This is a genomic window from Stenotrophomonas sp. AG209 (assembly GCF_003550055.1).
Taxonomy (GTDB): domain Bacteria; phylum Pseudomonadota; class Gammaproteobacteria; order Xanthomonadales; family Xanthomonadaceae; genus Stenotrophomonas.
Genome location: NZ_QXDB01000002.1, coordinates 571057 through 628727, shown reverse-complemented (window position 1 = coordinate 628727; position 57671 = coordinate 571057). Strand labels below are relative to the sequence as shown.

49 protein-coding genes and 5 tRNA genes (1 of these 54 running past the window's edge) are annotated in these 57671 nt (G+C 66.8%); 32 read left to right on the top strand and 22 right to left on the bottom strand.

Annotated elements, in window-relative coordinates; translation table 11 throughout:
- A protein-coding gene (locus DFO63_RS14570) for a mechanosensitive ion channel family protein (RefSeq protein WP_233490836.1) crosses the window boundary here: on the top strand, positions 1-826 show its 3' portion. 362 nt of this gene lie to the left of the window's left edge; the window shows 826 of its 1188 coding nt (coding positions 363-1188); its start codon lies off the left edge, out of view; the stop codon is at positions 824-826.
- Positions 827-882: 56 nt separating this feature from the next.
- Here DFO63_RS14570 and DFO63_RS14565 read toward each other — a convergent pair whose 3' ends face one another.
- The 3 genes from DFO63_RS14565 to typA are packed head-to-tail and all read right to left on the bottom strand — an operon-like array spanning position 883 to position 4873.
- Positions 883-2505 carry an amidase gene (locus DFO63_RS14565; RefSeq protein ID WP_101764980.1) on the bottom strand — a complete coding sequence of 541 codons (1623 nt, stop codon included), beginning with the start codon at positions 2503-2505 and terminating at the stop codon, positions 883-885.
- A gap of 41 nt (positions 2506-2546) precedes the next feature.
- Positions 2547-3014, bottom strand: a complete 468-nt coding sequence (locus DFO63_RS14560; protein ID WP_005415426.1) for a DUF2127 domain-containing protein — start codon at positions 3012-3014, stop codon at positions 2547-2549.
- 11 nt (positions 3015-3025) lie between these two features.
- Positions 3026-4873, bottom strand: coding sequence for a translational GTPase TypA (gene typA, locus DFO63_RS14555; RefSeq protein ID WP_042358544.1), 1848 nt, complete (start codon positions 4871-4873; stop codon positions 3026-3028).
- Positions 4874-5145: 272 nt separating this feature from the next.
- Here typA and DFO63_RS14550 point away from each other — a divergent pair, with 272 nt between their 5' ends.
- From DFO63_RS14550 to DFO63_RS14525, 6 genes are all read left to right on the top strand, one after another.
- Positions 5146-5637, top strand: coding sequence for a peptidylprolyl isomerase (locus tag DFO63_RS14550; protein ID WP_004153629.1), 492 nt, complete (start codon positions 5146-5148; stop codon positions 5635-5637).
- A 117-nt stretch (positions 5638-5754) separates the two neighbouring features.
- A complete protein-coding gene (locus tag DFO63_RS14545) occupies positions 5755-6741 on the top strand; it encodes a malate dehydrogenase (protein ID WP_004153634.1) in 987 nt (328 codons plus the stop codon).
- Between the two features lie 123 nt (positions 6742-6864).
- Positions 6865-7479 carry an RluA family pseudouridine synthase gene (locus DFO63_RS14540; RefSeq protein ID WP_049446750.1) on the top strand — a complete coding sequence of 205 codons (615 nt, stop codon included), beginning with the start codon at positions 6865-6867 and terminating at the stop codon, positions 7477-7479.
- 651 nt (positions 7480-8130) lie between these two features.
- The gene (prpE, locus tag DFO63_RS14535; RefSeq protein WP_049446747.1) at positions 8131-10011 is read left to right on the top strand and encodes a propionate--CoA ligase; all 1881 of its coding nucleotides are present in this window, start codon (positions 8131-8133) and stop codon (positions 10009-10011) included.
- Between the two features lie 215 nt (positions 10012-10226).
- Complete coding sequence (locus DFO63_RS14530; protein ID WP_049446744.1) at positions 10227-10730, top strand: hypothetical protein; 504 nt, start codon at positions 10227-10229, stop codon at positions 10728-10730.
- Positions 10731-10776: 46 nt separating this feature from the next.
- A complete protein-coding gene (locus DFO63_RS14525) occupies positions 10777-11832 on the top strand; it encodes a suppressor of fused domain protein (RefSeq protein ID WP_101764982.1) in 1056 nt (351 codons plus the stop codon).
- Between the two features lie 76 nt (positions 11833-11908).
- Here DFO63_RS14525 and DFO63_RS14520 read toward each other — a convergent pair whose 3' ends face one another.
- The 5 genes from DFO63_RS14520 to DFO63_RS14500 all read right to left on the bottom strand — a co-directional run bounded on the left by DFO63_RS14520 (position 11909) and on the right by DFO63_RS14500 (position 17274).
- The gene (locus DFO63_RS14520; protein WP_101764983.1) at positions 11909-12520 is read right to left on the bottom strand and encodes a glutathione S-transferase N-terminal domain-containing protein; all 612 of its coding nucleotides are present in this window, start codon (positions 12518-12520) and stop codon (positions 11909-11911) included.
- Between the two features lie 84 nt (positions 12521-12604).
- The gene (locus tag DFO63_RS14515) at positions 12605-13063 is read right to left on the bottom strand and encodes a cell wall hydrolase (protein ID WP_004154513.1); all 459 of its coding nucleotides are present in this window, start codon (positions 13061-13063) and stop codon (positions 12605-12607) included.
- Between the two features lie 297 nt (positions 13064-13360).
- Positions 13361-15391 (bottom strand): NADPH-dependent 2,4-dienoyl-CoA reductase, encoded by a 2031-nt coding sequence (locus DFO63_RS14510; RefSeq protein WP_101764984.1) that lies wholly within the window; start codon positions 15389-15391, stop codon positions 13361-13363.
- A gap of 106 nt (positions 15392-15497) precedes the next feature.
- Positions 15498-16127, bottom strand: a complete 630-nt coding sequence (locus DFO63_RS14505; RefSeq protein WP_101764985.1) for a hypothetical protein — start codon at positions 16125-16127, stop codon at positions 15498-15500.
- Between the two features lie 127 nt (positions 16128-16254).
- Positions 16255-17274, bottom strand: a complete 1020-nt coding sequence (locus DFO63_RS14500; RefSeq protein ID WP_101764986.1) for a zinc-binding alcohol dehydrogenase family protein — start codon at positions 17272-17274, stop codon at positions 16255-16257.
- Between the two features lie 357 nt (positions 17275-17631).
- On the opposite strand from DFO63_RS14500, the gene DFO63_RS14495 reads away from it, so the two are divergent.
- The 4 genes from DFO63_RS14495 (at position 17632) to DFO63_RS14480 (ending at position 20695) form a co-directional block, all read left to right on the top strand.
- Entirely contained in the window at positions 17632-18723 is a 1092-nt protein-coding gene (locus DFO63_RS14495; RefSeq protein ID WP_014036117.1) for an OmpA family protein, read from the top strand.
- 218 nt (positions 18724-18941) lie between these two features.
- Positions 18942-19448 carry a hypothetical protein gene (locus DFO63_RS14490; protein WP_049446733.1) on the top strand — a complete coding sequence of 169 codons (507 nt, stop codon included), beginning with the start codon at positions 18942-18944 and terminating at the stop codon, positions 19446-19448.
- Positions 19449-19468: 20 nt separating this feature from the next.
- Positions 19469-20275: a pseudouridine synthase gene (locus tag DFO63_RS14485; protein ID WP_310648430.1), complete on the top strand. Its 807-nt coding sequence runs from the start codon at positions 19469-19471 to the stop codon at positions 20273-20275.
- Between the two features lie 84 nt (positions 20276-20359).
- Positions 20360-20695, top strand: a complete 336-nt coding sequence (locus DFO63_RS14480) for a hypothetical protein (RefSeq protein WP_049446728.1) — start codon at positions 20360-20362, stop codon at positions 20693-20695.
- An 83-nt stretch (positions 20696-20778) separates the two neighbouring features.
- On the opposite strand, the gene kbl is transcribed toward DFO63_RS14480, so the two are convergent.
- Complete coding sequence (gene kbl / locus DFO63_RS14475) at positions 20779-21987, bottom strand: glycine C-acetyltransferase (RefSeq protein WP_005415440.1); 1209 nt, start codon at positions 21985-21987, stop codon at positions 20779-20781.
- Between the two features lie 201 nt (positions 21988-22188).
- On the opposite strand from kbl, the gene DFO63_RS14470 reads away from it, so the two are divergent.
- Entirely contained in the window at positions 22189-22884 is a 696-nt protein-coding gene (locus tag DFO63_RS14470; RefSeq protein WP_014036121.1) for a TorF family putative porin, read from the top strand.
- A gap of 140 nt (positions 22885-23024) precedes the next feature.
- On the opposite strand, the gene tdh is transcribed toward DFO63_RS14470, so the two are convergent.
- Positions 23025-24047, bottom strand: coding sequence for an L-threonine 3-dehydrogenase (gene tdh / locus DFO63_RS14465; RefSeq protein ID WP_032955954.1), 1023 nt, complete (start codon positions 24045-24047; stop codon positions 23025-23027).
- Between the two features lie 432 nt (positions 24048-24479).
- Between tdh and DFO63_RS14460 the strand changes: the two genes are divergently transcribed.
- From DFO63_RS14460 to DFO63_RS14430, 7 genes are all read left to right on the top strand, one after another.
- The gene (locus DFO63_RS14460) at positions 24480-26642 is read left to right on the top strand and encodes a S46 family peptidase (RefSeq protein WP_101764989.1); all 2163 of its coding nucleotides are present in this window, start codon (positions 24480-24482) and stop codon (positions 26640-26642) included.
- Between the two features lie 200 nt (positions 26643-26842).
- Entirely contained in the window at positions 26843-27487 is a 645-nt protein-coding gene (locus tag DFO63_RS14455; RefSeq protein WP_010483945.1) for a histidine phosphatase family protein, read from the top strand.
- Positions 27488-27528: 41 nt separating this feature from the next.
- Entirely contained in the window at positions 27529-28800 is a 1272-nt protein-coding gene (gene folC, locus DFO63_RS14450; protein ID WP_101764990.1) for a bifunctional tetrahydrofolate synthase/dihydrofolate synthase, read from the top strand.
- Between the two features lie 80 nt (positions 28801-28880).
- Positions 28881-29915, top strand: a complete 1035-nt coding sequence (locus DFO63_RS14445) for an SPOR domain-containing protein (protein WP_049446719.1) — start codon at positions 28881-28883, stop codon at positions 29913-29915.
- 46 nt (positions 29916-29961) lie between these two features.
- A complete protein-coding gene (locus tag DFO63_RS14440) occupies positions 29962-30741 on the top strand; it encodes a CvpA family protein (RefSeq protein WP_049446716.1) in 780 nt (259 codons plus the stop codon).
- 30 nt (positions 30742-30771) lie between these two features.
- A complete protein-coding gene (gene purF, locus DFO63_RS14435; RefSeq protein WP_005408246.1) occupies positions 30772-32238 on the top strand; it encodes an amidophosphoribosyltransferase in 1467 nt (488 codons plus the stop codon).
- 9 nt (positions 32239-32247) lie between these two features.
- Positions 32248-33072, top strand: a complete 825-nt coding sequence (locus DFO63_RS14430; RefSeq protein WP_119007239.1) for a ferritin-like domain-containing protein — start codon at positions 32248-32250, stop codon at positions 33070-33072.
- Positions 33073-33140: 68 nt separating this feature from the next.
- On the opposite strand, the gene DFO63_RS14425 is transcribed toward DFO63_RS14430, so the two are convergent.
- A complete protein-coding gene (locus tag DFO63_RS14425) occupies positions 33141-34598 on the bottom strand; it encodes a DUF2235 domain-containing protein (protein ID WP_049446712.1) in 1458 nt (485 codons plus the stop codon).
- A 225-nt stretch (positions 34599-34823) separates the two neighbouring features.
- On the opposite strand from DFO63_RS14425, the gene DFO63_RS14420 reads away from it, so the two are divergent.
- The gene (locus DFO63_RS14420; protein WP_049446710.1) at positions 34824-36077 is read left to right on the top strand and encodes a zinc-dependent metalloprotease; all 1254 of its coding nucleotides are present in this window, start codon (positions 34824-34826) and stop codon (positions 36075-36077) included.
- Between the two features lie 87 nt (positions 36078-36164).
- Here the strand turns inward: DFO63_RS14420 and lpxH are convergent, their stop codons facing one another.
- The 9 genes from lpxH to DFO63_RS14370 form a co-directional block, all read right to left on the bottom strand.
- Positions 36165-36911 carry a UDP-2,3-diacylglucosamine diphosphatase gene (lpxH, locus tag DFO63_RS14415; RefSeq protein ID WP_049446708.1) on the bottom strand — a complete coding sequence of 249 codons (747 nt, stop codon included), beginning with the start codon at positions 36909-36911 and terminating at the stop codon, positions 36165-36167.
- Between the two features lie 93 nt (positions 36912-37004).
- Positions 37005-37544: a phosphatase PAP2 family protein gene (locus DFO63_RS14410; protein ID WP_014036131.1), complete on the bottom strand. Its 540-nt coding sequence runs from the start codon at positions 37542-37544 to the stop codon at positions 37005-37007.
- Positions 37525-38670 (bottom strand): glycosyltransferase family 1 protein, encoded by a 1146-nt coding sequence (locus DFO63_RS14405; RefSeq protein ID WP_119007238.1) that lies wholly within the window; start codon positions 38668-38670, stop codon positions 37525-37527. Before DFO63_RS14405 ends, DFO63_RS14410 begins: the two co-directional genes overlap by 20 nt.
- A 172-nt stretch (positions 38671-38842) precedes the next feature.
- Positions 38843-41785, bottom strand: coding sequence for a TonB-dependent receptor (locus DFO63_RS14400; protein ID WP_075675255.1), 2943 nt, complete (start codon positions 41783-41785; stop codon positions 38843-38845).
- A 317-nt stretch (positions 41786-42102) separates the two neighbouring features.
- Positions 42103-43629 carry an exopolyphosphatase gene (ppx, locus tag DFO63_RS14395; RefSeq protein ID WP_049446703.1) on the bottom strand — a complete coding sequence of 509 codons (1527 nt, stop codon included), beginning with the start codon at positions 43627-43629 and terminating at the stop codon, positions 42103-42105.
- A 334-nt stretch (positions 43630-43963) separates the two neighbouring features.
- Positions 43964-46051: a polyphosphate kinase 1 gene (gene ppk1 / locus DFO63_RS14385; protein WP_049446701.1), complete on the bottom strand. Its 2088-nt coding sequence runs from the start codon at positions 46049-46051 to the stop codon at positions 43964-43966.
- Positions 46052-46055: 4 nt separating this feature from the next.
- Entirely contained in the window at positions 46056-47387 is a 1332-nt protein-coding gene (gene phoR, locus DFO63_RS14380; RefSeq protein WP_005415460.1) for a phosphate regulon sensor histidine kinase PhoR, read from the bottom strand.
- Between the two features lie 106 nt (positions 47388-47493).
- Entirely contained in the window at positions 47494-48183 is a 690-nt protein-coding gene (gene phoB / locus DFO63_RS14375; protein WP_119007237.1) for a phosphate regulon transcriptional regulator PhoB, read from the bottom strand.
- Positions 48184-48299: 116 nt separating this feature from the next.
- Positions 48300-50000: a M48 family metalloprotease gene (locus tag DFO63_RS14370; protein WP_170871731.1), complete on the bottom strand. Its 1701-nt coding sequence runs from the start codon at positions 49998-50000 to the stop codon at positions 48300-48302.
- Positions 50001-50088: 88 nt separating this feature from the next.
- Here DFO63_RS14370 and grxC point away from each other — a divergent pair, with 88 nt between their 5' ends.
- The 6 genes from grxC to DFO63_RS14340 all read left to right on the top strand — a co-directional run bounded on the left by grxC (position 50089) and on the right by DFO63_RS14340 (position 54919).
- On the top strand, positions 50089-50379 hold the full coding sequence (gene grxC, locus DFO63_RS14365) for a glutaredoxin 3 (protein WP_004154541.1): 291 nt from the start codon (positions 50089-50091) through the stop codon (positions 50377-50379).
- On the top strand, positions 50376-50768 hold the full coding sequence (locus DFO63_RS14360) for a carboxymuconolactone decarboxylase family protein (protein ID WP_032129080.1): 393 nt from the start codon (positions 50376-50378) through the stop codon (positions 50766-50768). Before grxC ends, DFO63_RS14360 begins: the two co-directional genes overlap by 4 nt.
- Positions 50769-51185: 417 nt before the next feature.
- A complete protein-coding gene (locus DFO63_RS14355) occupies positions 51186-52190 on the top strand; it encodes an isocitrate dehydrogenase (RefSeq protein ID WP_014036138.1) in 1005 nt (334 codons plus the stop codon).
- Between the two features lie 245 nt (positions 52191-52435).
- The gene (locus DFO63_RS14350) at positions 52436-53179 is read left to right on the top strand and encodes a cysteine hydrolase (RefSeq protein ID WP_049446693.1); all 744 of its coding nucleotides are present in this window, start codon (positions 52436-52438) and stop codon (positions 53177-53179) included.
- 53 nt (positions 53180-53232) lie between these two features.
- Positions 53233-54141, top strand: a complete 909-nt coding sequence (locus DFO63_RS14345) for a LysR family transcriptional regulator (RefSeq protein ID WP_049446690.1) — start codon at positions 53233-53235, stop codon at positions 54139-54141.
- 25 nt (positions 54142-54166) lie between these two features.
- Positions 54167-54919 (top strand): sulfite exporter TauE/SafE family protein, encoded by a 753-nt coding sequence (locus DFO63_RS14340; RefSeq protein ID WP_049446688.1) that lies wholly within the window; start codon positions 54167-54169, stop codon positions 54917-54919.
- An 11-nt stretch (positions 54920-54930) separates the two neighbouring features.
- Here DFO63_RS14340 and DFO63_RS14335 read toward each other — a convergent pair whose 3' ends face one another.
- Entirely contained in the window at positions 54931-55551 is a 621-nt protein-coding gene (locus tag DFO63_RS14335) for a flavin reductase family protein (protein ID WP_049446686.1), read from the bottom strand.
- Positions 55552-55676: 125 nt separating this feature from the next.
- Positions 55677-56435: a Bax inhibitor-1/YccA family protein gene (locus DFO63_RS14330; protein WP_087921670.1), complete on the bottom strand. Its 759-nt coding sequence runs from the start codon at positions 56433-56435 to the stop codon at positions 55677-55679.
- 180 nt (positions 56436-56615) lie between these two features.
- Between DFO63_RS14330 and DFO63_RS14325 the strand changes: the two genes are divergently transcribed.
- From DFO63_RS14325 to DFO63_RS22220, 6 genes are all read left to right on the top strand, one after another.
- Positions 56616-56692 (top strand) — tRNA-Pro (locus DFO63_RS14325).
- A 39-nt stretch (positions 56693-56731) separates the two neighbouring features.
- A tRNA-Arg gene (locus DFO63_RS14320) sits at positions 56732-56808 on the top strand.
- Positions 56809-56981: 173 nt separating this feature from the next.
- A tRNA-His gene (locus DFO63_RS14315) sits at positions 56982-57058 on the top strand.
- Positions 57059-57137: 79 nt separating this feature from the next.
- Positions 57138-57213, top strand: a tRNA-Lys gene (locus tag DFO63_RS14310).
- Between the two features lie 196 nt (positions 57214-57409).
- A tRNA-Lys gene (locus tag DFO63_RS14305) sits at positions 57410-57485 on the top strand.
- Positions 57472-57671: hypothetical protein (locus tag DFO63_RS22220; protein WP_220452927.1), on the top strand; the 200-nt coding region annotated here is incomplete at its 3' end. The genes DFO63_RS14305 and DFO63_RS22220, both read left to right, overlap by 14 nt.

Genomic DNA, 57671 nt, shown 5'->3' with positions numbered 1-57671 from the left:
GCGCAGTCATCCCATCGATGTCTCCGACAATCTGGAGGCACGCCGCATCCAGACCCAGACCCGGGTGCTCAGCCGCGTTCTGATGGGCGCCATCATCGTGCTGGGCGCGTCGCTGGTACTGCTGACGTTCCCGATGGTGCAGAAGATCGGCACCGCGCTGCTGGCCTCGGCGGGCCTGATCGGCCTGGTGGCGGGTATCGCCGCCAAGCCGGTGTTCGGCAACCTGATCGCTGGCCTGCAGATCGCGGTGACGCAGCCGATCCGGCTGGATGACGTGGTGATCGTCGAGGGCGAGTGGGGGCGCATCGAGGAGATCGGCAGCAGCTACGTGGTGGTGCGTATCTGGGATGAGCGGCGCATGGTGGTGCCGCTGACCTGGTTCATCGAAAACCCGTTCCAGAACTGGACGCGGCGCAGCGCCGATCTTCTCGGCACGGCATTTCTTTGGCTGGACTATCGTGCCCCGATCGCGGCGATCCGCGCTGAGCTGGAGCGCATCTGCCGTGGCGAAGCGCTGTGGGACGGCCGGGTCTGCGTGACCCAGGTGACCGAGACCAGCGAGCGTGCGATCCAGGTGCGCCTGCTGGTCAGTGCGCGCAGCTCTGGCGATGCCTTCGATCTGCGCTGCCTGGTGCGCGAACGCATGCTCGATTTCCTCGCGCGCGAGCATCCGCAGTCGCTGCCGCAGGTCCGTGCGCGGCTGCAGCATGCAGACGAACTGGACATGCCGCGCGGTCCACGTGCACGCACTGCAGATGTGCGTTCGCCAGGGGCGGAAGATGGTGAGGCGGCAATCCTGCCGGTGGAGCCGGAACCCGAACGGTAGCGCCGGCCGCTGGCCGGGAACCCCGGATCGGCCGGCCGGCGGCCGGCACTATCGGTTCACGGCTCGCCCGCGTCGATCAGGATGTCGGTGTCGAAGTGCGGTGGGCGCCGCGCGCGGGTGCGCTGTTCATAGGCGTAGGCCATTTCGATCAGCTTCGGTTCGCTCCACGCGGTGCCCATGAACAGCAGGCCGACCGGCAGGCCATCGATCTGGCCCATCGGCACGCTGAGGCTGGGATAGCCGGCCACGGCGGCGGCGCCGTAGCTCTCGCCGGGGAAGTCGTCGCCTTCGCTGCGGATCGGCCACGCCACACCGGTGGTCGGCGCCACCAGGGCATCGAGCTGGTGGGCGGCGAGGGCAGCATCGATGCCTTCCGGGCCGGCCAGCCGCCGTGCATCGCTGCGTGCGCGGATATAGGCGGGGTCGGCCAGGCCAGCGGTAGCGTCGGCCTCCACCAGTAGCTCCTGGCCGAACAGGCCCAGTTCCTGCTTGCTGTGCGCCTGGTTGAAGGCGATCAGCTCGGCCAGGCTGCGCAGTGGCGCGCGATGGGTGCTGAAGTAACGCTCCAGCCCGGCCTTGAATTCGTACAGCAGCACCGTGCGTTCGGCCTCGGCCCACGCGCCCTGGTTGGGCAGCTCCACTGGCACCACGATGGCACCGGCCCGACGCAGCTCAGTGGCCGCCTGTTCGATCAGCGGCGGCATGCCGCGGTACTTCAGCAGCGGTGTCTGCAGCAGGCCGATGCGCTTGCCACGCAGGCCCTGCGGGTCCAGGCGCGCGGTGTAGTCGTACACCGCGCGGCCGGGCATGGTGGCCGTGGCCGGGTCGGCATCGTCGCGGCCGGCGATCGCAGTCAGTACGGCTGCAGCATCGGCGACGCTGCGTGTCATCGGCCCCGCGGTGTCCTGGCTGAAGGAAATCGGGATGATGCCCTCGCGGCTGACCAGGCCGACGGTCGGCTTGAGACCGACGATGCCATTGATTGCTGCAGGGCAGACGATGCTGCCGTCGGTTTCGGTGCCGATCGCTACGCTGGCCAGGTTGGCGGCGACCGCCACCGCGCTGCCGCTGCTGGAGCCGCAGGGCGAGTGGCTGAGGCGATAGGGATTGCGGGTCTGGCCACCGCGCGCGCTCCAGCCGGACACCGAATCGTTGCCGCGGAAATTGGCCCACTCGCTGAGATTGGTCTTGCCCAGCACCACCGCACCGGCGTCGCGCAGCCGGCGCACCAGGTAGGCGTCGTCCGGGCGGAACCCCTGCAGGGCCAGCGAGCCGGCGCTGGTGGCCATCGGCGCGGCGTTGATGTTGTCCTTCAGCAATACCGGAATGCCGTGCAGCGGGCCGCGCAGGCGTCCATCACGGCGCTCGCGGTCGCGCGCAGCGGCTTCCTTCAGTGCATCCGGGTTGAGCTCGATCACCGCGCGCAGGCGCGGCCCGGTGCGGTCCAGGGTGGCGATGCGCTGCAGGTAGGCCTGGGTCAGGGTGGTGCTGTCCAGCTCGCCGGCGGTCATCCGCGCCTGCAGGTCGGCGACATCGGTTTCGGCGTACGGGAACGGCACGTTGCGGCTCGCGGGTTCGGCCGCATGCGCGCTGGACGTGGCCGGGCTGCAGCCAGCCGAAAGCAGCGCAGGCAGCGCGGCAAGCAGGCAGGTCAGCAGAGGCGGCAAGGACGGGCGCATGGGGCGGCTTGGTCGGCTCCAATCCCCAGTGTAGCCGGTGCTCAGCGGTGGCGCTTGCGCAGGTCGCGGGCGAGGACGTAGACCACGATCAGGTTGATCGCCAGGATCGTCCACGACGGCCAGCCGGGGTGGCGGATGATCGCGAAGATGTCGAAGGGCAGGTACAGCGAGGCAGTCAGGCAGCCCAGCCAGGAGGCCCAGGCCTTGGCCCGCCACAGGCCCCAGGCTTCGACCAGGTGCAGCAGGCCGTAGCCGATCATCCCCGCCGCGGCCAGGTGCACCGCGTCGGGGCTGATCATGTGCAGCAGCGAGGGCAGGGTGCCATGGTCCGGATCCAGGCTGAAACGCCGGATCAGGACCATGATGCCGTGCCGCAGCGGCTGCGGTCCGAGCACTTCCAGCCCGGTGGCGGCCAACAGCGCCAGCATCGCCTTGCTCGCTTCGAGCAGGGCGATGACGTGGAGACCCGGATGCCGGTGCGGATCCGGGTTGTAGCCGCTCTGGTTCACGAGGTGCTGGCTCAGCCGCCGCGCGAAGCCTTCTTGCGGTCGCTTTCGGTCAGGAACTTCTTGCGCAGACGGATCTCCTTCGGGGTGATCTCGACCAGCTCGTCGTCTTCGATGAAGTCCAGGGCCTGTTCCAGCGAGTACTTGATCGCCGGGGTCAGCTGGATCGCATCGTCCTTGCCCGAAGCGCGCATGTTGGTCAGCGGCTTGGTCTTGATCGCGTTGACGGTCAGGTCGTTGTCCTTGGAGTGGATGCCGACCAGCTGACCTTCATACACGTTGTCGCCTTCAGCAGCGAAGAGCTTGCCGCGCTCCTGCAGCGGGCCCAGCGAGTAAGCCGGGGTGGTGCCCGGGGCGTTCGCGATCATCACGCCGTTGATGCGCTTGGCGATGGCGCCCTGTTCCTTCGGGCCGTAATGGTCGAACACGTGGAACAGCAGGCCCGAACCCTGGGTCAGGGTCTTGAACTCGTTCTGGAAACCGATCAGGCCACGGGCCGGGATCTGGTACTCCAGGCGCACACGGCCCTTGCCGTCCGGTTCCATGTTCTTCAGCTGGCCCTTGCGGGTGCCCAACTTTTCCATCACGCCGCCCTGGTGGACTTCTTCGATGTCCACCACCAGCTGCTCGATCGGCTCCATCATCTGGCCGTCGATTTCCTTGATGATCACTTCCGGGCGCGACACGGCCAGCTCGTAGCCCTCGCGACGCATGTTCTCGATCAGCACCGACAGGTGCAGTTCGCCACGGCCGGAGACCAGGAACTTGTCGGCGTCTTCCAGCTGTTCGACCTTCAGGGCCACGTTGTGGACCTGTTCGCGGTCCAGGCGGTCCTTGATCTGGCGGCTGGTCAGGAACTTGCCACCGGACAGGTCCTTGTTGCCGGCGAACGGCGAGTTGTTGACCTGGAAGGTCATCGAGATGGTCGGCTCGTCGACGGTCAGTGCCGGCAGGGCTTCCGGATTTTCCGGGTGGCACAGGGTGTCGGAGATGGTCAGCTCCGGAATGCCGGAGATGGCCACGATGTCACCGGCCTCGGCCGTGTCCTGCTCGATGCGCTCCAGGCCCAGGAAGCCCAGCACCTGGGCGACCTTGCCGTTGCGCTTCTTGCCTTCACGGTCGATGACGGCGACCTGCATGTTCTTCTTCAGGGTGCCGCGCTGGATGCGGCCGATGCCGATCACGCCCACGAAGTTGTTGTAGTCCAGCTGGCTGATGCGCATCTGGAACGGGCCTTCCGGGTCCACTTCCGGACGCGGGGCGTGCTGCATGATCGCTTCGTACAGCGGGGTCATGTCGCCGTCGCGCACGGTGTCTTCCAGGCCGGCGTAGCCGTTCAGGGCCGAGGCGTAGACGATCGGGAAGTCCAGCTGCTCATTGGTGGCGCCGAGCTTGTCGAACAGGTCGAAGACCTGGTCGATCACCCACTCCGGGCGCGAACCCGGGCGGTCGACCTTGTTGACCACGACGATCGGCTTGAAGCCCATCGCGAAGGCCTTCTGGGTCACGAAGCGGGTCTGCGGCATCGGGCCGTCCATCGCATCGACCAGGATCAGCACGGTGTCGACCATCGACAGCACGCGCTCGACCTCACCGCCGAAGTCGGCGTGGCCGGGGGTGTCGACGATGTTGATCCGGTTCTTGATACCGGTCTTCTTGTCTTCCCAGGTGATGGCGGTGTTCTTGGCCAGGATGGTGATGCCGCGTTCCTTTTCCTGGTCGTTGCTGTCCATCACGCGCTCGGCGAGGACGGTGCGCTCGGACAGGGTGCCGGACTGCTTCAGCAGCTGGTCGACCAGGGTGGTCTTGCCATGGTCGACGTGGGCGACGATGGCGATGTTGCGAAGATTTTCGATGGACATACGAAAGGGGGCCAGTCGGCGCCGGATTTGGAAAAAGAAGTCCAACATTATACGTCGAACTTGACGATTCGCGAAAAGGTCGATTTCACGCCGGTCACGGGGCCCATTCAGCTGGCTGTCCGCCGCGCAGGCCGAGGTCGCCAGCGCCGGTCGGCGGGGCTCCCTTCCGGCGGCTGAAGCCGGGCTCTGCGCCGATGGTCGAAGCCGCCGCTGCCACGAGGCAGGTGTAAACTAGGTGGCTAGACGCATTCCCCTTTGCATCAAGGATCTTCATGTCCCTCATCGCCACTTTCGACACCACCCAGGGCCCGATCAAGGTCGAGCTGTTCGCCGACAAGGCGCCGCTGACCGTGGCCAACTTCGTGAACCTGGTCAAGCACGGCTTCTATGACGGCCTGATCTTCCACCGCGTGATCGCCGACTTCATGATCCAGGGCGGCTGCCCGCAGGGTCGTGGCACCGGCGGCCCGGGCTACAAGTTCGAAGACGAGAAGAATGGCGTGAAGCACGAGGTCGGCTCGCTGTCGATGGCCAACGCCGGCCCGAACACCAACGGCAGCCAGTTCTTCATCACCCACATCAAGACCGATTGGCTGGACGGCCGCCACACCGTCTTCGGCAAGGTCCTGGAAGGCCAGGCCATCGTCGATTCGGTCAAGCAGGGTGACGTGATCCATTCGATCACCCTGGAAGGCGACGTCGACGCCGTGCTGGCCGCCCAGGCCGAGCGCGTCGCGGAGTGGAACAAGCACCTCGCCGCCTGACCCCCTTCGAAACGGCCACCCACGGGTGGCCGTTTCCCTGTTCCCCGCCGCCCGCCCGGCCTGCGTGGCCATGCCCGCGGCGTCCCATCAAACGCTTGCAAGCAAGAGGAAACCCCCATGAAAGCACCCGTTCGTGTTGCCGTGACCGGCGCCGCCGGCCAGATCGGTTATGCCCTGCTGTTCCGCATCGCCTCCGGCGAAATGCTGGGCAAGGACCAGCCGGTCATCCTGCAGCTGCTGGAACTGCCGGTCGACAAGGCCCAGGCCGCCCTGAAGGGCGTGATGATGGAGCTGGAAGACTGCGCCTTCCCGCTGCTGGCCGGCATGGTCGGCACCGATGATGCCGAAGTCGCGTTCAAGGACGCCGACATCGCCCTGCTGGTTGGCGCACGTCCGCGTGGCCCGGGCATGGAGCGCAAGGACCTGCTGCTGGAAAACGCCAAGATCTTCACCGCCCAGGGCGCGGCGCTGAACAAGGTCGCCAGCCGTGACGTGAAGGTGCTGGTGGTCGGCAACCCCGCCAACACCAACGCCTACATCGCCATGAAGTCGGCCCCGGACCTGAAGCCGGAAAACTTCACCGCCATGTTGCGCCTGGACCACAACCGCGCGCTGAGCCAGCTGTCGACCAAGCTCGGCAAGCCGGTCGGTGGCATGGAGAAGCTGGTCGTGTGGGGCAACCACAGCCCGACCATGTACCCGGACTACCGTTTCGCCACCGCCGATGGTGCGTCGATCGCCGATGCGATCAACGACCAGGAGTGGAACGCCAACACCTTCATCCCGACCGTCGGCAAGCGCGGCGCGGCGATCATCGAAGCCCGCGGCTCGTCCTCGGCTGCTTCGGCCGCCAACGCCGCGATCGACCACGTGCGTGACTGGGTGCTGGGCAGCAACGGCAAGTGGGTCACCATGGGCGTGCCGTCCGACGGTTCCTACGGCATTCCGGAAGGCGTGATCTTCGGTTTCGCGGTGACCACCGAGAACGGCAAGTACACCCTGGTCAAGGATCTGCCGATCGACGACTTCAGCCAGAAGTACATCGACAAGACCCTGGCCGAGCTGGAAGAAGAGCGCGCTGGCGTCGCCCACCTGCTGGGCTGATGCAGGCGGTACCGGCCCTGGCCGGTACGTCTTCCATCGAGGTAGGTACCGGCCGTTAGCCGGTACGCAGAAGACGGGGAAGCTTCGGCTTCCCCGTTTCTGTTTGGACGGATACGGAGCCGCATGATCCACCTGCATTACATCGACGACGCGCTGCTGGTGGCCGAGAAGCCGGCCGGCCTGCTGTCCGTGCCTGGCCGCAGCGCCGAGAACCAGGACTGCGTGGTCGCGCGCCTGCAGGCGCTGTACCCGGATGCGCTGACCGTGCATCGCCTGGACCAGGTGACCTCCGGCCTGCTGCTGCATGCGCGCGGCAAGGACATGCAGGTGGCGCTGTCGATGCAGTTCGAGCAGCGCCAGGTTGGCAAGCGTTATGAAGCGATCGTGGAGGGGCTGCTTGAAGGCGATGCCGGCGAAGTGGACCTGCCACTGATCGTGGACTGGCCGAACCGGCCGAAGCAGATGATCGATCATGAACGCGGCAAGCCGGCACTGACGCGCTGGCGCGTAATGGCGCGTGATGTTGAAGGGCAGCGTACCCGCGTGGCGCTGGAGCCGGTCACCGGCCGCAGCCATCAGCTGCGCCTGCACATGGCCAGTCTCGGCCATCCCATCGTTGGCGATGTGCTGTATGACGCCGCGCCTGCGCCGCGCGTGCATCTGCATGCGCGCAGCCTGCGGTTCACCCATCCGGTGACAGGCGAAGCACTCGCGTTCGAGTCCGCGACGCCGTTCTAGGGATTCGGCAGGGCTTGCAGCCCTGCACCCGCAGAATCAACGTCAACGTCAAAAGCGGGCTATCCGTGGGTTGGCGGGACGGTGTCGGAGTGCGGGGACGCCGCAAGTACGTCCGTGTAGGCTTGGCAGCCGCATCCATGCGGCTGACACCCCGCACTCCGACACCGCCCCACCTTCGACAGGTTCCTGCGGCTGTTGATAACTGCGGCCGTCGTTCTGCGCCGCTGTTGGTAGGTGTCGACCTTGGTCGACACGATTTTTCTGTCAGATATCGAATGAATCATCCACGCATGGCGTGGATCTACCGTGTCGACCAAGGTCGACACCCACCAGGGCAATACGCCGTTCCGACAGATCGCGGAATCTGTCGAAGGCGGGGTGGGTCCGGTTGCGGGAGTGTCCGCGGCATGGATGCCGCGGCCAAGCCCCCAAGGACGGGTTTACGGCGTCTCCCGCAACCGGGCCCATCCCGCCCTCCCACGGATAGTCTGCTGTTGCTTTGGCTTTGGCTTTGGCTTTGGCTTCGGCCTCTGCAGGTGCAGGGCTGCAAGCCCTGCAGAACAAAACCCCACCCCCTACCAAGGTAGGACGGCCCGCGCGGCAGCGCCGGACTATCCTCGAACCCATGACTTTGTCTGGGAGGGCTGCGTCATGAACTACGAGGAAACCTACCGTCGCTCGATCGACGAGCCGGAGGCCTTCTGGGGCGAGGAAGCCAAGCGCATCCATTGGCACAAACCGCCGCAGCAGGTGCTCGACTACAGCAACCCGCCGTTCCGGCGCTGGTTCGTCGGTGGTGAAACCAATCTCTGCTACAACGCCGTCGATCGCCACCTGGCCGAGCGCGCCGACCAGCTCGCGCTGGTTGCCATTTCCACCGAGACCAACAGCACCCGCGAGATCACCTATCGCCAGCTGTATCGCGAAGTGAACGACTTCGCCGCGGTGCTCAAGCATCTCGGCGTTGGCCACGGCGACCGCGTGGTGATCTACATGCCGAACATGGCCGAAGCCGTGTTCGCGATGCTGGCCTGCGCGCGCATCGGTGCGGTGCACTCGGTGGTGTTCGGTGGCTTCGCCGCGCACAACCTGGCGCTGCGCATCGACGACGCCAAGCCCAAGCTGCTGATCGCGGCAGATGCCGGCATGCGCGGTGGCAAGTTGATTCCGTACAAGCCGATGGTCGACGCGGCCTGCGCCGAAGCGGCTTCGCCACCACCGCATGTGTTGATCGTGTCGCGCGGACTGGATGCAGCCGAGCCTCGCGTGTCGGGCCGCGATGTGGAATACGCCGAGCTGCGTGCGCAGATCGGTGAAGTCGATGTGCCGGTGCAGTGGCTGGAAGCCAGCGAGCCGAGCTACCTGTTGTATACCTCCGGCACCACCGGCAAGCCGAAGGGCGTGCAGCGCGATGTCGGTGGTTATGCCGTGGCGATGGCACAGTCGATGGAGACCGTGTTCGACTGCAGGCCGGGACAGGTGATGTTCTCCACGTCCGATGTCGGCTGGGCGGTAGGCCATTCCTACAATGTGTACGGCCCGCTGATCGGCGGCTGCACCTCGCTGCTGTACGAGGGGCTGCCGACCAACCCGGACCCGGGCATCTGGTGGGCGCTGTGCGAGCAGTACAACGTGCGCACGATGTTCTCGTCGCCCACGGCCATCCGCGTGTTGAAGAAGCACGACGCCGATTTCATCCATCGCCACGACCTGCGCGCGCTGAAATATCTGTTCCTGGCCGGCGAGCCGCTGGACGAACCCACCGCGCACTGGATCAGCGAAGCGCTCGGCAAGCCGATCATCGACAACTACTGGCAGACCGAAACCGGTTGGCCGGCACTGACCCTGCTGCCGGGCCTGGAGATGAAGCCGGTGCGCTTCGGTTCGCCGGGCTTCCCCAACCTCGGCTACCGGATGAAGGTGATCGATGAGAACACCGGCGAGGAAGTCGCCCCGGGGCAGAAGGGCGTGCTGGTGGTGTCGCCGCCGTTGCCGCCGGGCTGCATGAGCACGGTGTGGAACGACGACAGCCGTTTCCTGCAGAGTTACTTCAGCCACTTCAAGGAACTGCTGTACAGCTCGCTGGACTGGGCGATCCGCGATGATGATGGCTACACCTTCATCCTCGGCCGCACCGATGATGTGATCAACGTGGCCGGGCACCGCCTGGGCACGCGCGAGATCGAGGAGGCCATTTCCAGTCACCCGCGCGTGGCCGAGGCCGCCGTGATCGGGGTCAAGGATGAGCTGAAGGGGCAGGTGCCGCTGGTGTTCGTCACCCTCAAGCAGGGTCTGGATGGCGAGGATCCGGCGCCGGTGGTGGCCGAGATGATGGCCACGGTGACCACCTCGCTCGGCGCGGTGGCGCGCCCGGCGCACGTGCACGTGGTCAATGCACTGCCCAAGACCCGTTCGGGCAAGCTGCTGCGGCGATCGTTGCAGGCGCTGGCGGAGCAGCGCGACCCGGGTGACCTGTCGACGCTGGACGACCCCAGCGCGCTGGAGGAGATCCGCCGGGCGCTGGGCCGCTGACCCGTTAATGCCGGCCGCTGGCCGGCACCCCCATCAATCCCCAGATTGCCGGCCAGCGGCCGGCACTCCCCTGCGCACTTGCGCTAAGCTCGGCCTGTCATCGACCTGCAACACGCGGCGCGCGCCGGGGAACGCGCGTGCCGCACGGGGATGGCACCCAGGGGGGCGTGCCCGCGAGGGTGCGCCGGCATTGCGCATCAAGGGAGGGGGAGGCAATGGCATTGCTGCACGCCAAGACGGCTGCTGGCCGTCAGGAAATCGAAGACCGTAGCCGGCGCCTGCCGGCGGCACTGCGTTCAATCCTGCTGATGGTCGACGGCCATCGCGACGACGCCGAACTGCGCGGCCTGTTCGAAGGCCTGCGCGCACCACCGGACGCACTGGAGCAATTGTCAGCACAGGGCCTGATCGAAGTGATCGGCGGAAGCGCAGAGGTGGCACCGGCGCGTGGCATCAGCACCGGCCGCGAACAGGATCCGGCGCTGTACCAGCAGTTGTACGACGCGATGAGCGAGGCGGTGCGCCGTCACCTGGGCCTGAAGGGCTACTTCATGCAGTTGAAGATCGAACGCTGCACCGATGCGCTGGCGCTGGAGCGCCTGTGCCCGGAACTGCTGGCGGCGGTGGGCAAGGCGCGCAGCCCTGCATTGGCGCAGCGCTGGTGGCAGGAAACCCAGGCGGCCGTGGTGAACGCTGGCAGTGAGGTCGTGCAGGCCTGAGCCACCGCGTAAAGTGATCGGTTCACTTCCCCACAAGGAGTCCCGCGTGCAGGACCACCACGACGACACCGACACCCCAGGCTGGGACGCGATCAATGCGGCGCTGGCGCCGCTGTATGCCGGCCAGGAGCCGCGCCACTTCGGCACCGCGCTTCCCTATACGCTTGGGGGCCAGGATCCGCTGGATGGCATCAGCGTGTACTGGGCGGATACGCCGGTCCCGCACTGGCATTACATCACCTACGGCTTCTCCGAGCTGTACGCCAAGGAGAGCCGTGATGCGGATGCCAGCGGTTATGGTTTCGAGCTGACCTTCCGCCTCGCTGCCGACGCCGGTGAGAACGCCGGCAGCACGCCACCCGTGTGGCCGATGAACCTGCTGCAGAACCTGGCGCGCTATGTGTTCGGCAGCGGCAATGTGTTCGAGGATGGCCACCACCTCAACGCCAACGGCCCGATCGCGCTGGAGACCGGCACGCGGCTGTGCCATCTGGCCTTCATTGCCGACCCGCAGTTGCCGGCGCGGGACACGGCCAACGGCCATCTGCAGTTCCTGCAGCTGGTCGGCTTGACCGATGAGGAGATGGAGGCGGTCAAGCGCTGGTCGACGCGTGGTGTGCTGCAGGCGCTGCTGCCGGCGATGGCGCTGTGGATCAGCGATCTGCATCGCGGCACTCTGCTGGACGATCCGGCACTGGCCGCACAGGTGCAGGCCGGCAGCGAGCGCGAGGGCTCCAGCACCGGCATGCTGTTCATCGAGACCCTGGACTGGCGCCAGGAGGCGGGCGTCACCACGCTGGTGCTCGGCGCCGGCCAGGTCGCCAGCGTGTGCGAACTGTTGCCGCTGCGCCTGCGCCACGGCAAATCGCTGGAACTGGTCAGCCGCGAGCGGCAGTGGGAGTTCATTCCGGCCGCGCGCGGTGAAACCGGCGAGGTATCGGCCGACAGCGCGCGCTGGGCATTGGACGAGATGGGCCTGCAGGCCCTGGCAGGCGTGCGTGCCGAGCGCGGGATCTATCCGGTGGCCGGGGCGCTGCGCATCGAAGTGGTGCCGACCTACCTGCGCGATGCCAAGGGTGAAGTGATCCGCCAGATCGGTTGATCACCCCGTTGGAGCCGAGGGGGTCAGAGCCGCCTGCTGCGCAGACGGATCCGACCCCGCTTGGTAGCCGGTGGCGTCAGGCCAGGCCTTCAGCCTTCAGTGCTGCCTGCACGCCGGCATCGGCATCCATGCGCGCCTTGTACGCGGCCAGGTTGTCCAGGCCGGACAGGTCGACCTTGGTGCCGGCGGCCCAGCGCAGGGTGATGTAGAAGTACGGGTCGGCGAAGCTGCGGAAGCCGGCCAGCCAGGGCTTGTCGGCCAGCTGCTTGTCGGCGGTCTCGAACAGGCCACGCAGGCGCTTGTGTGCGGCGGCGCGGATCGCGTCGTACTGGCCTTCGTCGGCAATGAACTTGCCTGGCGAGAACAGCGGCGAGAAGGCCGGATGCACGTCCGAATTGACGAAGGCCAGCCAGCGGGTGGCTTCGGCGCGCTGGCGCGGGCTGCCGTCGCCGCCGAGGCCGGCCTGCGGGAAGCTGTCGGCGATGTAGCCCATGATCGCGGCGTTCTGCAGCAGCACGAAGTCGCCGTCGACCAGTGCGGGAACGGCGCCGGCCGGATTGATCTTGAGGAATTCCGGACCCTTCAGGGTGTCCTTGTTCAGCAGTTCAACCTCGAACGGCTGGCCGGTCCACTGCAGGGCGATGTGGTCGGCGGTGGAACAGGCACCGGGCTTGCTGTACAGCTTCATGGGAACTCCAGGTGATGCGGGCGGGAAGCCCCCACTATCCCAGAGCCTGGCGGCGGGCGGCAACGCTGCCGCCAGCACGGATCGTTACGACTGCCGCGGCTTGAGGTTCTGCACCTTATAGAAGGTGTGATCGCCGATGGTGGCCACCTGGTAGGCATTGCGCCAGTTCGGGCTGGCGATGGACAGCGCAGCAAAGTGGCTGGCACCGGGCACGATTTCGCGGCGCTCGCCGGCCGGTAGCGCCCAGTTGCGCTCGGCGTCGAAGGCGACGTTCATCGCTTCGCTCCAGGCGGCGTCGTTGCCCAGCTGGGTGCCGGGGGAGACGATGGTCGGCGCGAACTGCTTGCGTGCGGTGACCACCTGGCACATCGAGTCGCCCCACAGGCCACTGTCGAGACGGCGCAGGGCGACCTCGGCGACGGCTTGCTGGCCGCGCAGGGTCTGGTCGCGGGCTTCCAGGTAAACGGTGGTGCTCAGACACAGTGAATCAGCGGCCGGCTGCGGCAACAACTGCGACAGCCAGAGAATCCAGGCCAGTTTCATATAACTCCTTGCTCCGTATGGGCCGCACCCTCCGGTTCCGGCCGCGGGGCGACAGGAGGCGGGGGACGACTTGGCGTCATGGGGAGGCGGCCATCGGGGCCGCCCCGTGGGCAGCCCCAAAAGAAACGATCAGTACCGACCGTGGGGGCTGCGCCGGCTCACCGGAAACTGGCTGGTGAGCGGAAAGATGGCGCAAGGTAGGGGGGCATAGCCGAACGCATCGTGAACCGCTCGGCTTGACATTCAGGTTCAACGGGGGTGACGGAAATCACATTCCGTCCCCCATTCAGGCGCTCATCAGAGCGCGGCAGCGACCCGGCTGCCCTGGTCGATGGCGCGTTTTGCATCGAGTTCTGCGGCCACATCGGCACCGCCGATCAGCTGCGCGTTGATGCCGGCCGCCTGCAATTCGGCCTGCAGCAGGCGGTTCGGTTCCTGCCCGGCGCAGATCACCACATGGTCGACCGGCAGCAGCTGTTCGCTACCGTCCACGCGGATGCGCAGGCCTTCGTCATCCACGCCGAGGTACTCGACGCCGCCGAGCATGCGCACGCCCTTGGCCTTCAGCGTGGCGCGATGGATCCAGCCAGTGGTCTTGCCCAGGCGCGTGCCAGGCTTGCCCGGGCTGCGCTGCAGCAGCCACAGCCGGCGCGGCGAGGCCTCAACCTCGGGCCTGGCCAGTGAGCCGCGGGCCTCGAAGGTGCTGTCCACGCCCCATTCGGCCATCCAGCGCTGCGGGTCGAGGGAGGGTGACTCACCGGTGTGGCTGAGGAACTCGCCGACATCGAAGCCGATGCCACCGGCGCCGATGATCGCCGCATTGCTACCCACTTCGACCCGGCCCAGCAGCACGTCCAGGTAGCTGACCACCTTGGCGTGGTCGGCACCGGGGAAGTCGACCTTGCGCGGAGTGATGCCGGTGGCCAGCACCACCTCGTCGAAGCCGGCCAGGGTGGCGGCGTCGGCGCGGGTGCCGAGGCGCAGCTGCACGCCGGTTTCGGCCAGCGTGTGGCGGAAGTAGCGCAGGGTCTCGTGGAACTCTTCCTTGCCCGGGATGCGCTTGGCCACGTTGAACTGGCCGCCGATCTCCTCGTTGGCATCGAACAGGGTGACCTGGTGGCCACGCTGGGCAGCGACGGTGGCACAGGCCAGGCCGGCGGGGCCGGCACCGACCACGGCAATCTTCTTCGGCGTGGCGGTGGGGCGATAGACCAGCTCGGTCTCGTGCGCGGCGCGCGGGTTGACCAGGCAGCTGGCCAGCTTGTTCTCGAACACGTGGTCCAGGCAGGCCTGGTTGCAGGCGATGCAGGTGTTGATCGCCTCGGCGCGGCCGGCACGGGCCTTGTTCGGCCATTGCGGGTCGGCCAGCAGCGGGCGCGCCAGCGACACCATGTCGGCGCCGCCATCGGCGAGGATGCGCTCGGCGACGTCGGGCATGTTGATGCGGTTGGTCGCCACCAGCGGCACCTTCACATGCGGCTTGAGCTTGGCGGTGACCCCGGCGAATGCAGCACGCGGCACCGAGGTGGCGATGGTCGGGATGCGCGCTTCATGCCAGCCGATACCGGAATTGATGATCGTCGCACCGGCCGCCTCGATGGCCTGCGCCTGCTGCACGATCTCTTCCCAGTTGCTGCCGTCGTCGACCAGATCCACCAGCGACAGGCGATAGATGATGATGAAATCCGGGCCGCAGGCCTCGCGGATGCGGCGCACGATCTCGACCGCGAAGCGCATGCGCTGGCTGGCGTCACCGCCCCAACGGTCGGTGCGCTTGTTGGTGCGCGGGGCGATGAACTCGTTGATGAGGTAGCCCTCCGAGCCCATCACTTCGACGCCGTCATAGCCGGCCTCTCGGGCCAGCTTCGCGCTGCGCGCGTAGTCGGCGATATGGCGCTCGACGCCGCTGGCCGACAACGCGCGCGGGGTGAACGGGTTGATCGGTGCCTTCAGCTTCGACGGTGCCACCGACAACGGATGGTAGGCGTAACGGCCGGCGTGCAGCAGCTGCAGGCAGATCTTCGCGCCGTGCTGGTGCGCGGCGGCGGTGAGCTGGCGGTGCGGCCGCACTTCCCAGGGCCAGGACAGCTTGCCGCCGAATGGCTTCAGCCAGCCGACCACGTTCGGCGCGAAGCCGCCGGTGACGATCAGGCCGACGCCGCCCTCGGCGCGCTCGGCGAAGTAGGCCGCCAGCCGTGGGAAATCGCGGGCGCGATCTTCCAGGCCGGTGTGCATCGAGCCCATCAATACGCGGTTGCGCAGCTGGGTGAAGCCCAGGTCCAGCGGGGCGAACAGATGGGGATAGGCGCTTTCGTTGGCTGGCGACATGGTCGATACGCTTGCGTACGGAAGCGCGAAGCGTGCCGCGAAACGGCGGCCGGGGCAAGGGCCGCCTGGTGGGCAGTGTCGGCGGCTGGCCGGTAGCCCGGTCAGCTCAGGGCGACTGCGGCTGCCGGCCAGCGGCCGGCACTACCGGGGTGCGACCGATGCCGAACCAGCCCAGCGTGATCCCGCACAGCGGACCGATCAGCAGGGCGAAGGCGAGGGTGCCGAGGCCTACATTGCCGCCCAGCCACCAGCCCAGCAGCAATACGCTGCCTTCGATCAGGCTGCGCACCTTCCAGATCGGCCAGCCGGTGCGGGCATGCAGGCCGGTCATCAGGCCATCGCGTGGTCCCGGGCCGAGGCGGGCGCCGATGTACAGGCCGGTGGCCAGCGCGACCAGCAGCATGCCGGCACAGAACATTGCCAGCTGCCAGCCCACGCCGAGGGCCGGCGGCAGCAGCCACAGCCCGAACTGTGCGGAGGGACCGATCAGCATCACGTTGAGCACGGTGCCGACGCCCGGCTTCTGGCGCAGTGGCCACCAGAGCAACAGCACCAGCGCACCGATGACATTGGTCGCCAGGCCGAAGGACAGCGGCGTCTGTGCGGCGATGCCCTGTGACAACACGTCCCAGGGCGCCACACCGATGGCGGCACGGATCATCAGCGAGGCACCGAAGCCATACAGGAACAGGCCGGTGATCAGTTGCAGCAGGCGCAGGGGCAGGGCGGTAGGCATGGCGGGCACAGGGGAGGGGATCTGTTTCCACCGTATCCCCGTTTTCGCTTCATCCATAGATACAGATGCCGGTCAATCCGTCGGTACAGGCAGCGCCGATCCTGCACGTGGGGCGCTACATGAAGCGTCAGTCGTCCCAGCCCACCAGCGCCAGCTTGCCCACCGTGCGCCCGCTGGCCAGACGTTCATGCGCGATATCCAGGTTGGCCGCATTGATCGTGCCCAGCGTTTCACTGAGCGTGCCACGCAGCTGGCCGGCATCGATCATGCTGGCGGCGCGGCTGAGGATGCGGTGCTGCTCGATGCGGTCGGCAGTGGCGAAGCGCGAGCGCGCGAACATGAATTCCCAGTGGATGCCGATGCATTTGGCCTTGTACGGATCGCCGATGCGCAGTGCGCCACGCGGCTCCACGATCAGGCCGACATGGCCCTGCGGTGCCAGCAGCTGGCCCAGTTCGTCCCAGTAGTGATCGGTGTCGGCCAGATTGAGCGCCACCTGCACCGCATCGATGCCCAGTGCCTGCAACTGGGGCTGCAGCGGCTGCCGATGGTCGATCACATGCGTGGCCCCCATCTGCCGGCACCAGTCGATCGAGGCCTCGCGCGAGGCGGTGGCGATCACCTCGAAGCCGGCATGGCGGGCCAGCTGGATCGCCATCGAGCCCACGCCGCCCGCGCCGCCGATCACCAGCAGGTGCTGGCCGCCATGGCGGCGATCATCCAGGTGCAGCGGCATGCGCTGGAACAGCAGCTCCCAGGCGGTCAGCGTGGTCAGGGGCAGCGCGGCGGCTTCCGCGAAATCGAGCGTGGTCGGCTTGCGGGCGACCAGGCGCTCGTCCACCCACTGGTACTGGGCGTTGCAGCCCGGGCGGGTAACGTCGCCGGCGAAGTAGACCTCGTCACCGGAGGCGAACAGGCTGGCCTCGTCACCGATGGCTTCGACCACACCGGCGGCGTCCCAGCCCAGCACCCGGGGAACCTCGAGGGTGGCCGGATCGGTGGCGGCCCGTTGCTTGCCGTCGACGGGGTTGACCGATACCGCTTCGATCCGGACCAGCAGGTCGCGGCCGCGTGGCGGCAGCGGCGGTGGCAGCAGGACATCACGCAGGGAAGGTGCGTATTCACGACTCAGGGCGACGGCTTTCATCACGGCTCCGGCTGGGTTCGTGATCCCATCATAAGGTTCCTCACGTTTCCGCAAACCTGCTGAACCGTGTGATGCAGTGTGTTGCGCAATATGTCGTTTTTGCCGCTTAAACCCCGTCAAACCCTTGCAGCGTGGGGGTCTTGCGGATTTTCATCATCCTGTATAGGGTTTCAACGTCGGACCGGTGGACGGTCGGGCGCAACACTTCACATGTTACGGGACTGTTAACATGGCCTTCACCCGCCTGAGCATAATGTTCGCGGCGGTGGCGTGCTGAATCGGCTGTCGTACATCGACGCACTAGTGCTGGCCCATGCCTCTACCGGTTTCATACCCCCGAAATAGGAGCTGTACTCAATGAACAAGAAGATCCTTACTGCCGCGCTGCTGGGCGGCCTGGCTTTTGCCCAGGCAGCTTCGGCGCAGGAGTTCGATGACCGCTGGTACCTGACCGGTTCGGCCGGCTTCAACTTCCAGGACAGCGACCGTCTGACCAATGACGCTCCGTTCGTGACCCTGGGCCTGGGTAAGTTCATCAGCCCGAACTGGTCGCTGGACGGTGAGCTGAACTACCAGAACCCGAACTTCGACAGCAACCAGGACCTGAACTGGTCGCAGTACGGCGTCTCGCTGGACCTGCGTCGCCACTTCATCAAGGAAGGCCGCGGCTGGAACCCGTACATCGTCGGTGGCCTGGGCTACCAGAAGTCGGAAGAGCAGTACGCTGCCCTGGACAACAACGGTCCGCGCAAGCGTAAGGACGGCAACGTTGCCGCCAAGCTGGGCGTCGGCCTGCAGACCACCTTCGAGAAGCGTGTTGCTGTCCGCGCCGAAGTGGCCTACCGCGCTGACTTCGACGACCAGAGCATCGCCGCCAAGGACGAAAGCTGGTTCGGCGATGTGCTGGCTTCGGTCGGCGTCGTGATCCCGCTGGGCCCGGCTCCGGTCGCGGCTGCTCCGGCTCCGGCTCCGGTTGCCCCGAGCTGCGCCGACCTGGACGACGACGGTGACGGCGTCAACAACTGCGACGACAAGTGCCCGAACTCGCAGCCGGGTCAGACCATCGGTCCGGACGGCTGCCCGGTTCCGGTCTCCATCGACCTGAAGGGCGTCAACTTCGACTTCGACAAGTCGAACCTGCGTCCGGACGCCGTGGCGATCCTGAGCGAAGCCACCGAGATCCTGAAGCGTTACCCGGATCTGCGCGTTGAAGTTGCCGGTCACACCGACTCGAAGGGTACCGACGCTTACAACCAGAAGCTGTCGGAGCGTCGCGCTACCGCCGTGTACAACTACCTGACCAAGAACGGCGTTGACGCCGGTCGTCTGGTCGGCCCGATCGGCTACGGCGAGAGCCGTCCGATTGCTCCGAACACCAACCCGGATGGTTCGGACAACCCGGAAGGTCGCGCCAAGAACCGTCGTACCGAGCTGAACGTCCAGAACTAAGTTCTGACGCTCTGCCAGTAGGACACAGCAGGACCCGGCTTCGGCCGGGTCTTGTTGTTTCTGCGGCCCGGAACCCGGCGTTTCGTGCGCGAGAGCAACCGTTCGTCGGAACTTTACTCGTAAAACCAATGAGTTGCCGTATTCATTGAAAGTGGCGCTTGAAAGCTGACGCGGCATTGCTAAACTCGCCGCGTCACTTCCTTTCGTGGATGTCCCTCATGCTGCGCTCTGCATCGGCCGCCTTCGTGGCGCTGGCCCTGGTTCCCGCCGCCCACGCTGCGGTCGATTGCTCGGTCAACACCAGCGCGTCGCCGCTGCCGTTGCCCGCCACGACCATCGCACCGGTGGCCGACGAGCTGTACATCCGTGGCAACCAGCTGGGCATGCCGGCTGGCGTGTTGAGCAGCAACTACGATCCGTCGCAGTCGCTGGACCAGGTGCTGCAGCGCCTGCGCATCGATGGCTGCCAGAACATCGCCAAGGCCATCCCGAGCGCGCCGGCCGTGAAGCCGAACGATCCGGCGGCCTACAAGCCGCAGACCGAGTTCGACAACACGCCGTGGCGCTTCGACATGAGCCAGAACGGCAAGCGCATGACGGCTGAAGAATTCGACGCCTGGATGAAGGCGCGCGGTGTGCGCGTGGTCAAGGCGCGTCCGGCTCCGGCCGCTACTCCGGCTGCGGCCGAAGCACCGGCTGAGACCAAGCCGGTCGACAAGAAGTAAGCGCTGCGGGGAGCAGAGGCTTGCGCACGCGCCGCCCACCTGCTGCCCCCGCCGCCCGCTCCCACGCACCGCGTGGGCGTGCGGTTCCGAACGTCTCCAGTGGCGTGCGCCATGGCCTGGCGCGCGTGCTGTCCAAGGCCGGCGTGTGCTCGCGCAGCGAGGCCGCGCGCTGGATTGCCGAGGGCCGCGTGCGCGTGTCCGGCCGCATCGTCCGTGATCCCGAATTCCCGATTGGCCAGCCGGCGCCGCCGATCGAGGTCGACGGCCAGCCCATGGGCGCGCCGCAGCGCCTGTACCTGATGCTCAACAAACCGCGTGGGGTGGTGACCACCGCGCAGGATGAGCGTGGCCGAGACACCGTGTATCGCTGCTTTGATGGTGCCGGCCTGCCGTGGATCGCGCCGGTCGGGCGCCTGGACAAGGCCAGCGAAGGGTTGCTGTTGTTCAGCAATGATCCGCAGTGGGCGGCGCGCCTGACCGATCCAGAGACCGGCCCGCAGAAGACCTATCACGTGCAGGTGGATCGCCTGCCCGACGAGGACACCCTGGCTGCGCTGCGCGCCGGTGTCGAGGACGAGGGCGAGTTCCTCGTCGCCCAGGCCGTGCGCGTGCTGCGCAGTGGCGACAAGACCGCATGGCTGGAGGTGGTCCTCGACGAGGGCCGCAACCGTCATATCCGCCGCCTGTTGGCGGCCTTCGACCTGCAGGTGCTGCGCCTGGTCCGGGTCGCGATCGGTGGGCTGCTGCTCGGCGATCTCGGCAAGGGGCAATGGCGGGTGCTGGAGGTCAGTGACCAGCAGCGGCTGGGGGCCGCTGCACCGGGCTGATCATCGCCCGCGGCCGGCAGTTGCCGGCCACCGTTCCAGGCGTAGGGGGCGCCTGGTTGTTGAATTTCCCGAACGGAGCCTGCCATGTACCACCCGACCCTCAACCAAACCCTGCGCTGTGCAGGCCTGCTGCTGCCGATGGTGCTGCTGACCGCCTGTGGCGGCCACAAGAAGGTGGCCAAGGCGGAAACGCCTGCCGAGACCCCGGTGGTGGAAGTGAAGACCCCGGAGCTGGATGGTCGCGGCAGCTACCGCTTCCTGATGAGCGACGGCGACAAGAAAATGACCGCCGATGAGTTCGATGCCTGGATGAAGGCAAACGGCATCCGCGTTGCCAAGGGCAACGGCCAGGACGCTGCCGCCAAGCCGGTGGTGGTGGCCAGCAAGGAAGAGCCGAAGGGCAAGAAGAAAAAGAAGTAATGCCCGTGGGTGCCGACCCTGGTCGGCACGCCCTCAAGCCCCGGTAGGTGCCGACCTTGGTCGGCACGCTTTGACCGGTGGGTTCAGCCCTTGACCACGCCCAGCTCGACACCGATGCGGGTAAAGGCATCGATCGCGCGGTCCAGGTGCTCGCGGCTGTGCGCGGCGCTGATCTGGGTACGGATGCGGGCCTGGCCCTTGGGCACCACCGGGAAGAAGAAGCCGATCGCGTAGATGCCTTCTTCCAGCAGGCGCTCGGCGAACTTCTGCGCCAACGGTGCGTCATACAGCATCACCGGGCTGATCGGATGCACGCCCGGCTTCACATCGAAACCGGCGGCGGTCATCTTCTCGCGGAAGTAGGCGGTGTTCTCGGCCAGGGTGCTGCGCAGGTCGTCGGCGGCAGCCAGCATTTCGAACGCCTTGATGCCGGCGGCCACCACATGCGGCGGCAGCGAGTTGGAGAACAGGTACGGGCGCGAGCGCTGGCGCAGCAGTTCGATCACTTCGGCGCTGGCGCAGGTGAAGCCGCCCAGTGCGCCGCCCATGGCCTTGCCCAGGGTGCCGGTGATGATGTCGATCTTCTCCAGCACGCCCTTGACCTCGGCCGAACCACGGCCGGTGGCGCCAAGGAAGCCGGTGGCGTGGCATTCGTCGATGTGCACCAGTGCGTTGTACTTCTTCGCCAGCGCGGTGATCTCGTCCAGCGGCGCGATGAAGCCGTCCATCGAGAACACGCCGTCGGTGGTGATCAGCTTGGTCTTGCAGCCGGCGGCATCGGCGGCCTGCAGCTGGGCTTCCAGATCGGCCATGTCGCAGTTGGCGTAGCGGAAGCGCTTGGCCTTGCACAGGCGCACGCCGTCGATGATCGAAGCATGGTTCAGCGCGTCGGAAATGATCGCGTCGTTCTCGCCGAGCAGCGGCTCGAACAGGCCACCGTTGGCATCGAAGCAGGCTGCATACAGGATGGTGTCCTGCTTGCCGAAGAAATCGGCGATCTGCTTCTCCAGCTGCTTGTGCAGGTCCTGGGTGCCGCAGATGAAGCGCACCGAGGCCATGCCGAAGCCGTGGGTATCCAGTGCGTCCTTGGCGGCCTGGATCAGGTCCGGATGGTCGGCCAGGCCCAGGTAGTTGTTGGCGCAGAAGTTCAGCACCTTGCGGCCGTCGTCGAGGGTGATCTCGGCCGACTGCGGGCTGGTGATGATCCGCTCGGACTTGAACAGGCCCTGGGCGCGGATGGCGTCCAGTTCCTCGGCGTAGTGGCGGGTCAGGGCGGAGGAGGCGTCGGTCATGGCGTGGGCACGGCTCTGAACGGGGAAACCGCTGATTCTACCGGGCATCGTCGGTCACCAACCGGGCCGGATGGGGCATCGCCACGGCCGGCACATGTTGCATCGCAATAGCAAAGTGGTTAAGAATTCGTGAACCGGAGCTGTCGCGCTCCGGCCGCTCCCGCCTTCCACGTCACGCCACCGCCCCCACCGGAGACGCTCATGAAGCACGCCCGTGCCTGCCTCGCCATTGCCGCTGCCCTGACCCTGGCCGCCCCGTTCGCCGCCAGCGCGCAGGAGAACGAATCGCCGTACAGCTGGAATGTCACCGCCGTTTCCGACTACCTGTTCCGTGGCGTGTCGCAGACCGACGAGAAGCCGACCCTGCAGGCGGGCTTCACCTACACCTCGCCGGTGGGCCTGTATGCCGGTGTGTGGGGTTCGGGCGTGGACTTCGGTCCGGGTGACCCGAACACCGAGATCGACTACCAGATCGGCTACGGCGTGGACGTCACTTCGCGCGTCAACTTCGACGTGCTGCTGAACCGCTACACCTACATCGGTGCCAGCCACCAGAACTACAACGAGCTGGTGACCACCACCACGCTCGACGACACCTACAAGCTGACCGTGGCCTACACCAACGACCAGTGGAACAGCGGCACCGATGGCTGGTACTACGGCGTCGGCGGCCAGTGGGGCCTGCCGCAGGACTTCACGCTGAACGCCAACGTCGGCCGCAGCAGCTTCGAGAAGGGCCTGGCCAAGGACTACACCGACTGGAACGTCGGCGTCAGCCGCCAGTTCGGCCTGTTCAACGTCGGCCTGGGTTACTACGGTACCGACGGCAATGGCCGCGAGAACTCGGGCAAGCTGGCACACAGCCGCGTGCTGCTGACCGTGGCCATCGGGAAGTAACGCCGCAGGCGTTACCGGTAGTGCCGGCCGCTGGCCGGCAACATCGGGATGGCAAAGAAAAAGGCGCCCATCGGGCGCCTTTTTCAGTTTCAAGGTGTGCCGAGCAAGCTCGGCACCCACCCATCGCGCTCGGCGAAGGGTCAATTCCAGCTCAATACCACCTTGCCGGCCTTGCCTTCTTCCATCAGGTCGAAGCCCTTCTGGAACTCGTCGATCGGCAGCTGGTGGGTCATCACCTTGCCGAGCGGGAAGCCGGACAGCACCAGCTGGGTCATCTTGTACCAGGTCTCGTACATCTTGCGGCCGTAGATGCCCTGCACGGTCAGGCCCTTGAAGATGATCTTGTCCCAGTCGCAGCCGGCGCCCTTGGGCATGATGCCGAGCATGGCGATCTTGCCGCCGTGGTACATGCAGTCGAGCATGTCGTTGAACGCGCGCGGGTTGCCGCTCATTTCCAGGCCCACGTCGAAGCCCTCCATGTGCAGTTCCTTCATCACGTCCTTCAGCGACTGGTTGGCGACGTTGACCACGCGCGTCGCGCCCATGTCGGCGGCCAGCTTCAGGCGGAAGTCGTTGACGTCGGTCACCACCACGTTGCGCGCACCGATGTGCTTGCAGATGCCGGCGGCGATGATGCCGATCGGACCGGCGCCGGTGATCAGCACGTCTTCGCCGATCACGTCGAATTCCAGCGCGCAGTGTGCGGCGTTGCCGTACGGGTCGAAGAACGCGGCCAGTTCCGACGGGATCTGGTCCGGGATCGGCCACAGGTTGCTGGCCGGCATCACCATGTATTCGGCGAAGGCGCCGTTGACGTTGACGCCGATGCCGACGGTGTTCGGGCACAGGTGGGGGCGGCCGCCACGGCAGTTGCGGCAGTGGCCGCAGACGATATGGCCTTCGGCCGAGACGCGCTGGCCGATCTCATAGCCGGTCACCGCCGAGCCGAGCGCGGCGATGCGGCCGACGAACTCATGGCCGATGGTCAGGCCCGGCTTGATGGTGCGCTGGCTCCACTCGTCCCACAGGTAGATGTGCAGGTCGGTGCCGCAGATCGCGGTCTTCTCCAGCTTGATCAGGACCTCGTTCGGGCCCGGGGTCGGAACCGGAACTTCTTCCAGCCAGATGCCCTTGGCCGCTTCGCGCTTGACCAGGGCCTTCATCGTTTGCTGCGCCATCGGGGTGGAACTCGTCAGGGGGAAAGCGCGGATTATAGGGTGCCGCGCGGATTTCCCATGTTGCGCTGCGGGTGCAATGGCGGAACGAAAGGCGTGCGCCGGCGGGCGTTTCGAACGTACTGCGAACAGCGGCGTCGCTTCGCTCGCCGGGCATGGCTCGGCGCTACCGTCCGAGGCCAGGGGACTGTGGGGAGGCGAGAGGCCAGGCCGATGCAGGACCGTGAGCGCCATGGATGGCGCGACCGAGCCCCCATGGATGGGTTTACGGCGTGTCCTGCATCGGCCTGGCCTCTCGCCTCTGACCGATCGCAATGGAGAGGCTGAACGGTGGAAGCACCTGATTGCATGACTTCCGGGGTTCGGGCCGGGGCAGGGCGGCGGGCTACAATCGAGGGTTCCACTACCAGGGGCCGCTCCATGCGCTCGAACCTGCTTGCATTCTCCATCGTCGCCAGCCTCGGGCTGGCCCAGGTCGCCCATGCCGCTGAAGGCATGTGGGTGCCGCAGCAGCTGCCGGAAATCGCCGGTCCGCTGCAGAAGGCTGGCCTGAAGCTGTCCCCGGAGCAGCTGTCCAACCTCACCGGCGACCCGATGGGCGCGGTCGTCGCCCTCGGCGGTTGCACCGCCAGCTTCGTGTCGCCGCAGGGCCTGGTGGTCACCAACCACCACTGCGCGTATGGCGCCATCCAGCTGAATTCGACCGCGCAGAAGAACCTGATCAAGGACGGCTTCAACGCGCCGACCCTGAAGGACGAACTGAGCGCCGGACCGAACGCCCGCGTGTTCGTGCTCGACCAGATCACCGACGTCACCACCCAGGCCAAGGCCGCCATCGCTGCCGCCGGCAACGACCCGCTGGCCCGCAGCCGCGCGCTGGACGCCTTCGACAAGGCCCAGGTGGCCGCCTGTGAAGCCGACGCCGGCTTCCGCTGCCGCCTGTACAGCTTCTCTGGCGGCAACACCTACCGCCTGTTCCGCAACATGGAAATCAAGGACGTGCGCCTGGTCTACGCACCCCCGGGCAGCGTCGGCAAGTTCGGCGGTGACGTCGACAACTGGATGTGGCCGCGCCACACCGGCGATTTCTCGTTCTACCGCGCCTATGTGGGCAAGGACGGCAAGCCGGCTGCCTTCGCCGCCGACAACGTGCCGTACCAGCCCAAGCACTTCCTGAAGTTCGCCGACCAGCCGCTGGGCGCCGACGACTTCGTGATGGTGGCTGGCTACCCAGGCCGCACCAACCGCTACGCACTGGCCGGTGAGTTCAACGAAACCGCCAGCTTCACCTACCCGACCATCGCCAAGCACTACAACGCGGTGCTGAAGATGATCGCCGACGCCGGCAAGGCCGACGCCGACGTCAAGGTGAAGTACGCCGCCACCGCCGCCAGCATGAACAACGTGGCCAAGAACTACCTGGGCCAGCTGGAAGGCTTCAAGCGCATCGACGCCGCTGGCCAGAAGCAGGCTGAAGAAGCCGCCGTGCTGGCGTGGCTGAAGAAGCAGGGCGCTGCCGGCAAGCCGGCCCTGGCTGCACACGCGCAGCTGCTCAAGCATCTGGATACCAGCAAGTCGACCCGCGAACGCGACCTGTTCGTCGGCCAGTTCAACAACACCTCGGCCGTTGGCGCAGCGATCACCCTGTACCGCCTGTCGATCGAGCGCAGCAAGCCGGATGCCGAACGCGAAGCCGGTTACCAGGAACGCGACCTGACCACCATCGAAGGTGGCCTGAAGCAGATGGACCGCCGCTACGTGGCGAAGATGGACCAGCAGCTGCAGACCTACTGGCTGGACCAGTACGTGGCCCTGCCGGCCGCGCAGCGCGACAACGAAGTGCTGAACAAGTGGCTGGCCGGCAGCGATGCCGCTGCGGTCAAGTCGCTGGTGAACAAGCTGAGCGGCACCGAGCTGGGCAGCCTGGACACCCGCCTGAAGTGGTTCAAGGCCGACCGTGCCGCGTTCGAAGCCAGCAGCGATCCGGCCATCCAGTACGCCGTGGCCGTCATGCCGGCACTGCTGAAGCAGGAAGAGCAGAAGAAGATCCGCGAAGGCGAATCGCTGACCGCACGTCCGCTGTACCTGCAGGCCGTGGCTGACTACAAGAAGAGCCAGGGCGAGTTCGTCTACCCCGACGCCAACCTGTCGCTGCGCATCACCTTCGGCAACGTCATGGGCTATGGCAAGGACGGCGTGAAGTACACCCCGTTCACCACCCTGGAAGGCGTGGCGGCGAAGGAAACCGGCGAAGATCCGTTCGATTCGCCGAAGGCGCTGCTCGATGCGGTCAAGGCCAAGCGTTACGGTGGCCTGGAAGACAAGCGCATTGGCTCGGTGCCGGTGAACTTCCTGTCCAACCTGGACATCACCGGCGGCAATTCGGGTTCGCCGGTGCTGGATGCCAACGGCAAGCTGGTCGGCCTGGCCTTCGATGGCAACTGGGAATCGGTCAGCTCCAACTGGGTGTTCGACCCGGTGATGACCCGCATGATCGCCGTCGACAGCCGCTACATGCAGTGGATCATGCAGGAAGTGGCGCCGGCGCCGCAGCTGTTGAAGGAACTGAACCTGGCCAAGTAACTCGGTTGCGGTAGTACCGGCCGCTGGCCGGCAACCTCGACCCGATGGCTGGAAACTCCTAAACCCCGCGACGCAGGTCGCGGGGTTTTTTCATGCCCGGCCCGGCCCGGTGCGCCGAACAGGTATCATCCCTGTTCCGCGTACTTCACAGGATGTGAACGAAACGCGGAAACCTCCTCCCCCCAGGACCCCTTGCACGCATGCGCATCCTGCTTGCCCGCCACGGCGAAACGCCGTGGAACGCCGAAGGCCGCTACCAGGGCCAGATCGATATTCCGCTTTCGCCGATCGGTGAGGCCCAGGCCCAGGCACTGGGTGCCCGCCTGGCCTCGGTGGACATCACCCGTGCCGTCGCCTCGCCGCTGTCGCGCGCGCAGCGCACCGCGCAGCTGGCGCTTGGCGCCGCCCGTGCCGACATGCTGCTGACCGAGCCGGAGCTGCAGGAAATCGCCCACGGTGAGTGGGAAGGCCTGCTGGCCAGCGAAATCAATGAAAAGGATCCGTCGCGCCTGCAGGCCTGGCGCGAGGAGCCGGATACCGTGCTGATGCCCGGCGGCGAATCGCTGCGCCTGGTGCTGGAGCGCAGCTGGCGCGGCCTGGCCCGCGCCACCGAAGGCCTTGGCGAGCACGACACCCTGCTGGTGGTCGCCCATGACGCGGTCAACCGCGTGATCCTGTGCAAGGTGCTGGGCCTGCCGATCTCGCGCCTGTGGACCTTCCGCCAGGCACCGACCACGCTCAACCTGCTTGAAGGCGCCGACCTGGACAGCCTGGAAGTGGTGCGCCTGAACGACTGCGCCCACCACACGCCGTTCTTCGGCGAAGCCAAGCACCGCGCTCTCTGATCCATCCCCTCGCATCAACTGCTTCTGCTGGAACTGCTGCCGTGACGAACACCCCGACCACCCTGGCCGACTGGCTGGACTACATTGAACGCCAGCACCCGGCGACCATCGACATGGGCCTGGAGCGCGTGCGCGCCGTGGCTGCAGCGATGGGCCTGGGTACGCCGGCCCAGCGCACCATCGTGGTCGGTGGCACCAACGGCAAGGGCTCCACCGTGGCCTTCATCGAAGCCATTGCACGCGCGGCGGGCTGGAAGGTCGGCGCCTACACCTCGCCGCACCTGCTGCGCTACAACGAGCGCGTGCGCATCGACGGCCAGGACGTGGACGATGCCGCGCTGGTCGCTGCGTTCAATGCGGTCGAAGCCGCGCGTGGCGACATCACGCTGACCTATTTCGAGTACGGCACGCTGGCCGCGCTGCAGTTGTTCGCCGACGCCGGGCTGGACCTGGCGGTACTGGAAGTGGGCCTGGGCGGTCGACTGGATGCGGTCAACATCATCGATGCCGATGTGGCAGTGATCACCACCGTGGACATCGACCATGCCGAATGGCTGGGCGAAGACCGCGAAGCGATCGGCACCGAGAAGGCCGGCATCATCCGTGGCTGGAAGCCGGTGATCCTGGGCGAGACCGATCCGCCGTCCAGCGTGCTGGCGCGTGCCTACCTGGTCGGTGCCAATGCGATCCGGGGTGGCAGCGATTATTTCTACGAGCCGATCGATGCCCAGCGCTGGCGCTGGCGCGACGTCGGCCTGCGCATGGAACTGCCGACACCGGCGCTGGCCGGCCCGATCCAGCTGGCCAACGCGGGTGCCGCCATCGCTGCGCTGCGCGCACTGGACAAGCCGGTGCCGCGTGCGGCGTGGGCTGCCGGTATCGCGGCGGCGCGCATCTCCGGCCGCCTGCAGGCGTTCGAGCGTGACGGTGTGCAGGTCCGCGTCGACGTCGGGCACAACCCCCAGGCGGCGGGCCAGCTGGCGCGCGCGCTCAAGTCCGAAGCGTCGGCCGGGCGCACCCTGGCGGTGTACGCCGCGCTACAGGACAAGGACGCGGTGGGCGTGGTGCAGGCACTGCAGGACGTGGTCGGCGAGTGGACCCTGGCTGGCCTGGACGGCCCGCGCGGTCAGAGCGCTGCCCAGTTGCAGGCCCGCCTGGCCGGCACGGCAGCGGCCAAGGCCCAGCGGGCTGATACCGTCGAACAGGCGCTGGCACAGGTCCTGGCCCAGGCCGGGCGCGGTGACCGCGTACTGGTGTTCGGCTCCTTCCATACCGCTGCTGCCGCGCTGCAATGGTTGCAGGACGCCGCCTGATCCGCGTTCAGCCAATGCCGACGCCGTCCGGTCCGGCACCCGTATAATCGACCGCAACCTCCGGACAGTTGCCGCCTCACGTGGATACGCCTCTGAAACAGCGTCTGATTGGTGCCATCGTGCTGGTGGCGCTGGCCGTGATTTTCCTGCCGATGCTGGTCAAGGGACCGGCGCCGGACAGCGGTGTGGCCTCGGTGCCGATCGCCGCGCCGGACGCACCGGCCGATGGCCAGTTCGAAACCCGTGAGCTGCCGCTGGTTGCTCCGGCCGGTGGTGCCACCGGCCTGCAGACCGGGCAGGCCAAGCCACTGCAGGAGGCCGCCGCGCCGGCCACGCCGCCGACCGTGGACACGTCTCCGGCGGTTGCCGCCGGCAACTACGCCGTCACGTTCGGCGCCTACGGCAGCAAGGCCGACGCCGATGCGGTGATCGCCTACCTGAAGCGCTCGCAGATGCCGGGCTTCGCCGAAACCACCACCATCAGCGGGCGCCAGGCGTGGCGTGTGCGCGTCGGGCCGTATGCCGACCGTGCCCAGGCCGAGGCCGCCCGGCTGCAGGCGGTGAAGATCCGTTCCGACGTGAAGGCCGAGGTCATCACGCTGGACGCGGCGGCAGGCAGCACTGCGGCGGTCGCTGCCACGCCGGCGCCGACCACCAGCACCCCGGCCGCGGCCACCACGCCGTCGGCCACCAGCAACCCGGTGCGCAGCGAAAGCCTGCCGCCAAGCACGCCGACGGCGACCACCCGGCCGGAGCCGCCCAAGCCGGCGTCGAAGCCCGAGACCCCGAAGCCGGAGGCCAAGCCCGAGCCGAAGCCGGAGGCTACTGCCAGCAAGCCGGCGACGGCCCCGGCCACGCCGGCCGCACCGGCGGCCAGTGGCGTCGGCTTCGCCGTGCAGTTGGGCGCGTTCGGCCAGGCCAACGATGCCGATGCGCTGCGCGACAAGGTCCGTGCCGCCGGCTTCAGTGCTTTCGTCGAGCAGGTACGCACGGAAAAGGGCACCCTGCATCGCGTCCGCGTCGGACCGGTGGCCAACCGCGCTGACGCCGAGCAGCTGAAGGCGCAGGTCGCCGCCAAGGTCGGCGTGGCCGGCATGGTCCGACCGCACCCATGACCCACGCGCAGGCCCGTTGCCAGCGCCGCCGAAGGAGCGGGGCGCCATGATCGACGTGGTGCTGCTGATCGTGATCGCCGCCTCGACCCTGCTCGGGATGCTGCGTGGCTTTGTTGGAATCGTCATCGGCACGCTGTCGTGGCTGCTGGCCGCGTGGGCGGCCTTCGCCTTCGGCAACGATGCGGCACGCTGGTGGGCGGCCCCGGCCGCGCCCGGCGGCGAGCACTTCGTCGGCGGCTACCTGGGCGTCGGCATTGGCGTGATGATCGTGGTCGCGGTGATCGGCATGGTCATCAAGGCGATGATCCACCGCAGCATGCTGACCAGCCTGGACCGGTTGCTGGGCGGCGTGCTGGGAGCCGTGCGTGGCGGCCTGATCGCGGCGATCCTGGTGCTGCTGGCCAGCTTCACCCCGCTGACCGCCGAACCCTCCTGGAAGCGCTCGGCGGTCCGCCCGGTGCTGAACCCGGCCGTGGCCTGGATGAACGGGAAGCTGCCGCACTGGCAGGTGCCCGGCGCCGACCTGCTGCCCAAGACCTTGCCGACCGACATGCTGTCCCCATCTGCATTGATGGAGCTGGGAAAGAGCGCCGGCGCCGATTTGGGAAAGCCGGGCGCGGCAGGCGATAATGGCATCCTCAACCAGGTAGTGGCGGGCGGCGGATGGCTGCGGCCCGCGAAAGCGGAACAGGGCGACGCATACGATCCGGCCGAAGTGCGCCCGGACGCCCCAGCACTGCCAGACAGTATCGAGCCGGGCGATCCGGCCAATGTCGACCGCAGGCGCGGCGACCACCGCGGCCAGGTACGGCCACCTTCCTTGTAACTGGGCACAGCCCAGCGGAGACCTCGCACCATGTGTGGCATCGTCGGAATCGTCGGCAACCAGAACGTCGCCGGGCAGTTGTATGACGGCTTGACCGTTCTCCAGCATCGCGGCCAGGATGCGGCGGGCATCGCCACGGCCAATGGCAGCCGCCTGCGGGTGCAGAAGGCCACCGGCCTGGTCCGCGATGTGTTCGATGCACGCACCATGTCCACCCTGGAAGGCAGCGTCGGCATCGCCCATGTGCGCTACCCGACCGCCGGCTCGGAAGGCATGGACGAGGCGCAGCCGTTCTACGTCAACTCGCCGTACGGCATCGCGCTGGCCCACAACGGCAACCTGATCAACACCGAGGCACTGCGCCAGCAGGTGTTCGAGCAGGACCGCCGCAACGTCAACACTGATTCGGACAGCGAAGTGCTGCTGAATGTGTTCGCCTATGAGCTGGAACAGCAGCGCCAGCTCAGCCCGGAAGCCGCGATCCGCGCGGTGGCCGGCGTGCACCGCCGCTGCAAGGGCGGCTATGCGGTGGTCAGCGTGGTGCTGGGCCTGGGCCTGGTCGCCTTCCGCGATCCGCATGGCATCCGTCCGCTGGTGCTGGGCAAGCGCAGCCATGCCGAGGGCGACGAGTACATCGTGGCCTCCGAGTCGGCCGCGCTGGACGTGCTGGGCTTCCAGCGCGTACGCGACGTGCAGCCGGGCGAAGCGCTGGTGATCACCGCGCGCGGCGAGCTGTTCTCGGAAATCTGCGCCGAGCCGGCCGAGCACACCCCGTGCATCTTTGAATACGTGTACTTCGCGCGCCCGGATTCGATGATCGACAACGTCTCGGTGCACAAGGCGCGCATGCGCATGGGCATCAAGCTGGGCGAGAAGATCCTGCGCCTGCGCCCGGACCACGATATCGACACCATCATCCCGATCCCGGATACCTCGCGCGATGCCGCGCTGGAGATCTCCAACGTGCTTGGGGTGAAGTACCGCGAAGGCTTCATCAAGAACCGCTACATCGGCCGCACCTTCATCATGCCGGGCCAGGGCGAACGCGTGAAGTCGGTGCGCCGCAAGCTCAACCCGATCCACCTGGAGTTCCGCAACCGCGTGGTGCTGCTGGTGGACGACTCGATCGTGCGTGGCACCACCAGCCAGCAGATCGTGCAGATGGCCCGTGATGCGGGCGCGCGCAAGGTCTACCTGGCCAGCGCGGCACCGCCGGTGCGCTACCCGAACATCTACGGCATCGACATGCCGGCGGCCGAAGAGCTGGTCGCGCACAACCGCACCGTGGAAGAGATCGAGGCCCACCTGGGCTGCGACTGGCTGATCTACCAGGATCTGGAAGACATGGAAGCGGCGGTGAGCGAGGGCAACCCGGCGCTGCGCAACTTCGATTCGTCCTGCTTCAACGGCCACTACCCGACGGGTATCGAGCCTGGCTACTTCGAGCGCATCCAGCAGTTGCGTTCGGACGACGCCAAGCACAAGCGCCGCGCCTGAGGTCCAGGCGTGGTTGCGGTGCCCGACGTTGGAGGTGACCTGCTGCGCGCAGCGCAGCAGTGCCTGGCCGAAGCCGACCCGCTGCGCAAGGTCGCGCTGACCCAGGCGTATGCGGCCGCGTTCCGTGCCGGTCGCCTGAAGGTGGCCGCCGATGCGCCGCCACCGGAACCGATCCGCATGCCGGGCCGGCCGGCTCGGCTGATGCTGGTGCATCCGCGCGAAGTGCCGCGGCGCGGCCTGGGCGGCGTGGAAGGACGCGCCGCCTTCATCCACGCCATCGCCCACATCGAACTCAACGCGATCGACCTGGCCTGGGATGCGGTATACCGCTTCCGCGGCCTGCCGCCGGCGTTCCATGCCGACTGGGTCAGCTGTGCCGACGACGAATCGCGGCACTTCATGCTGCTGCGCGAGCGCCTGCAGGCACACGGCCACGACTACGCCGATTTCCCCGCGCACAACGGCCTGTGGGAAATGTGCGAAAAGACCGCGCATGACGGCTTGGCGCGCATGGCGCTGGTACCGCGTGTGCTGGAAGCGCGCGGCCTGGACGTCACCCCGGGCATGATCGAGAAGCTGCGCAATGTCGGTGATGGCGAAACCGCCGACGTACTGGAAGTGATCCTGCGCGAGGAAGTGGCGCACGTTGCCGCCGGTTCGCGCTGGTACCGCTGGTACTGCGATCGCGCCGGTGTAGAGCCGCGTGCGCGCTTCAAGGAACTGCTGGTGGAATACGCCGGCGGCTACCTGCATGGGCCGTTCAACATGGAAGCGCGCCTGCTTGCCGGCTTCGATGCCGACGAGCTCGCCAACCTGGTCGAACAGGCCGGCTGACAGAAAAAGGGGACGGAGGGGATCAAGTCGTTCATGCATAAACGACTTGATCCCCTCCGTCCCCTTTTTTATGTGTTGGGCAACACCACGCGCTTGCCATCCACGGTGGGCCGGTTGATGTAGAACAGGCCGGGACCGGGCCGGTAGGGCAGCTCGCTGACGCCGGCATCGGCGGCGTAGGTCAGTGCGGTATCGCCCAGTGCATCGAAATTCCAGTGCGCCGACTGCATCAGGTAGCGACGCCGCAACAACGCCTCCTGGGTCTGGGTCAGCGCCTGCCCGGCCACCAGCCGCCGTGCGATCGGCTGCAGGGCGGCGGGCAGCTCCCAGCCGGGAACCCCGGCGGCGTTGCCGCGCCATTGCACGCCGGCATCGAGTGCGTGCTGCTGCATCACCTGCAGCGCGATCAGCTGGTAACGCCAGTCGATGCGCCGGCGCAGCACCACGGCAGCGGTGACGTACAGCACAGGTGACAGCAGCACGCTGCGGCTGCCGGCGCGGCGCTGCTGCTGCCACTGGTGCCAGACATCCACCCAGACTTCCTTTTCGTCCACGCCCAGCTGCTGCCGCCAGCGTTCGGCATCGGCCTGCGTTTCAGCGTAGGCGGTGGTGGCCTGCAGCATTGCCAGCGAGGGAATCTGGTAGTCGGCAACGGGGGGGCGGCGCAGCTGCTGGCGGCGTGGGCGGCTGAGCAGCTTGGGGCCTTCCTCCAGCTGGTTGTAGCCGCCGCCGATATTGGCGTGCACGCCGGGCAGTGCGATCTCGGTGAACGGCGGTGCCACCGTGGTCAGCGGATAGTGCTGGCGATGTTCGTCGCGCGCGGTCAGCTGCACCGCGCGTGCAGCGATGCCTTTGTGCAGGGCAAGCTGCGGTTGTTCGTCGGCGCGGCCACCGCTGACCGCAACCACGGTATCGAACAGGCCGATGAAACGCAGCACCGGCAGGACAGGAGCGAAGTCCGCCGCACAGGCCAGACCGGACGACTGCAGCAGTTGCCGCCAGCGAACGGAATCCCAGCCCTGCAGCTGGTTGGCGATATCACGTGCCGCGGCAGCGCCTCGCGAAAACCCGAACAGATCCAGCTGCACGCGACGCAGCGGTTGCCGCCAACGCGTGGACAGTTCTGCAAGCGCAGCCGGCAGCAGCACCTGCAGCGCGCGCTGCACCTTTGCGCGGATACCGCTGGCACCGATGCCGAAGGCCAGGCCGATCAGATCATCATCGGCATCATCGCGGGTGCCCACGCCTTCCACATAGATCGACAGCGAAGGCGCGGCCATCGCATCGCGGCGGCTGTCCGGGTACAGCTGCTGCAGGCGCGCGATGTTGGTCAGGCCGTTGTCGTAGCTGCTGGTCAGCCGGCTCTGGTAGGTCGAATCATCATCGGCACGCAACTGTGCCGGGCGCGGCTGCGGCAGCTGTGGTCGACCACGTGCCAGGTTGTGTGCGTTGTTGCGGGTGCCATCGAAGAACAGGCCGATCCGCAGCAAGCCGACATCTTCGTCCGTGTCCTGCGATGGTGCCATGTGCATTCCCCGTCGTGGCTGCGTCACGGTAGCGCGAAAGCGGTGTATTGGCGAAGTGTAGTGACGCTTTTGACCTGACTGAACGTAGATGCGGTCGATCACAAATCCTGACTTTCATTCCACTCGCCTATTGAATTCACACGACCCGCGCAGGCCATATGGCCAAACCCGGCAAACCGGGTCGTGCTGCATCAACGCTGTTCACATCATTCAAGGAGCGACGCAATGTTGTCCAGATCGATTGGTAAAGCGGCAGGTGGCCTGGTGTTGGGTTTGTCGGTGGCAGCGGCCGCGCATGCGGCACCGTTGTTCGAGCCGGTGACGGTCATCAGCCGCGCATCGGCAAGCAGTGAGCCCGCACTCGGCAAGCTGCTGGCCACCCCGTCCACGGCGACGGTACAGGAAGTGCGTGTCGATGCAGCCGCCACTGCACAGCCGCAGCTGGAATTCGAACTGCTCGGCCAGCGCGTGCAGGCGGTGCGCAGCAAGGTCCAGGCGCTGCCCGATGGCGGCAGCATCTGGTACGGCCAGTTCCGTTCGCCCTCGGACAAGCTGACCGCGGCCACCTCCAACGGCCAGGACGATCCCGGCAATTCGCTGATCCTGGTGCGCTCGGGCGATACCATCACCGGCTCGATCCGCAAGGATGGAAAGCTGTACCGCCTGCGCCCGCTGGGCAACCGCCACGTGCTGGTGGAAGTGGATGAGTCGCGCATGCCGGCCGACCATCCGGCCGATTACAATCAGCTGCCGAAGATCCCGATGGGCAACAACGATCGCCTCGGTATCGCCCAGGCTTCGTCCGGCACGCCGGCCACCATCCGCGTGCTGGTGGTGGCGACCAATGCCGCCGTCACCGCCTATGGTGGCAACATGCAGTCGCTGGTGCAGCTGGCGGTGGCCGAGTCCAACCAGGGCTATGTCAACAGCAACGTTGGCATCACCATGGAACTGGCCCGCTACGAGACCACCAACTACACCGAATCGGGCAGCTTCGATACTGACCTGGCGCGCTTCCGTGGTACCAGCGACGGCTACATGGACAGCATCCACACCAGCCGGAACACCTACGCGGCCGACGTGGGCGTACTGCTGATCAATAACACGGCGTATTGCGGCCTGGCATCGGGTATCGGCTCGACGGCCTCGACCGCGTTCGCGGCGGTGTACTGGGATTGCGCGACCGGCTACTACTCGTTCGCGCACGAGATCGGCCATCTGCAGAGTGCGCGGCATGACATCGCCACCGACTCGAGCACCTCGCCGTATGCCTATGGCCACGGCTATCGCTACGAGCCGGCCACCGGCACCGGCTGGCGCACGATCATGGCCTACAACTGCACCCGCAGCTGCCCGCGCCTGAACTACTGGTCCAACCCTAACATCAGCTACAACGGCATCCCGATGGGCAATGCCAGCACCGCCGACAACCAGCGCGTGCTGGTCAACACCAAGGCCACCATCGCGGCCTTCCGCTGAGTCCAAGCGCCGACCAAGGTCGGCGTCTACCCGGGCGCATGCACCTGCTCTGGTAGATGCCAACCTTGGTTGGCACCTTGCGATCCGCTATTCGCGGGCCAGGGTATCCAGCGACCAGCCGTTGGCATCCACGCGCAGCACCGAACCCTGTTCGTACCAGTCGCCGAGCACGATGCGGGTGCGCTCGCGTCCACCGGCCTGCAGCGTGTGGATGGCCGGCCGATGGGTATGGCCATGGATCATGGTGTCCACGCCATGGCGCACGAAGGTGGCATCGACTTCGGCAGGGGCCACGTCGGTCACCGACTCGAACTGCGCACGATCGTCCTGCTTCATCTCGGACTGGCGCGCCTGGCTGGCTTCGCGCGCCTTCTGCGCGAAGGCGATGCGAGCAGCCAGCGGCTGCGACAGGAACTGCGCCTGGAACACCGGGTCGCGCGTCTGTGCACGGAACTGCTGGTAGGGAATGTCATCGGTGCACAGCAGGTCACCGTGCTGCAGCAGCACCGGGCGGCCGTACAGTTCGATCATGCACGGGTCGGGCAGGATGCGCAGGCCGGCACGGCGCGCGTAGTCCTCACCGAGCAGGAAGTCGCGGTTGCCGCGGATGAAGTACACCGGCACACCGCTGTCGGACAGCACCTTCAACGCATCGGCCACCGCATCGGCGGCGGGCGAGGGCGTGTCGTCGCCGATCCAGGCCTCGAACAGGTCGCCGAGGATGTACAGCGCATCGGCGCCGGGCGCCTGCTCGCGCAGGAAGCGCAGGAACAGGTCGGTGATCTCCGGACGGCTGGGGTCCAGGTGCAGGTCGGAAATGAACAGCGTGGTCATGCCCGCATTCTAGGCCATCAACGATGACGGTAGCGCCGCCGGCATTGTCGGGGTCAGATCCCTGTTCCGAAGGAAAAGGGATCTGACCCCGGGCTACACCGGCAACGGCAGCCAGGCCAGGCTGGCCGATGCCAGCAGCACCGCGATGCCCGTCGCGGCCAATACGTCGCTGGGGTAGTGCAGGCCCAGGACCACCCGCGACAGCGCGACGCCGGCGGTGAACGGCACCAGCAGCGGCGCCAGCCAAGGGTAGTAGGCCAGTGCGACGATGGTGAACGACACCGCATGCAGGGTGTGCCCGGAGGGGAAGCTGAATTCGTCCAGAGGTGCCACCCAGGCGCGGATGCGCAGGTCGGCCGCATAGGGCCGCGGGCGCCGGGTCCAGCGCTTGAGGCCCTTGTATAGCAGCAGCGCGGCCAGGCCGGTGGCGGCCATGTGCACCGAGGCGCGCAGGCCATCGAAGCCGTCCAGCACTACCAGCGCACCCATCAGTACATACCAGAACACGCCATCGCCGAGCCGGCTGATGACCGAGAACAGGCGGCGTACGCGGCGGCGCCGGCAGTAGTGGTTGGCCCGTCGGCACAGGCGTGCTTCGCGATCGGCCAGCAGCTCAAGCCGCGTGGTGCGCATGGCCGCTCCTCCGCAACTGCGCCAGTTCGGCCAGCAGGGCATCGAACTCGGCCACCACCTGTTGTGGATGCAGGCGCTTCATCGCGCGCGCAGCGTTGCCGCCCAGTTCGCGGCGTTGCGCGTCATCGGCAGCCAGCTGCACGGCGGCCTCGATGAACTGCTCGTCGCTGTCCACCGCTGCGCCGTTCTCGCCATTGCGCAGGTACTCGCGTGCAGCACCATAGTCGAACGCCACGGTGGCTACACCGCTGGCCATGCTTTCCAGAGTCACGTTGCCGAAGGTCTCGCTGCGGCTGGGGAACAGGAACAGATCGCCGCTGGCGAAGTGCCGGGCCAGCGCATCGCCGCGCTGGATGCCGCAGAAGATGAAGTCGGGATTTTCGTGTGCCAGTTTCTCGCGGGCCGGGCCATCACCCACCCACACGAAGCGCGCCTTGGGCCGGATCTGCTGCAACCGGCGGAATGCCTTCACTGCCAGGCCGAGATTCTTTTCAGCGGCAATGCGGCCAACATAGATCGCCACCAGGCCATTGCCATCCACGCCCCATTCCTCGCGCAGCGCAGGATCGCGCCGGCCCGGATCGAACTGCTGGCTGTCCACGGCGCGGGCCAGCAGGCGCACGCGCTCGAAGCCCTGTTCGCCGAGGAACTGCTGCAGTTCGCGGGTCGGCACCAGGGTGGCGTCCGCCTGGTTGTGGAAACGGCGTATCCAGCGCATGGCGGCGGCCTGCAGCCACGCCACGCCATAGTCGGGCAGGTATTCGTCGAAACGGGTATGGAAGCCGCTGGCGACCGGGATGCCGAGGCGGCGTGCGGTGCGCAGAGCAGACCAGCCGAGCGGACCTTCGGTGGCGATGTAGACCGCATCCGGGCGCTGCTTCTGCCAGTGGCGGCCCAGCCGGATCGGCGCCGGCAGGCCGAAACGCAGGCCGGGATAGCGGGGCAGGGCAGCGCCGGGAACCAGCAAGATGCCAGGTGCCGAATCCAGCGCTTCGCTGGACTGGCGGGGGCGGACCAGGTCGATCTCGTGCCCGGCTGCGCGCAGACCTTGTTCCAGCCCCTGCACGGTGAGCGCGACGCCGTTCACTTCCGGCGGATAGGTCTCGGTGACGATGGCATAGCGCATGGCGGGCCTCCGGGTTTCCGGCATGCTCGGGCCTGGCGATGTAGCCGACATGACCGCTTTGCGACCATCAGATGACGGCGGCGCCAGTCACCGTATGGAGGCCGGCGCTCACAAAAAAAACCACGGCCCCGAAGGGCCGTGGTCATCGTGCTTCACGTCACAGCGCGATGGATCAGAAGCGCTGCTGGTACTTCATGTAGACGAAGCGGCCGATGTCGTAGCCACCGTAGTACGAGAAAGCCGAGTTCGGCTTGGTGTACATGATCGGGCCGGTCTTCTCGAACACGTTGTTGGCACCGACCGAGACGGTGGCATCCCACGGCAGCGAGTAGCGGAACTGCACGTCGTGGAAGGTGACCGAACCACGCTCGTTGTAGTTGCGTGCGCCCTTGTACCACGGGGCATACACGCCCGGATCGGAGCACTCGTCCGGATAGGCACGGATGTCCACGCACTGTTCCTTCACGCCGGAGTAGTAGCGCGCGGTCCAGCTGACGCCGAAGTTGCCCAGGTCCCAGCCCAGCACCAGGTTCGAACGGACGCGGAAGTTGCTGCCGATGCCGTTGGAGACGGTCGGCACCACCGTGCTGTCGTTGGTCGAGCGGAACTCGCTCTTGCTGACATAGGTGGTGGCCCAGCCGGCGTTGAACTTGCCGACGCTGGTGTCCAGGCGGTAGTTCAGGTCCAGGTCGTAGCCCTCGGTTTCCATGAAGCCGGCATTGCGGCTGCCGAACTGCAGGGTATCGACGATGCCGGCGGTCGGGCCGGTCGACTTGTCACGGGTGAAGCGCTGGCAACGTGCGTCGATGCCCTGCTCGTAGCAGTCGATCAGGATCTGGGTCGGGCTGTCGGCAACGATGGTGTTGTCGATGCGGATCTTCCACCAGTCCAGCGAGGCGTTGAAGTTCTTGATGAAGCTCGGGCTCCAGACCAGGCCCAGCGTCTTGCTGGTCGAGGTTTCCGGGGTCAGGGTCGGGTTGGAGCCCGACACGAACGGCACCGGCGTCGCATCGACGGAGGTGGCGACCGGCTGGTTGCCCTGGCGCAGCTGGCGGAAGGTTGCAGCGTTGGCGATGTCACGGGCGCAGCGGGCGCGGACTTCGGCGCTGGTGCGCGAGGAGCCGAACACGGTATCGCACGGGTCGCTGAACTGGGCGAAGGTCTGCGAGCCACCACCGTACAGATCGCTGATGGTCGGGGCGCGGAAGCCTTCGGCCCAGGTACCACGGACCAGCAGCTGGTCGAACGGCTTCCACTTGAAGCCGAACTTGCTGTTGAGCGTGTTGCCGAAGGTGTCGTAGTCGGAGAAGCGGGTGGCACCGTTGAAGGTCAGTTCCTTCGCGCCCGGCAGGTCCGCCAGCACCGGCACGTTGATTTCCAGGTACGCCTCGTTGACCTTGTAGCCGCCACCGGTCGGGCCTGCGGCTAGGTTGGTGGTGGCGCCGGCCTGCGCCAGCGGATCCGGACGGTACTCACCGGTTTCCTTGCGGCTTTCCACACCGAACGCGAAGCCCAGGTCGCCGGCCGGCAGGGTCACGATGGAACCGGCGATGTTGGCGAAGAAGTTCTTGCTGGTGGTCTTGCCGGTGGTGACTTCCGGCGGGAACAGCCAGGCCTGCAGGTCGGCGTTGCCATCGATGCCGTTCGGATCGATCGTGCCGTACGGCACCAGCGGGTTCCACGGCTTGCACACGTCATAGGAGATCGGCGCGGCAGCGGTGCCGCACTGGACCTTGCCGGTGGCCGCATTGTAGAACGACGGGCCGACGCCGCCAGCGACGCGCGCCTTGTGCAGGTTGCCGGTGGCGATGGTTTCCAGCTCGTTGCGGTTGTACTGGTAGCCCGCTTCCCAGTCGAAGAAGCGGCTGCCGATCTCGAACGAACCGTCGAACGAAGCCACCGCGCGGTAGGTCTTCAGCTCGCTGGTGGTCACGCGCGGCACTTCCCAGGTACGGCGGTTCCAGGCCACGGCGGTCGGGGTGGCGTAGCCGTGCTGGCGGCCGAACGGATTGAAGTAGCTGTCGATCGACATCGAACCCACGCCCGCGGTGCTCGACTGCAGCGGGTAGCCGGCGATCTGGCGCACGGCCTTGCGCTTGTTGTAGCCCAGCTCGGTGCGGAAGTTGACGTTGTCGGTGATCTTGAAGCGGCCGTCGAAGTACACCGAATCACGCTTGAGCGGGAAGTTCAGGTGCATCTGGTCGTTGGCGTTGCTGACATCGCCAGTGAACGCCGACGGATCGGTGATGTGGTAGTTGGCCGGATTGGTCGGGTCGGCACCACGGTTGAGCGAGTAGTTGCAGCCGTCCTTCGCGTTGGTGCAGCCCGGGCGACCCTTCAGGCCGGTGAACTGGCCGTACTGGCTGATGGTGGTCCAGTTGGTCAGGTTATCGGCATGGCGGTCGGTCAGGCCGTAGGCGCTGAAGCCGCGGTCCTTGGCCCACACCGCCTTTTCTTCGGCATGTTCGGCCGCGACGGTCAGCGAGATGCGGTCATTGCTCCAGCCCGCCACCACGTCGAAGCGGTCACGCGCGCCATCGCCCTGGCTGAACTGGCCGTGGTAGACGTTGGCGGTCACACCGGTGACATTCGAACGGGTGATGATGTTCACCACGCCGGACATGGCATCGGAACCGTAGATGGCCGACGCGCCGTCCTTCAGCACTTCGATGCGCTCCACCGCCGAGACCGGAATCGTGGAGATGTCCTGGTAACCGGAGGTGCTGATGCCCAGGCGCTTGCCGTTGATCAGCACCAGGGTGCGCTGGGTGCCCAGGTTGCGCATGTCGATGTACGAACCACCCGCGTTCTCACCGGCGGTCAGCGCGTTGGCGCGGCTGATCGCCGGGCTGCCCATCGCGGTGACGTTCTGCAGGATGTCGGCGACCGAGCTGAAGCCCTGCTGCTCGATGGCCGTACGGGTGATCGCGAACACCGGCTGGGCGGTTTCCACGTCCACCTGGCGGATGCGCGAGCCGGTGATCTCGATGCGATCGAGGTTGGTGGGAGTGGCGCTGCTGCCGTCCTGGGCAAACGCGGGCAGGGCGGCCAGCGCTGCGGTGGTAGCCAGGGCGTAGCGGATGGCCTGCCCCAGTGCGGTGGTGCGTGAAGTCATGGCGAGCTCTCTCTCTCAGGTCGTGCAAAGGACGCCAAAGTGGGCGTCGAAGGAGCCAGCAGGGTCGATGACCGAGCCGGTGACCCGATAGTAGTCTCGTTAGTTAATGCTCTGTAAAGGGTTCGTATCAATTTATGTCGTGGGTCGGCGCGAACCTTCACGAAACGTGAACAAAAGCAGGCGCTTACGTGATGGTCGCGACTCCCCGTACCGCGCCGTTGTGTTGCGAAGCAGCACAAAAAACCGCCAGACTGCGCAAAGCAGGGGTGCGAAGTGCGTCACCCCTGCTGTCCTGTGGACAACAGGGGACAGCGTATTCAGGCCACAAACGGTCGGAACTGGATGCCCAGCCCGGCGATCCCGTCGGTCTCGCCGATCAGGTCGGCGCGCAGCAGCGGACGGGCATCGATGAAGGCCTGCGGCACGATCAGCGACAGCCGGTTGTCGTCGGCGGTCAGTTCCAGCGCGGGCAGCGGGTCGTCCTCATGCGCGCGGTTGAGCAGCACCGCCAGGCGCAGCAGGGCCGCCAGCCGGCGTGCGGTCAGCAGCAGGCGTTCGGGCAGGGCGTCGAAAGCGGTCTTGGTCACGCTGCGGCGGTGGCTGCGCACCAGTGCCGCCAGCATCTGCTGCTCCTGGCGCGAGAAGCCGGCGATATCGGAGTGTTCCAGCACATAGCTGCCATGCACGTGGTAGCCGCTGTGCGCGATCATCAGGCCCAGCTCGTGCAGGCGCGCGGCCCAGCCGAGCATGCGCGCATCGTCGGCATCGAGCCTCCAGCGTTCCTGCACCTGCTCCAGCAGTGACAGGGCGGTGTCCTGCACGCGGTCGGCCTGCACCGTATCGATGCCATAGCGCTGGCTGAGCGCAGCCACCGATTCATCACGCAGGTCGTTCTCGCCGGCGCGGCCGACGATGTCATACAGGATGCCTTCGCGCATCGCCGCCTTGCTGACCAGCAGCTTCTGCAGGCCCAGCGCCTGGAACGCCGCTTCCAGCACCAGGATGCCGCCGGCGATGATCGGGCGGCGGTCGCTGGACAGGCCCGGCAACTGGATGTCGTCGATCTTCTTGGCCTTCAGCAGTTCATCGCGCAGCTGCGGCAGGGCCTCGGCGGTGATCGCGCCCTTGCTCAGCTTCATCGTCGCGCAGATCTCGCTGATCGCCTTGTGCGTGCCCGAAGACCCCAGCGCTTCCTGCCAGCCCAGCGCGCGGTACTTGCTGGCGAAGGGCTGGAACTCGCGGCCGATCTCGGCCAGCGCGTCCTTCCAGCGCTTCTTGCTCAGCTTGCCGCCGGGGAAGAAGCGCCGGGTGCTGGCGATGCAACCGGCCTGCAGGCTTTCGCGCTCCAGGGTCTGCATGCCCATGCCGATGATGAATTCAGTGGAGCCGCCACCGATGTCGATCACCAGCCGGCGCTGGCCGGGCTTGGGCGGTTGCGCGTGGGCCACGCCCAGGTAGATCAGGCGCGCTTCTTCGCGGCCGCTGACCACTTCGATGGCATGCCCCAGTGCGGTTTCGGCCGGGACCAGGAACGACTGCGGCGAGCGCAGCTGGCGCACGGTGTTGGTGGCCAGGGCGCGCACCCGGTGCGGCGGTACATTGCGGATGCGCTGGCCGAAGCGGGCCAGGCATTCCAGTGCGCGCTGGCGGGCTGCGGCGGAGAGTCCACCCTTGCCATCCAGCCCATCGGCCATGCGCACGGTCTCGCGCAGGCGGTCGATCACCCGCAGCTGGCCTAGCGTGTAGCGCGCGATGACCATGTGGAAACTGTTGGAGCCAAGGTCAATGGCGGCCAGCAGGTCGCCATCCTGCAATGCGGGCGGAGTCGTGGTGGTATGCGGCATGGACGAATGTTAGCCGAAGGGGCGGTGTGCTCGTCACCGCGCGGCCTTCACATTTTGTAGGAGGGAGTGCGGCAGGGCTGCGCCCTGCACCCGCAGAGGCCAGAGCAACGGCAACGGCAACGCAACGGCAACAGCAACAGCGGGCTATCCGTGGGATGGCGGGGTGGGTCCGGTTGCGGGGGACGGCGCAAGTACGTCCATGTAGCCTCGGTCGCGCCATCCATGGCGCTCACGCCCCCGCAACCGGACCCGCCCCGCCTTCGACAGTTCTTTGCGATCTGATGGTGGGTGCCTACCGCTCCTGGTAGGTGTCGACCTTGGTCGACACACCGGGTTACAGACCCTGCATCAACGCCATCTGTGCCGAATGCGGTGCCTCGTCGTGCGCCGGCGCACGCTTGTGGTAGACGCCGTCGGCGTCCAGTTCCCAGGCGTTGAGGTTGTCGTCCAGGTAGTTCTGCAGGACCTCGCGGTACACACGCTTGGCCAGTTCCGGGTCGAGGATCGGGAAGCAGGTCTCGACCCGGCGCAGCAGGTTGCGTTCCAGCCAGTCTGCACTGGCGCAGTACATTTCCGGTGCGCCGTCGTTGCCGAACCAGTAGACGCGGCTGTGTTCCAGGAAGCGGCCGACGATCGAGCGCACGCGGATGTTGTCCGACACGCCCGGCACGCCCGGGCGCAGGGTGCAGGCGCCACGGATGATCAGGTCGATCTGCACGCCGGCCTGCGAGGCGGCGTACAGCGCGCGCACCACCTGCGGTTCGTTCAACGCGTTCATCTTGGCGATGATCCGCGCCGGTCGGCCGGCGGCGGCGATGCGCGTCTCGCGCTCGATGCGGCCGAGGATGCCGGTGTGCAGGGTGAAGGGCGACTGCAGCAGGCGCTTGAGCTTCATCTTCGAGGCCAGCCCGGACAGCTGCTGGAACAGCAGGTGCACGTCGTTGCCGATGTCAGCATCGGCGGTGATCAGGCTGATGTCGGTGTACGCACGGGCGGTGCCGCTGTGGTAGTTGCCGGTGCCCAGGTGCACGTAGCGGCGCAGCTTGCGGCCCTCGCGGCGCACGATCAGCAGCATCTTGGCGTGGGTCTTGTAGCCGACCACGCCGTACACCACCTGCACGCCGGCCTCCTGCAGGCGATCGGCCAGGCCGAGGTTGGCTTCTTCGTCGAAGCGCGCGCGCAGTTCGACCACCACGGTCACGTCCTTGCCGTTGCGCGCGGCCTGGATCAGTGCGTCGACGATCAGCGAATCCTTGCCGGTGCGGTACAGGGTCTGCTTGATCGCCAATACGTTGGGGTCGATCGCCGCCTGCCGGATCAGGTCCAGCACCGCGGTGAAGGCATCGAACGGGTGGTGCAGCAGCAGGTCCTGGCGCGCCGTGGTCTCGAAGATGCCGTCACTGTCGCGCAGCGTGCGCGGGGTCATCGGCGGGTACTTCAGGTCCGGCTGCGCGATCAGGTCGTACAGCTGGATGATGCGGTTGAGGTTGACCGGGCCATCGATGCGGTACACCGCGTTCTCGGTCAGGCCGAAATTCTGCAGCAGGGTGCGCACGATCTCGCGCGGCATGTCGTGGGCGATCTCCAGCCGCACCGCCGGCCGGTAGCCGCGATCGACCAGCTCGTCACGCAGTGCCAGCGCCAGGTTCTCCACTTCCTCCTCATCCACCACCAGTTCGGAGTTGCGTGTGACGCGGAACTGGTAGGCGCCCTGGACTTCCATGCCCGGGAACAGCTCATCGACGAAGGTCGACAGCACCGAGGACAGGAACACGAAGTTCTGCGGCCCGCCGAGCTTTTCCGGCAGCTGGATGATGCGCGGCAGCGATCGCGGTGCACGCACGATGGCCAGATGGCCGGCGCGGCCGAACGCGTCGGTGCCCTTCAGCACCACCACGATGTTCAGCGACTTGTTGAGGATCTTCGGGAACGGGTGCACCGGGTCCAGGCCCAGCGGCGACAGCACCGGCATGATCTCGTTGCGGAAGTACGCACGCAGCCAGCGCTTCTGGCGGTCGGTCCAGGAATGGCGGCCGAGCACGCCGATGCCGGCGTCCATCAGCGCCGGGCGCAGCGTCTCGTTCCAGCAGCGGTACTGCTGGTCCACCAGTTCCGCAGCGCGGTCATGGATGGCGTTGAGGATGGTCTGCGGGCTCATTCCGTCCGGGGCCGGCGGCAGGCCGAATTCCTGCGCGTGGCGCACGGCGGCGGCGCGGATCTCGAAGAACTCGTCGAGGTTGGTGCAGGAGATGCACATGAAGCGCAGGCGTTCCAGCAGCGGCACCTGCGGGTCCATCGCCTGCGCCAGCACGCGGAAGTTGAAATCCAGCTGCGACAGCTCGCGGTTGATGTACAGCGCCGGGTCGCGCAACGGATCGTTGTCCGGGCTCACGGGGAGGGGGAGGGATCCGAGGCTGCTCATGGCGTCATTCTTCGATGGAGGTCAGGGGGGCAGACTCGCGCGGGCGCACGTGGTCGGCATCGAAATGGCAGGAGAACACCGAGCCCTTGCCGACTTCGCTTTCAATCTCCAGCCGTGCGTGGTGCAGGCCGAGGATGTGCTTGACGATGGACAGGCCCAGCCCGGTGCCGCCGCTCTCGCGTGAGCGGCTGCTGGACACACGGTAGAAACGTTCGGTCAGGCGCGGCAGGTGGGTGGCCGGGATGCCATAGCCGGAATCGCGCACCGCCAGCACCGCGCCGTCGCCTTCGCGGCGGAACTCCACCGCGATGCGGCCGCCGGCCGGGGTGTAGCGCACCGCATTGGTGACCAGGTTGGAGAAGGCGCTGTGCAGTTCCTTGGTCGAACCCTGCAGGTCGACACCGGCGAGGTCGTCGATGCTGATCTGGTGGCGGCCCTGGCTGTGCGCCTCGGCCTCGCGGCGCAGCGTCGCCAGCATCGGCTGCATGGCCACGGTCTCTTCCTCGCTGTGTTCCTGCGATTCGAGGCGCGACAGCGTCAGCAGGTCTTCCACCAGCTGGGCCATGCGCTGGCTCTGCTTGCGCATTTCTTCCAGCATCGGTCCGGTTCCCGGGAAATCCTCCGGGTCCATCATGTCCAGGTAACCGTGCACCACGGTGAGCGGCGTGCGCAGTTCGTGTGAAACGTTGGCGACGAAGTCGCGGCGCACCTGTTCCAGGCGCAGCAGTTTGCTGACGTCGCGGGCGATCAGCAGCCAGTAATCCGACGAATAGGGAATCAGGCGCAGGTTCAGGCGGATCGCCGGGTCGACCGGCGAGGGCACGTCCAGGATCGGTTCGGCATTGCGGCCGCCGGCCAGCCAGTGGGCCAACGGCATCGGCTGCAGGCGTTCGACCAGGGCTTCGCCGAGGTCACCCGGATGATGCAGGCCGAGCAGGGCGGTGGCGGCCTCATTGAACCACTGCACGCGCTGGCTGTTGCGGTCCAGCACCACCACCGCGTCGGGCAATGCGGCGGCGGCGGCGCGGTAGCTGCGCAGCATGTCCAGCAGGCGGCGCTTGCGCACGCGCATTTCCACCTGGTTGCGGTACAGCAGGCGGTCCAGTTCGTTCCAGACGCCGGTGCCTTCTTCGGCGGTGTCCCAGCGCTGGCGTGCGGTCAGGCGGCGCAGCACGCTGCGCAGGCGCCAGTAATGCCAGGCCAGCGTGGCCAGCGCGCCCAGCGCGATGCACAACCACAGATGGCCCGTGAACCATCCCACCAGTCCGGCGAACAGCAGTACCGCGGCAACGGTGGCCAGGGTCTTCAACCAGGCAGAGCGGATGTGGCGGGGCATTGCGGTCTCGTCGTTGAGGTGCGGCGGTTCACTGGGGTGAACCGAGGGTTATAGCAGAGTTGCCGGCACCGGCACCCGCAGGTGCGCGGTGCCGGCACGACGAGACTCAGGTCGCAGTAGAGAAGCGGTAGCCGGCGCCGCGCACGGTCTGCACCATGTTCTCGGCGCTGAACGGTTCCAGCGTCTTGCGCAGGCGGCGGATGTGCACGTCGATGGTGCGCTCCTCCACGTACACGCTGCCGCCCCACACATGGTCCAGCAGCTGTGCGCGGGCATAGACGCGCTCCGGGTGGGTCATGAAGAAGTGCAGCAGGCGGTATTCGGTCGGGCCGATCGGCACCGGCTGGTCGTTGGCGAACACGCGGTGCGCGGCACCGTCGATGCGGATCGGGCCGACCGCCACGCTGCCGTCCTCGTCATCCTCGCGGGCACGGCGCATGACCGCACGGATGCGGGCCAGCAGTTCGCGCGCCGAGAATGGCTTGACCACGTAGTCGTCGACGCCGGCTTCAAGGCCACCGACGCGGTCGTTCTCTTCGCCACGGGCGGTCAGCATGATGATCGGCACTTCGCGGGTCAGCGTTTCCTTGCGCCAGCGGCGGGCCAGGTCCAGGCCACTGGTGCCGGGCAGCATCCAGTCCAGCAGGATCAGGTCCGGAACGCGGTCGGCGATCGCGGTCTGGGCCTCCCGGGCATCGCCGGCGTGGACCGGTTCGTAATCGCCCTTGCGAAGGGCGAAGGCGACCATTTCACGGATCGCGGGCTCGTCATCGACGATCAGGATGCGTTTCTGCACGAGGACACCGTAGGGCTCGGTTACTGGAGTGGTGCCAGTAGACTACGGTTTGATGACATGTTTGTGACTACCCGGCCGGAACCGGCCTGGATTGCCATCGGCCGGTCATGCAGCGCTCAGCGGCGGTCCAGGTCCGGGTCCTGCACGCCTTGGCGGCGCAGCTCCAGCACGGTCGGGGTGATCGATTCGATGCGGGCGTCGACCCGCGCGCGGCCGATGTAATCCAGCGCCGGATTGCGCTTGAGCGCCTGCAGCTGCATCAGCGCCTGTTCCGGCCGCCCGCTGAGGAAGGCCGCCTCGGCATAGGCCTCGCTGGCACGCACGCTGTCGCCGGCCAGCTCGCTGGCGCGGGCAAAGCGCTGCTGGAAGACCGGATCGTTACCGCTTTGCGACAACAGGGGGCGCAGCATCGCCTGCGCGCGCTGACCGGCTTCGCGGTTGCCCTGTTCGTTCAGGATCTCGGCATAGGTCAGTGCCACCGGGCGGCTGTTGGGGTGTTCGCGCAGCAGCTGCTCGAAGCGGCTGTTGGCCTGGGCGGTCTGGCCTGCCCGCGACTCCGCTTCGCCCAGGCCCAGCGCCAGCCACAGGTTGCCGGGATGGGTCTGGAGCAGGCCGGCCAGGGTCTGCCGGGCTTGGCCGGCGCCCGCGCGGCCACCGCGCATGACGGCCAGCGCCTGGCCATAACGCTGCGCATCGTTGAGACCGTCCTTCTGCCGCTTGGCCAGGTCGGCATACTCGCGTTCCAGTTCCGGAGTGGAATCCGCGCTGAGCACGCGCAGGCGCTCACGCGCCCAGTCGAAGTCGCCGCTGGCGCCACGGTTGAGCTGGCCGATCGGCAGGCGCAGCACACTGCTGGGCAGCAGCGGGTTGTTGCCGCGCAGCAGCGGCTCGCCCAGGCTGGGATCGGCCGGGTCCACCCGCTCCTTGCGCTCGCCGGTGGGGGTGCTGGTGGTCAGCAGCACCGTATCCTTCTTCATCTGCTCGGCGCGGGCCTTGGCCTCGCTGATGCGGGTGATGTTGACCGGGTGGGTGCGCAGGAACTCGGGGACGCTGTAGCCCCCCTCGTTGCCACGCATGGCCGCCGACATCCGCTCGAAGAAGCCGGCCATGGCATCCACGTCGTAGCCGCTGCGCGACAAGGTGCGGATGCCGAGGCGATCGGCCTCGGACTCGTTGGACCGGGTGTAGTTGATCTGCCGTTGCTGCATCAGGCCCATGCCCGAGCTGATCGCGGCCATGGTCGCGTTGCCGGACGACGTGCTGTTGCTGGCCTGGGCGGCCACCACCGCCGCCAGCATGCCCAGCAGGATCGGGATCTGGTCGCGCTGGGCGCGTTCGACACCGCGCAGCACATGCTGCTGGGTGACGTGGGCGATTTCGTGCGACAGCACCGCCGCGACCTCGTCCTCGCGCTCGGCGGTCAGCACCAGTCCGGCGTTGACCCCGATGTAGCCGCCCAGCGTGGCGAACGCGTTGATCTGGCGGTCGTTCATCACGAAGAAGGTGTATGGCTGCCGCGGCTGGTCACTGTTGGAGCCGAGCCGGGTGCCCATGGTCTGCAGCCAGTCGTTGACCAGCGGATCTTCCAGCAGGTAGCCGTAGTTGCGCAGCTCGCGCAGCATCATCGCGCCGTACTCGGCCTGGCGGGCCGGGGTCAGCAGCTCGCCGGCCGAGGAGCCGATGTCGGGCAGCTTCTCCTGGGCCTGGGCCAGCGGCATGGCCAGGGCCAGGGTGACGGCGGTAGTCAGCAGCAGGGCTCGCAAGCAGGGGTTCCTCGGGCGGGGCGCGCCAAGCGTGGCAGGGCAGGGGGCAACCATTCGTTAATCCACAGTGTTGCGGCCGTGGCGTGGAAATTCCAGCGCACCGGTACCATATGTAGACCGTCGATCCATCGTGGAGTTTCCCGTGACAGCCCAGACCGCCGGCGGTGCCCCCGCCATCACCATCTATTCCACCGCCGTCTGCCCGTACTGCGTGGCCGCCAAGAACTTCCTGAAGAGCAAGGGCCAGCAGTGGACCGAGGTCCGCATCGACCTGGACCCGGCCGAGCGCGAGAAGATGATGGCGCTGACCCGCCGCACCAGCGTGCCGCAGATCTTCGTCGGCGACGTCCATGTCGGCGGCTACGACGACATGATGGCCCTGCACCGTGAAGGCAAGCTCGAGCCGCTGCTGGCCGGGCAGGGCCAGGCATGAGCGCGGCCGACGACGGCAGCAAGGACCGCATCGCCGAGTTCACCGAGTTCCGCAAGCGCATGAACGAGCGGATCCTGGGTGAACCGAACCAGGTGGTGCGCCGCTTCTTCGCGCTGGACACGCAGACCTACCAGGCCGGCGCGCTCGACGTGAAGACCAAGGAACTGCTGGGCCTGGTGGCCTCGATGGTGCTGCGCTGCGATGACTGCATCAGCTACCACGTGGCCCAGTGCAAGGACGCCGGCGTGACCCGCGAGGAGTTCTTCGAGACCTTCTCGGTTGGCCTGGTGGTGGGCGGTTCCATCGTGATCCCGCACCTGCGCCGCGCGGTCGACTTCCTCGACCAGCTTGAAGGCGGCGCCGCCGCCCCGGAAGCGCACGCGCATTGAGGGTAGTGCCGGCCGCTGGCCGGCATCCCCTGAACCCGACATGGCCGAGGTTGCCGGCCAGCGGCCGGCACTACCGCGCCCGCGAGGGGCTTTCCCCGCAATCCAACAGCCCAGGAGCCCCCTTGTTGTCTGCCGGGGCCGGGAAGCGGGCCCGCGCGGCCCTTCGGGTAGTGCCGTGGCTTTCCCCGGGATCCATCCATCAACCCAGGAGCCCCCTTGTTGTTCAAGGGGGCGCGCCGACAGGCGCGGGGATAAGGTGGGATGCGCGGGCAATTCTGCCTGGGCCGGGTACTGGGACCATGGTCTATTTGGGACCTCGGCCCCGGCTCAGGCATAATTGCCGGTGAAACTTCCTTTGCGCCGGCGTTTCCGGGCACGTCCGGACGGCGTTTTTCCCCCTGTTCGGAACATCGATCAATGACGCAGAAAATTACGGTCATCCGCGGCGACGGCATTGGCCCGGAAATCATGGACGCCACCCTGTTCGTGCTCGACCAGCTCAAGACTGGCCTGGAGTACGAAGACGCCGACGCCGGCCTGGTGGCCCTGGAAAAGCACGGCGACCTGATGCCGGCGGTGACCCTGGAATCGATCGCGCGCAACAAGGTCGCGCTGAAGAGCCCGCTGACCACCCCGGTCGGTGGTGGCTTCACCTCGATCAACGTCAGCCTGCGCCGCCACTTCGACCTGTACGCCAACGTGCGTCCGGCCCACACCTTCCCGAACACCAAGTCGCGTTTCGACAACGTCGACCTGATCACCGTTCGTGAGAACACCGAAGGTGCCTACCTGGCCGAAGGCCAGGAAGTGTCGGCCGACGGCGAGACCGCCTTCTCCGGCACCCGCATCACCCGCAAGGGCTCCGAGCGCATCGTGCGCTACGCCTTCGAGCTGGCCAAGAGCACCGGCCGCAAGAAGGTCACCGCCGTGCACAAGGCCAACATCATCAAGTCGACCTCGGGCCTGTTCCTGAACGTCGCCCGTGAAGTCGCCGCACAGTACCCGGAGATCGAGTTCCAGGAAATGATCGTCGACAACTGCTGCATGCAGCTGGTGATGCGTCCGGAGCAGTTCGATGTGATCGTCACCACCAACCTGTTCGGTGACATCATCTCCGACCTGTGCGCGGGTCTGGTCGGCGGCCTGGGCCTGGCCCCGGGTGCCAACATCGGCAAGGACGCGGCGATCTTCGAAGCCGTGCACGGCACCGCGCCGGACATCGCCGGCCAGGGCAAGGCCAATCCGTGCGCGCTGCTGCTGGCAGCCGCGCAGATGCTGGACCATGTCGGCCAGCCGGAAAACGCCGAGCGCCTGCGCAAGGCCATCGTGGCGACCATGGAAGCCAAGGACTCGCTGACCGGCGACCTGGGCGGCACCGGCACCACCATGAGCTTTGCCCAGGCCATCGCCAGCCGCCTGTAAGCGGCCGGCCGACCTCGGTTGGATCCACAGCGGGGCGCCTTCGGGCGCCCCGTTGCGTTGTGGACTGGCTCGTTGGATCCACGCCATGCGTGGATGGCCGGCGTTGGTACGCAGTCACCCATGGGCTGGCTCTACAGGGGGTTGTCTGTGCGCATATCGCACAGATCATGTGCGGCTTGGCGGCTGGTTCGTGCGCCATCCGCTCCGCATCATGTGCCCACTTTCCACCGCACAGGAGCTTGAACATGAACCTCACCGCCTTTGGTCTGGCCAGCCTGATCGGCATGGCCACCGCTACCTCCGTTGCCGCTGCCGAGCCGGCCCATCCCACCATCCGCCACATGGCCGGCGCGCCGGTCGCGACCTCGCTGGATGCGGCGAAGACCGCCGTACTGGTGATCGACTTCCAGAATGAGTACTTCGATGCCAAGGCCGCACCGGGCTTTGCCGGTGGCCGCATGGTCATTCCCGATGGCGTGGCCGCGCTGCGGCAGGCCAAGCGGGTGGTCGAATTTGCCGACGCCCACGGCATCCGCGTGATCCATGTGCAGCACGTGCTGCCGGCCGGCGCACCCCTGTTCGCGCAGGGCAGCGTCAATGCTGCCTTCCATCGCGACCTGCAGCCGCGCCAGGGCGAGACCGTGGTGCAGAAGGACAACGTCAGTGTGTTCGCCGGCGCGTCCGCCGCCGCGCTCGACCAGGTGCTGAAGAGCGCCGGCATCGACACCCTGATCGTCACCGGCCTGCAGACCCATGCCTGCGTGGCTGGTGCTGCGCGCGATGCGGCGGCCGCGCCACGTGGCTACCGGGTGATCGTCTCGTCCGATGCCAGCGCCAGCCGTGACCTGGACCTGGCCGGCGGCCAGCGCATCGGCCATCGCGCGCTGCATGAAGCTTCTCTGGCCCAGATCGAGGACACCTTCGGCGATGTCATGACGACTGACGCGATCCTGGCACTGCCGGTGCGCAAGGCTGGCGACGGCGCTTGATAAGCTGGCGGGGCCCGCATGCCGCGGGCCCCGCCACCTGGAGCTGCCCGCCGATGGATCACTTCGCCGCCCTGCGTGCGCTGCGCGCCATCGTCGACGCCGGCAGCTTTACTGCGGCCGCCGAACGCCTGGGGACCACCCATTCGGCGATGTCGCGGCAACTGCGGCAGTTGGAAGAACACCTGCAGGTGCGCCTGCTCGATCGCAACAGCCGTCGGCTGTCGTTGACCGAGGCCGGGCGCGATTACTACCGTGAGGCGGCGACGCTGCTGGACCGCCTGCAGGAAGCCGACGACCGTGCCCGTGCCGGGCAGGCGCAACCCAGTGGCAGCGTACGTATCAGCGTGCCGCAGGTGGTGGCCAGCCAGGAGCTGCCGCACTGGCTGCCGTCGTTCCTGCAGCGTTATCCGCAGGTTACGCTGGACCTGTCGGCAGATGATCAGCTGGTCGATGTAGTGGGCGGTGGTTTCGACCTGGCCCTGCGCATCGCGGCTTCATTGCCGGACAGCCAGCTGGTCGCGCGCGAACTGGCCAGCTGCCCGCGCATCCTGGTCGCCGCACCGGCCTACCTGGCGCGCCACGGCCTGCCGCGGCAGGCAGCGGACCTGGCACAGCACACGCTGCTGGGTTTCAGTCCCACGCCGTCAATGCCGCCCTGGCAGTTGCAGGGGCCGCGCGGCGCAACCGCGAGCGTCGAAGCCGGGCAGCGCCTGCGCGTGGATGCCACGCCCGCACTGTACGCCGCCGCGCTGGCCGGCATGGGCATCAGCCTGTTCACCGCGCTGACCGTGCAGGAGGATCTGCGCGCCGGTCGTTTGATCCGCGTACTGCCGGCCTGGCATGCCGGCCAGCGGTGCTACTTCGCGCTGTATCCGCATGCACGTGCGCTGGCGCCCAAGGTGCGTGCGCTGGTCGAGCATCTCGCGGCGCACTACGCTGCACAGGTGAGCGCGGCAGGGTAGTCGCGCGGTTGCAACCGAGGTGGTGATGGAGTCGGTGTATCTGCTGGTCGCGCTCGGCGCGATCGTCGCCGGATTCGTGCAGGGCCTGTCCGGTTTCGCCTTCGGGATGGTAGCGATGTCGTTCTGGGCGTGGGGGCTGGAGCCGCGCCTGGCCGCTACGCTGTCGGTGTTCGGCGCGCTGGTTGGTCAGCTGGTGGCAGTGTTCACCGTGCGCCGCGGGTTCAATCTGCGCCTGCTGCTGCCGTTCGTGCTGGGTGGGCTGGCGGGCATCCCGCTGGGCGTGATGGTGTTGCCGCAACTGGACATGGACTGGTTCAAGGCGCTGCTGGGCGGCTTCCTTGCGCTGTGGTGCCCGGTGATGCTGATGGCGCGATCATTGCCGCCGATCCGCGTGGGCGGTCGTATCGGTGACGCGATCGCCGGCATGGCAGGTGGCGTGCTCAGCGGCATCGGTGGTTTCGCTGGACCGGTGCCGACGCTGTGGAGCACGTTGCGTGGCTTCGGCAAGGACGAGCAGCGCGCGGTCATCCAGAACTTCAATCTGGCGATGCTGGCAGTGACCATGGCCACCTATGTCGGCAGCGGCCTGGTGAGCCGGCAGATGCTGCCGTACTTCGCCATCGTGGCACCGGCGATGCTGGTGCCGACCCTGTTGGGTGCGCGCGTCTACATCGGCATCAGCGAGGCGCGCTTCCGGCAGATCGTTCTGAGCTTGTTGACCGCCTCGGGCATCGCACTGCTGGCGTCGTCGCTGCCGGTGCTGCTCGCGCGACCGTAACCGGTTGAACTTCAGGCCGGGCGGAACATGCGGAAGCGCTGTTCGGCGCCGATGCGGAAGTAGTCGGCGGGCCCACCACCGCGCAGGATCGGGGCCGCCGCCGCGGTGTCGTAGATGCCATCGACCAGCAACCGTGCATCGATATGCACCGCCACCACTTCGCCCAGCACCAGCCAACCGCTGGTGTCCTGGCCGGCGGCATCGCGCAGGCGCACGATCTGGGTGCAGCGGCATTCCATGCTCACCGGGCTCTGTGCAACACGTGGGGGTGCGACCTGCGTGGATGCCAGCGGCGTCAGGCCGGCGAGGGCGAACTCGTCGACATCCGGCGCGACCGCGCGGCAGCTTTCGTTCATGGCCACGGCCAGGTCGAACGTGGCCAGGTTCCAGACGAACTCGCCGGTGGCTTCGATGTTGCGCAGCGAGTCTTTGCGGCCCTGGCTGGAGAAACCGATGATCGGCGGGGTGTAGTTGAAGGCGTTGAAGAAGCTGTAGGGCGCCAGGTTCAACATGCCTTGCGCGTCGCAGCTGGAAATCCAGCCGATCGGGCGCGGGCCGATGATGGCGTTGAACGGGTCATGCGGCAGGCGGTGGCCTTCAGCCGGGCGGTAGCTGTGGAAGGTGTCGGTCATGGGGGCGTGTTCCGTAGTGTCGAGCGTGCTCGACTCTACCGCCTGAAACAGTCGAGCAGGCGCGGCCCACAAAAAAAGCCGCGACCCTTGCGGATCGCGGCTTGTCGTTTTCGGCGTGGCTGGACTCAGCGCTGCTGGATCTTCGACAGCAGGCGCAGGAATTCCACGTACAGCCAGACCAGGGTCACCATCAGGCCGAATGCGCCATACCACTCCATGTACTTCGGCGCGCGCTGGGCCACGCCGGTTTCAATGAAGTCGAAGTCCAGCACCAGGTTCAGCGCGGCCACGACCACCACGAACAGGCTGAAGGCGATGCCCAGCCAGCTGGAGTCATGGATCACCGGCACATTGATGTTGAAGAAGCCCAGCACGAACGAGGCCAGGTAGAGCAGGGCAATGCCGCCGGTGGCAGCGACCACGCCCATCTTGAAGTTCTCGGTGGCCTTGATCACGCCGCTGCGGTATGCGAACAGCAGCGCGGCCAGGGTGCCGAAGGTCAGCAGCACGGCCTGGAACACGATGCCCGGGTACTTCATGTTGAACAGGGCCGACACGGCGCCCAGGAACAGGCCTTCGACCAGCGCGTACATCGGCGCGGTGACCGGCGACCATTCCTTCTTGAAGATGGTGATCAGCGCCAGCACCAGACCGCCGATCGCGCCACCGATGGCGTACAGGCTCGCGCTGCCGGAAACCTGGCCGTACTCGTCAACCGACTGGCTCCAGGCGAATGCCGCGGTCAGCACGGTCAACAGCAGCAGGATGCCGGTCTTGTTGGCGGTGCCGTTGAGGGTCATCACCTGGTCGGGGCTGGTCACCACCGAACCGCTGGCGAGGTCGAGGAAGGTCGACTCGGAAAGAGCCGGGTTGCCGCTGCGCATGCGTGTTCTCCGTGCGAATGAGGGTCGGGACGGCCATCCGGCCGATGACCGCGAGCATAGCGGATGACCACGCACGGCGCTGTGGCAGACTTCAGGTTGTAGCCGCCCGCGTTGACAGTTCGCGATGTGCTTGGCGACAATGAACGACTCCCCGGGCCTGGCCCGAGGGGATTGCAGGACCGGGGTATAGCGCAGTCTGGTAGCGCGCCTGCTTTGGGAGCAGGATGTCGGGGGTTCGAATCCCTCTACCCCGACCAATCCCACGTCACGTCGGATTGGACACCGTTCCGGTTCGGGCGCCCGTAGCTCAACTGGATAGAGCACCGGCCTTCTAAGCCGGCGGTTACAGGTTCGATTCCTGTCGGGCGCGCCATCGGCGAGACAGCGGGGTCGCATCGGCGGATGTGAAGAAGTGCTTGCAAAAGCGTAAAGACTCCACCAGAATATCGGACTCGCTTCGGCGGACCGGAACTTCGGTGACAGTCTCCAGGCAAAGGTTTGAGGTTCCATCGCCGGCGGCATCGGCGGGGAACGAAAGTTTCAGTGGTGGCTGTAGCTCAGTTGGTTAGAGTACCGGATTGTGATTCCGGTGGTCGGGGGTTCGAATCCCCTCAGCCACCCCACTGATTCAACCGCATCGGCGCAGCCGAAACGGTATTGCAATAAACAGAAAGCACGCTACAATGTGCGTCTGAGTTTCACGGGCCGTTAGCTCAGTTGGTAGAGCAGTTGACTCTTAATCAATAGGTCCAAGGTTCGAATCCTTGACGGCCCACCAAGACGGAAGCCACCTGGTACGCCAGGTGGCTTTTTTCTTATAAGTGTGACCCTTTCGTTTCGATGGGTCACACGTTGCAGGGCCTCGCCTGGCGTGGATCTGCAACGCAGCGGGATCGCAGTACTGGTTTCAACGATGTTGAAGAAAGTGCTTGCACCCACCGAGCGGATCGGGTCATAATTCGCGCCCCGATTTCGGGCTGTTAGCTCAGTTGGTAGAGCAGTTGACTCTTAATCAATAGGTCCAAGGTTCGAATCCTTGACAGCCCACCAGACGAAAGCCACTTGGTTCGCCAAGTGGCTTTTTTCTTGTCTGCGCGCCGGGTTGAGCGTGCGGATGTCAGTGCGCTGGCTGGTGTGGAGTCCCCTTGAGTCAAGGGGGCGCGGCGAAGCCGCGGGGATGTGGGGGCTGATGAAGTGGGGCCCGCGCTTTGCCGCGCAAAGCGTGGGGCTGCGGCG

Excerpts from the sequence above, each read along its gene's own strand:
- DFO63_RS14545 (WP_004153634.1), top strand. The coding sequence starts at position 5,755 with ATGAAAGCACCCGTTCGTGTTGCCGTGACCGGCGCCGCCGGCCAGATC.
- phoR (WP_005415460.1), bottom strand. The coding sequence starts at position 47,387 with ATGCCCCGCCACATCCGCTCTGCCTGGTTGAAGACCCTGGCCACCGTT.
- DFO63_RS14330 (WP_087921670.1), bottom strand. The coding sequence starts at position 56,435 with ATGCGCAGCGGCAACCCGGCTCTTTCCGAGTCGACCTTCCTCGACCTC.
- tdh (WP_032955954.1), bottom strand. The coding sequence starts at position 24,047 with ATGAAGGCCCTGGTCAAGCGCGAAGCGGCCAAGGGCATCTGGCTGGAA.
- ppk1 (WP_049446701.1), bottom strand. The coding sequence starts at position 46,051 with ATGAGCAGCCTCGGATCCCTCCCCCTCCCCGTGAGCCCGGACAACGAT.
- prpE (WP_049446747.1), top strand. The coding sequence starts at position 8,131 with ATGAACTACGAGGAAACCTACCGTCGCTCGATCGACGAGCCGGAGGCC.
- DFO63_RS14410 (WP_014036131.1), bottom strand. The coding sequence starts at position 37,544 with ATGCGCACCACGCGGCTTGAGCTGCTGGCCGATCGCGAAGCACGCCTG.
- DFO63_RS14460 (WP_101764989.1), top strand. The coding sequence starts at position 24,480 with ATGCGCTCGAACCTGCTTGCATTCTCCATCGTCGCCAGCCTCGGGCTG.
- DFO63_RS14400 (WP_075675255.1), bottom strand. The coding sequence starts at position 41,785 with ATGACTTCACGCACCACCGCACTGGGGCAGGCCATCCGCTACGCCCTG.
- DFO63_RS14510 (WP_101764984.1), bottom strand. The coding sequence starts at position 15,391 with ATGTCGCCAGCCAACGAAAGCGCCTATCCCCATCTGTTCGCCCCGCTG.
- DFO63_RS14470 (WP_014036121.1), top strand. The coding sequence starts at position 22,189 with ATGAAGCACGCCCGTGCCTGCCTCGCCATTGCCGCTGCCCTGACCCTG.
- DFO63_RS14520 (WP_101764983.1), bottom strand. The coding sequence starts at position 12,520 with ATGAAGCTGTACAGCAAGCCCGGTGCCTGTTCCACCGCCGACCACATC.
- DFO63_RS14350 (WP_049446693.1), top strand. The coding sequence starts at position 52,436 with ATGAACCTCACCGCCTTTGGTCTGGCCAGCCTGATCGGCATGGCCACC.
- lpxH (WP_049446708.1), bottom strand. The coding sequence starts at position 36,911 with ATGACCACGCTGTTCATTTCCGACCTGCACCTGGACCCCAGCCGTCCG.
- DFO63_RS14490 (WP_049446733.1), top strand. The coding sequence starts at position 18,942 with ATGCTGCGCTCTGCATCGGCCGCCTTCGTGGCGCTGGCCCTGGTTCCC.
- DFO63_RS14530 (WP_049446744.1), top strand. The coding sequence starts at position 10,227 with ATGGCATTGCTGCACGCCAAGACGGCTGCTGGCCGTCAGGAAATCGAA.
- kbl (WP_005415440.1), bottom strand. The coding sequence starts at position 21,987 with ATGACCGACGCCTCCTCCGCCCTGACCCGCCACTACGCCGAGGAACTG.
- typA (WP_042358544.1), bottom strand. The coding sequence starts at position 4,873 with ATGTCCATCGAAAATCTTCGCAACATCGCCATCGTCGCCCACGTCGAC.
- purF (WP_005408246.1), top strand. The coding sequence starts at position 30,772 with ATGTGTGGCATCGTCGGAATCGTCGGCAACCAGAACGTCGCCGGGCAG.
- DFO63_RS14500 (WP_101764986.1), bottom strand. The coding sequence starts at position 17,274 with ATGAAAGCCGTCGCCCTGAGTCGTGAATACGCACCTTCCCTGCGTGAT.
- DFO63_RS14540 (WP_049446750.1), top strand. The coding sequence starts at position 6,865 with ATGATCCACCTGCATTACATCGACGACGCGCTGCTGGTGGCCGAGAAG.
- DFO63_RS14405 (WP_119007238.1), bottom strand. The coding sequence starts at position 38,670 with ATGCGCTATGCCATCGTCACCGAGACCTATCCGCCGGAAGTGAACGGC.
- DFO63_RS14480 (WP_049446728.1), top strand. The coding sequence starts at position 20,360 with ATGTACCACCCGACCCTCAACCAAACCCTGCGCTGTGCAGGCCTGCTG.
- DFO63_RS14550 (WP_004153629.1), top strand. The coding sequence starts at position 5,146 with ATGTCCCTCATCGCCACTTTCGACACCACCCAGGGCCCGATCAAGGTC.
- DFO63_RS14515 (WP_004154513.1), bottom strand. The coding sequence starts at position 13,063 with ATGAAACTGGCCTGGATTCTCTGGCTGTCGCAGTTGTTGCCGCAGCCG.
- DFO63_RS14565 (WP_101764980.1), bottom strand. The coding sequence starts at position 2,505 with ATGCGCCCGTCCTTGCCGCCTCTGCTGACCTGCCTGCTTGCCGCGCTG.
- DFO63_RS14440 (WP_049446716.1), top strand. The coding sequence starts at position 29,962 with ATGATCGACGTGGTGCTGCTGATCGTGATCGCCGCCTCGACCCTGCTC.
- DFO63_RS14495 (WP_014036117.1), top strand. The coding sequence starts at position 17,632 with ATGAACAAGAAGATCCTTACTGCCGCGCTGCTGGGCGGCCTGGCTTTT.
- DFO63_RS14455 (WP_010483945.1), top strand. The coding sequence starts at position 26,843 with ATGCGCATCCTGCTTGCCCGCCACGGCGAAACGCCGTGGAACGCCGAA.
- DFO63_RS14345 (WP_049446690.1), top strand. The coding sequence starts at position 53,233 with ATGGATCACTTCGCCGCCCTGCGTGCGCTGCGCGCCATCGTCGACGCC.
- DFO63_RS14340 (WP_049446688.1), top strand. The coding sequence starts at position 54,167 with ATGGAGTCGGTGTATCTGCTGGTCGCGCTCGGCGCGATCGTCGCCGGA.
- DFO63_RS14425 (WP_049446712.1), bottom strand. The coding sequence starts at position 34,598 with ATGGCACCATCGCAGGACACGGACGAAGATGTCGGCTTGCTGCGGATC.
- DFO63_RS14335 (WP_049446686.1), bottom strand. The coding sequence starts at position 55,551 with ATGACCGACACCTTCCACAGCTACCGCCCGGCTGAAGGCCACCGCCTG.
- DFO63_RS14355 (WP_014036138.1), top strand. The coding sequence starts at position 51,186 with ATGACGCAGAAAATTACGGTCATCCGCGGCGACGGCATTGGCCCGGAA.
- DFO63_RS14360 (WP_032129080.1), top strand. The coding sequence starts at position 50,376 with ATGAGCGCGGCCGACGACGGCAGCAAGGACCGCATCGCCGAGTTCACC.
- DFO63_RS14370 (WP_170871731.1), bottom strand. The coding sequence starts at position 50,000 with ATGGTTGCCCCCTGCCCTGCCACGCTTGGCGCGCCCCGCCCGAGGAAC.
- DFO63_RS14420 (WP_049446710.1), top strand. The coding sequence starts at position 34,824 with ATGTTGTCCAGATCGATTGGTAAAGCGGCAGGTGGCCTGGTGTTGGGT.
- DFO63_RS14505 (WP_101764985.1), bottom strand. The coding sequence starts at position 16,127 with ATGCCTACCGCCCTGCCCCTGCGCCTGCTGCAACTGATCACCGGCCTG.
- ppx (WP_049446703.1), bottom strand. The coding sequence starts at position 43,629 with ATGCCGCATACCACCACGACTCCGCCCGCATTGCAGGATGGCGACCTG.